Annotated in this window: 34 protein-coding genes, 1 tRNA gene, 2 rRNA genes and 3 pseudogenes (2 of these 40 running past the window's edge); 29 read left to right on the top strand and 11 right to left on the bottom strand. The window is 71.9% G+C overall.

Annotated features, from left to right (window positions below; genetic code table 11):
- From OIE51_RS06630 to OIE51_RS06620, 3 genes are all read left to right on the top strand, one after another.
- Positions 1–2,538 (top strand): 23S ribosomal RNA (locus OIE51_RS06630) (it extends 569 nt beyond the left edge of the window).
- A 62-nt stretch (positions 2,539–2,600) separates the two neighbouring features.
- Positions 2,601–2,717: ribosomal RNA gene (gene rrf / locus OIE51_RS06625) — 5S ribosomal RNA — on the top strand.
- A gap of 4 nt (positions 2,718–2,721) precedes the next feature.
- Positions 2,722–2,794, top strand: a tRNA-Thr gene (locus OIE51_RS06620).
- Positions 2,795–2,897: 103 nt separating this feature from the next.
- On the opposite strand, the gene OIE51_RS06615 is transcribed toward OIE51_RS06620, so the two are convergent.
- Positions 2,898–5,492 carry a SpoIIE family protein phosphatase gene (locus tag OIE51_RS06615; RefSeq protein ID WP_326596213.1) on the bottom strand — a complete coding sequence of 865 codons (2,595 nt, stop codon included), beginning with the start codon at positions 5,490–5,492 and terminating at the stop codon, positions 2,898–2,900.
- 236 nt (positions 5,493–5,728) lie between these two features.
- Here OIE51_RS06615 and OIE51_RS06610 point away from each other — a divergent pair, with 236 nt between their 5' ends.
- The 8 genes from OIE51_RS06610 (at position 5,729) to OIE51_RS06575 (ending at position 19,384) form a co-directional block, all read left to right on the top strand.
- Positions 5,729–11,254, top strand: a complete 5,526-nt coding sequence (locus tag OIE51_RS06610; RefSeq protein ID WP_326596212.1) for a HAMP domain-containing protein — start codon at positions 5,729–5,731, stop codon at positions 11,252–11,254.
- Between the two features lie 391 nt (positions 11,255–11,645).
- Complete coding sequence (locus tag OIE51_RS06605) at positions 11,646–12,323, top strand: response regulator (RefSeq protein ID WP_326596211.1); 678 nt, start codon at positions 11,646–11,648, stop codon at positions 12,321–12,323.
- Between the two features lie 93 nt (positions 12,324–12,416).
- Positions 12,417–15,113 carry an FtsK/SpoIIIE family DNA translocase gene (locus tag OIE51_RS06600; RefSeq protein WP_326596210.1) on the top strand — a complete coding sequence of 899 codons (2,697 nt, stop codon included), beginning with the start codon at positions 12,417–12,419 and terminating at the stop codon, positions 15,111–15,113.
- A 122-nt stretch (positions 15,114–15,235) separates the two neighbouring features.
- Positions 15,236–16,042, top strand: a complete 807-nt coding sequence (locus tag OIE51_RS06595) for a helix-turn-helix domain-containing protein (protein ID WP_326596209.1) — start codon at positions 15,236–15,238, stop codon at positions 16,040–16,042.
- A gap of 63 nt (positions 16,043–16,105) precedes the next feature.
- Entirely contained in the window at positions 16,106–17,641 is a 1,536-nt protein-coding gene (gene rimO / locus OIE51_RS06590; RefSeq protein WP_326596208.1) for a 30S ribosomal protein S12 methylthiotransferase RimO, read from the top strand.
- On the top strand, positions 17,638–18,291 hold the full coding sequence (gene pgsA / locus OIE51_RS06585; protein WP_442811874.1) for a CDP-diacylglycerol--glycerol-3-phosphate 3-phosphatidyltransferase: 654 nt from the start codon (positions 17,638–17,640) through the stop codon (positions 18,289–18,291). Before rimO ends, pgsA begins: the two co-directional genes overlap by 4 nt.
- Positions 18,288–18,809, top strand: coding sequence for a CinA family protein (locus OIE51_RS06580; RefSeq protein WP_326596206.1), 522 nt, complete (start codon positions 18,288–18,290; stop codon positions 18,807–18,809). Before pgsA ends, OIE51_RS06580 begins: the two co-directional genes overlap by 4 nt.
- A gap of 155 nt (positions 18,810–18,964) precedes the next feature.
- Positions 18,965–19,384, top strand: coding sequence for a helix-turn-helix domain-containing protein (locus tag OIE51_RS06575; protein ID WP_326596205.1), 420 nt, complete (start codon positions 18,965–18,967; stop codon positions 19,382–19,384).
- A gap of 72 nt (positions 19,385–19,456) precedes the next feature.
- Here the strand turns inward: OIE51_RS06575 and OIE51_RS06570 are convergent, their stop codons facing one another.
- A complete protein-coding gene (locus OIE51_RS06570; RefSeq protein ID WP_326596204.1) occupies positions 19,457–24,220 on the bottom strand; it encodes an ATP-dependent helicase in 4,764 nt (1,587 codons plus the stop codon).
- 118 nt (positions 24,221–24,338) lie between these two features.
- Between OIE51_RS06570 and OIE51_RS06565 the strand changes: the two are divergent.
- The 5 genes and pseudogenes from OIE51_RS06565 to recX form a co-directional block, all read left to right on the top strand.
- Positions 24,339–24,500: pseudogene (locus OIE51_RS06565) on the top strand (AraC family transcriptional regulator); the annotation flags it as partial.
- A gap of 56 nt (positions 24,501–24,556) precedes the next feature.
- Positions 24,557–24,709 (top strand): hypothetical protein, encoded by a 153-nt coding sequence (locus tag OIE51_RS06560; protein ID WP_326600820.1) that lies wholly within the window; start codon positions 24,557–24,559, stop codon positions 24,707–24,709.
- Between the two features lie 104 nt (positions 24,710–24,813).
- Complete coding sequence (locus OIE51_RS06555; RefSeq protein WP_326596203.1) at positions 24,814–25,008, top strand: DUF3046 domain-containing protein; 195 nt, start codon at positions 24,814–24,816, stop codon at positions 25,006–25,008.
- Between the two features lie 183 nt (positions 25,009–25,191).
- Positions 25,192–26,370, top strand: coding sequence for a recombinase RecA (gene recA, locus OIE51_RS06550; RefSeq protein WP_326596202.1), 1,179 nt, complete (start codon positions 25,192–25,194; stop codon positions 26,368–26,370).
- Positions 26,277–26,975 (top strand): annotated as a pseudogene (gene recX, locus OIE51_RS06545) (recombination regulator RecX); the annotation flags it as partial. The gene recA and the pseudogene recX, both read left to right, overlap by 94 nt.
- Positions 26,976–26,978: 3 nt before the next feature.
- On the opposite strand, the gene OIE51_RS06540 reads toward recX, so the two are convergent.
- The 5 genes from OIE51_RS06540 to OIE51_RS06520 form a co-directional block, all read right to left on the bottom strand.
- The gene (locus OIE51_RS06540; RefSeq protein ID WP_326596201.1) at positions 26,979–28,598 is read right to left on the bottom strand and encodes an FAD-dependent monooxygenase; all 1,620 of its coding nucleotides are present in this window, start codon (positions 28,596–28,598) and stop codon (positions 26,979–26,981) included.
- Between the two features lie 62 nt (positions 28,599–28,660).
- Entirely contained in the window at positions 28,661–29,587 is a 927-nt protein-coding gene (locus tag OIE51_RS06535) for an amino acid ABC transporter permease (protein ID WP_326596200.1), read from the bottom strand.
- A complete protein-coding gene (locus OIE51_RS06530; protein ID WP_326596199.1) occupies positions 29,584–30,258 on the bottom strand; it encodes an amino acid ABC transporter permease in 675 nt (224 codons plus the stop codon). Before OIE51_RS06530 ends, OIE51_RS06535 begins: the two co-directional genes overlap by 4 nt.
- A gap of 94 nt (positions 30,259–30,352) precedes the next feature.
- Positions 30,353–31,165 (bottom strand): glutamate ABC transporter substrate-binding protein, encoded by an 813-nt coding sequence (locus tag OIE51_RS06525; protein ID WP_326596198.1) that lies wholly within the window; start codon positions 31,163–31,165, stop codon positions 30,353–30,355.
- Positions 31,166–31,224: 59 nt separating this feature from the next.
- Positions 31,225–32,010, bottom strand: a complete 786-nt coding sequence (locus tag OIE51_RS06520; protein ID WP_326596197.1) for an amino acid ABC transporter ATP-binding protein — start codon at positions 32,008–32,010, stop codon at positions 31,225–31,227.
- A 237-nt stretch (positions 32,011–32,247) separates the two neighbouring features.
- Here OIE51_RS06520 and OIE51_RS06515 point away from each other — a divergent pair, with 237 nt between their 5' ends.
- Both OIE51_RS06515 and OIE51_RS06510 read left to right on the top strand, forming a co-directional pair.
- Positions 32,248–32,937, top strand: coding sequence for a response regulator transcription factor (locus tag OIE51_RS06515; RefSeq protein WP_326596196.1), 690 nt, complete (start codon positions 32,248–32,250; stop codon positions 32,935–32,937).
- A 19-nt stretch (positions 32,938–32,956) separates the two neighbouring features.
- Positions 32,957–34,405 carry a sensor histidine kinase gene (locus OIE51_RS06510; RefSeq protein WP_326596195.1) on the top strand — a complete coding sequence of 483 codons (1,449 nt, stop codon included), beginning with the start codon at positions 32,957–32,959 and terminating at the stop codon, positions 34,403–34,405.
- Here OIE51_RS06510 and OIE51_RS06505 read toward each other — a convergent pair.
- Together OIE51_RS06505 and OIE51_RS06500 are read right to left on the bottom strand one after the other, a co-directional pair.
- The gene (locus OIE51_RS06505) at positions 34,368–37,424 is read right to left on the bottom strand and encodes an alpha-mannosidase (protein WP_326600527.1); all 3,057 of its coding nucleotides are present in this window, start codon (positions 37,422–37,424) and stop codon (positions 34,368–34,370) included. The genes OIE51_RS06510 and OIE51_RS06505 overlap by 38 nt on opposite strands.
- Positions 37,425–37,464: 40 nt before the next feature.
- Positions 37,465–38,463 carry a TAXI family TRAP transporter solute-binding subunit gene (locus OIE51_RS06500; protein WP_326596194.1) on the bottom strand — a complete coding sequence of 333 codons (999 nt, stop codon included), beginning with the start codon at positions 38,461–38,463 and terminating at the stop codon, positions 37,465–37,467.
- A gap of 66 nt (positions 38,464–38,529) precedes the next feature.
- Here OIE51_RS06500 and miaB point away from each other — a divergent pair, with 66 nt between their 5' ends.
- Positions 38,530–40,041, top strand: a complete 1,512-nt coding sequence (gene miaB / locus OIE51_RS06495) for a tRNA (N6-isopentenyl adenosine(37)-C2)-methylthiotransferase MiaB (RefSeq protein ID WP_442811873.1) — start codon at positions 38,530–38,532, stop codon at positions 40,039–40,041.
- 49 nt (positions 40,042–40,090) lie between these two features.
- Positions 40,091–40,798 (top strand): hypothetical protein, encoded by a 708-nt coding sequence (locus OIE51_RS06490; RefSeq protein WP_326596192.1) that lies wholly within the window; start codon positions 40,091–40,093, stop codon positions 40,796–40,798.
- A 46-nt stretch (positions 40,799–40,844) separates the two neighbouring features.
- On the opposite strand, the gene OIE51_RS06485 is transcribed toward OIE51_RS06490, so the two are convergent.
- A complete protein-coding gene (locus OIE51_RS06485; RefSeq protein WP_326596191.1) occupies positions 40,845–41,039 on the bottom strand; it encodes a gliding motility protein in 195 nt (64 codons plus the stop codon).
- A 139-nt stretch (positions 41,040–41,178) separates the two neighbouring features.
- Between OIE51_RS06485 and miaA the strand changes: the two genes are divergently transcribed.
- From miaA to panD, 6 genes are all read left to right on the top strand, one after another.
- Positions 41,179–42,126: a tRNA (adenosine(37)-N6)-dimethylallyltransferase MiaA gene (miaA, locus tag OIE51_RS06480; RefSeq protein ID WP_326596190.1), complete on the top strand. Its 948-nt coding sequence runs from the start codon at positions 41,179–41,181 to the stop codon at positions 42,124–42,126.
- Between the two features lie 112 nt (positions 42,127–42,238).
- A complete protein-coding gene (locus tag OIE51_RS06475) occupies positions 42,239–42,802 on the top strand; it encodes a hypothetical protein (RefSeq protein ID WP_326600525.1) in 564 nt (187 codons plus the stop codon).
- A 36-nt stretch (positions 42,803–42,838) separates the two neighbouring features.
- Positions 42,839–43,723, top strand: a complete 885-nt coding sequence (dapF, locus tag OIE51_RS06470; protein ID WP_326600523.1) for a diaminopimelate epimerase — start codon at positions 42,839–42,841, stop codon at positions 43,721–43,723.
- Positions 43,724–43,938: 215 nt separating this feature from the next.
- Complete coding sequence (locus OIE51_RS06465) at positions 43,939–46,071, top strand: RelA/SpoT family protein (protein WP_326596189.1); 2,133 nt, start codon at positions 43,939–43,941, stop codon at positions 46,069–46,071.
- A gap of 226 nt (positions 46,072–46,297) precedes the next feature.
- On the top strand, positions 46,298–47,719 hold the full coding sequence (gene hflX / locus OIE51_RS06460) for a GTPase HflX (protein ID WP_442812040.1): 1,422 nt from the start codon (positions 46,298–46,300) through the stop codon (positions 47,717–47,719).
- A 76-nt stretch (positions 47,720–47,795) separates the two neighbouring features.
- Positions 47,796–48,218, top strand: a complete 423-nt coding sequence (gene panD, locus OIE51_RS06455; RefSeq protein ID WP_326596187.1) for an aspartate 1-decarboxylase — start codon at positions 47,796–47,798, stop codon at positions 48,216–48,218.
- A gap of 109 nt (positions 48,219–48,327) precedes the next feature.
- Here panD and OIE51_RS06450 read toward each other — a convergent pair whose 3' ends face one another.
- Positions 48,328–49,545, bottom strand: coding sequence for a trypsin-like serine peptidase (locus OIE51_RS06450; RefSeq protein ID WP_326596185.1), 1,218 nt, complete (start codon positions 49,543–49,545; stop codon positions 48,328–48,330).
- Positions 49,546–49,835: 290 nt separating this feature from the next.
- Between OIE51_RS06450 and OIE51_RS06445 the strand changes: the two genes are divergently transcribed.
- From OIE51_RS06445 to OIE51_RS06435, 3 genes and pseudogenes are all read left to right on the top strand, one after another.
- Positions 49,836–51,767, top strand: a complete 1,932-nt coding sequence (locus OIE51_RS06445; protein ID WP_326596184.1) for an IucA/IucC family protein — start codon at positions 49,836–49,838, stop codon at positions 51,765–51,767.
- A gap of 10 nt (positions 51,768–51,777) precedes the next feature.
- Positions 51,778–52,440, top strand: coding sequence for a GNAT family N-acetyltransferase (locus tag OIE51_RS06440; protein WP_326596182.1), 663 nt, complete (start codon positions 51,778–51,780; stop codon positions 52,438–52,440).
- Between the two features lie 46 nt (positions 52,441–52,486).
- Positions 52,487–54,067, top strand: a pseudogene (locus OIE51_RS06435) (IucA/IucC family protein); it runs 169 nt beyond the window's last position.

Raw genomic sequence — 54,067 nt, 5'->3', positions numbered from 1 at the left:
ACCGCGGGAGCGGAGTGAAATAGTACCTGAAACCGTGTGCCTACAAGCCGTGGGAGCGTCGCAGTCGAGTGCTTGCGCTCGGTTGTCGTGACTGCGTGCCTTTTGAAGAATGAGCCTGCGAGTTTGCGGTGTGTTGCGAGGTTAACCTGTTGGTGGGGAGCCGTAGCGAAAGCGAGTCCGAAGAGGGCGGTTGAGTAGCATGCCCAAGACCCGAAGCGGAGTGATCTAGCCATGGGCAGGGTGAAGCGTGGGTAAGACCGCGTGGAGGCCCGAACCCACCAGAGTTGAAAATCTGGGGGATGACCTGTGGTTAGGGGTGAAAGGCCAATCAAACTCCGTGATAGCTGGTTCTCCCCGAAATGCATTTAGGTGCAGCGTCGTGTGTTTCTTGCCGGAGGTAGAGCACTGGGTAGGTGATGGGCCTTACCGGGTTACTGACCTTAGCCAAACTCCGAATGCCGGTAAGTGAGAGCGCGGCAGTGAGACTGTGGGGGATAAGCTCCATGGTCGAGAGGGAAACAGCCCAGAGCATCGACTAAGGCCCCTAAGCGTGTGCTAAGTGGGAAAGGATGTGGAGTCGCAGAGACAGCCAGGAGGTTGGCTTAGAAGCAGCCACCCTTGAAAGAGTGCGTAATAGCTCACTGGTCGAGTGATTCTGCGCCGATAATGTAGCGGGGCTCAAGTACACCGCCGAAGTCGTGTCACTACGTGTAAGCGTGGTGGGTAGGGGAGCGTCGTGTGCCGGGTGAAGCAGCCGTGGAAACGAGTTGTGGACGGTTCACGAGTGAGAATGCAGGCATGAGTAGCGATTCACACGTGGGAAACGTGTGCGCCGATTGACTAAGGGTTCCTGGGTCAAGCTGATCTGCCCAGGGTAAGTCGGGGCCTAAGGCGAGGCCGACAGGCGTAGTCGATGGATAACCGGTTGATATTCCGGTACCCGCCGTGAAGCGCCAGCGCTGAATCTCTTGATGCTAAGCCCGTGAAGCCGCCCTTTGATCCTTCGGGTGATGGGGGAGTGGTGGAGCCGGTGGCCCGATGGGGTAGTAGGTGAGTGATGGGGTGACGCAGGAAGGTAGTCCATCCCGGGCGGTGGTTGTCCCGGGGTAAGGGTGTGGCCCGTCGTGCAGGTAAATCCGTGCGATATGTGGGTGAGGCCTGATGCCGAGCCGATTGTGGTGAAGTGGATGATCCTATGCTGTCGAGAAAAGCCTCTAGCGATGTTTCATGGTGGCCCGTACCCTAAACCGACTCAGGTGGTCAGGTAGAGTATACCGAGGCGTTCGGGTGAACTATGGTTAAGGAACTCGGCAAATTGCCCCCGTAACTTCGGGAGAAGGGGGGCCGTTCCTGGTGAGGGTGTTTACCATCTGAGCTGGGGGTGGCCGCAGAGACCAGCGAGAAGCGACTGTTTACTAAAAACACAGGTCCGTGCGAAGCTGTAAGGCGATGTATACGGACTGACGCCTGCCCGGTGCTGGAACGTTAAGGGGACCGGTTAGCTCTTCGGGGCGAAGCTGGGAACTTAAGCGCCAGTAAACGGCGGTGGTAACTATAACCATCCTAAGGTAGCGAAATTCCTTGTCGGGTAAGTTCCGACCTGCACGAATGGCGTAACGACTTCTCGGCTGTCTCAACCATAGGCCCGGTGAAATTGCATTACGAGTAAAGATGCTCGTTTCGCGCAGCAGGACGGAAAGACCCCGGGACCTTTACTATAGCTTGATATTGGTGTTCGGTTCGGTTTGTGTAGGATAGGTGGGAGACTGTGAAGTGTCGGCGCCAGCCGGTGCGGAGTCATTGTTGAAATACCACTCTGATCGTGCTGGATGTCTAACCTGGGTCCGTGATCCGGATCGGGGACAGTGTCTGGTGGGTAGTTTAACTGGGGCGGTTGCCTCCTAAAGAGTAACGGAGGCGCCCAAAGGTTCCCTCAGCCTGGTTGGTTATCAGGTGGTGAGTGTAAGTGCACAAGGGAGCTTGACTGTGAGACTGGCGGGTCGAGCAGGTGCGAAAGCAGGGACTAGTGATCCGGCGGTGGCTTGTGGGAGCGCCGTCGCTCATCGGATAAAAGGTACCCCGGGGATAACAGGCTGATCTTCCCCAAGAGTCCGTATCGACGGGATGGTTTGGCACCTCGATGTCGGCTCGTCGCATCCTGGGGCTGGAGTTGGTCCCAAGGGTTGGGCTGTTCGCCCATTAAAGCGGTACGCGAGCTGGGTTTAGAACGTCGTGAGACAGTTCGGTCCCTATCCGCTGTGCGCGTTGGAGTCTTGAGAAGGGCTGTCCCTAGTACGAGAGGACCGGGACGGACGAACCTCTGGTGTGCCAGTTGTTCTGCCAAGGGCATGGCTGGTTGGCTACGTTCGGGAGGGATAACCGCTGAAAGCATCTAAGCGGGAAGCCTGCTTCGAGATGAGGACTCCCACCCACTTGATGGGGTAAGGCCCCCGTGAGACCAACGGGTTGATAGGCCGGAGATGGAAGCCCTGTGAGGGGTGGAGTTGACCGGTACTAATAGGCCGAGGGCTTGTCCGCAGATGCTCGCGTCCACTGTGAAATCTCGAAGCCAGAGAACCGTAGGGATACCCTCAGGGTGTTCCGGTGGTCATGGCGGAGGGGAAACGCCCGGTTACATTCCGAACCCGGAAGCTAAGCCCTCCAGCGCCGATGGTACTGCATGGGGGACCGTGTGGGAGAGTAGGACACCGCCGGACTTCTGCCCCAATAGCTCAGTCGGCAGAGCGTCTCCATGGTAAGGAGAAGGTCAACGGTTCGATTCCGTTTTGGGGCTCTCACGAATTCAGGCCCTCGCCTTTCGGCGGGGGCCTTTTGCATGCTCCGGTGTCCAGGTTTCCCGATCTCCCGGATTTGAGGGTTTTCCCGGCTTCCCTGCCCTACTCGGGAATTCGCAGCGTCAGAATGGCCATGTCGTCGGACGGGGCGTCGGAGGCGAAACGCTCCACCGCCCGCAGGACACGCGCGGCCACCGCGCCCGCGGTCAGTCCCGTGCACGAGCTGAGCACATCCGCCAGGCCGTCGTCCCCCAACATCCGCGTGCCTTCGCGGCGTTCGGTCACGCCGTCGGTGACACACAGCAGAACGTCGCCCGGATTCAGCGTCGCGCTCTGCTCGTACAGCTCCAGATCGTCCATCACCCCGAGCAGCGGCTGTGGGCTGGCGGCCGGCGAGACCGTGCCGTCCGGGGTGAGACGCAGCGGCAGCGGATGACCCGCGCACACCATCTTCAGCAAGGCGCCGCCCTTCGGCTGCGGCCACAACTCCCCGTACAACAGCGTCAGGAAGCGCGCCCGCGGGCCCTCCTCCAGGATCGCCGCGTTCAGCCGCTCCAGCACCGCCGGGCCGCCGAGGCCCTCACGGGCCAGCAGGCGCAGCGCGTGCCGGGCGAGGCCGGTCACCGCCGCGGCCAGCGGGCCCGTGCCGCAGACGTCGCCGATGGCGAAGCCGTACGCGCCCTCGCGGATGGGGAAGACATCGTAGAAGTCACCGCCGACCTCGTTGCCCTCGCCGGCCGCCCGGTAGATGACCTCGACATCGACCCCGTCGATGTCGGGCAGCTCCGGCGGCAGCAGACTGCGTTGCAACGACTGGCTGATGGCGGTGCGTTCGCTGTAGAGGCGCGCGTTGTCCAGGGCCAGCGCGGCCCGGCGCGAGAGGTCTTCGGCCAGCTCCAGGATGTCCTGGCGGAACCGCTCGCCCGTGGGCTTGCCCAGCACGAGCAGGCCGATGACGCGGTTGCGCGCGACCAGCGGCAGTACGACCGTTTCTCCTCCCACGGCCGAAGCGGTCGCGGAGCGGGTCGACGGGGGCAGGCCGAGCTCCAGGCTCCGCAGCGAGCTGCGCAGCGTCGTGTCGCTGGCCGCGTCCGCCGGGGTCGGCCAGGGGCGGACACCGAGACCGATGTCGGGGTCCGGCGGATCGAGCCGCTCCAGCAGGGCCTTGATGCCGTCGATGCGGTCCTCGTCCTCGTGCAGCACATAGGAGAGGACGGGCTCGGAGCCCGGGTCGTGACTGGTGTAGACGGCACACCAGGTCGCCAGGGTCGGGACGGTCATCTGCGCCATCAGCGCGAGCGTCTGGTTCCGGTCGAGCGTGCCGGCCAGCAGCTCGGACGCCTCGACCAGGAAGGCGAGCGAGCCGCGCCGCAGCCGCTCCAACTCGGTCAGCCGGGCCGACTCCACGGCCAGGGCGATCCGGTCGGCGGCGAACTGGAGCCGCAGCGCCTCCGCGTTGCTGTACCGGCCGGGCGTCTCGGAGGCGACTCCCAGCGAACCCGTGAGCCGGCCCTCCACCTTCAGCGGCACGGTGACCACGGCGTGCATTCCGGTGCCGGACAGCAGGGGCACGGCGCCGGGGGAGATGGCCAGGTCCTCGTGGACCGACGGCATCCGCGCCGACCCGTACCGACCGCTGCCGGTCTCGACGGGGACGCGGGCGAAGCGCTGCCGCGCGGAGGGCAGCCCGGTCGTGGCGCGGACCTCCAGCTCGGTCTCGTCGTCCGTGGCCAGCAGCAGGAAGGCGGCGTCGCCGTCGAGCATGTCGCGGGCCCGCTCGACCGTGCGCTGGAGGAGACCGTCCAGGTCGTCCGGCGGCGGAGTGCCGATCAGCGCGTCCAGCGGGTCGCCGCCCGCCCGGTCGAGGGCGTCGGCGGCGCTGCCGTGGACGGGGCCCCGGGAAGGGCTCTGGAGGATCGCGCGCTCTTGGTCGCGCACGATGAGGCAGACCGTCGAGGGTTCGCCGTGGGCGTCGCGGACCCGCAGGTGGCAGGCGTACACCGGAACGGTGCGGCCGTCGGAGTCCCGCAGGCCGTAGCTGCCCTCCCAGCGGGAGAAGGCCAGGGCCTCCGCGATTCCGGTGCCGGTGCCGGGCGTCTGCGGCCAGGCCGCGAGGTCGGCGAGCGGCTTGCTGACGACCTGCTCCGCCGTATAGCCGAAGAGGTCTCTCGCGTCGTCGTTCCAGACGGTGATGGTGTCGGCGCGGTCCACCTGGACGACGGCGACCCGGGTCCGGGTCTCGCTGACCGGCAGCGCCTCGATGGGGATCACCGGCCCGGCCAGGCGGGTGCCGACGGGCAGCACCTGCTGGTCGAGGCGGAACCACACGCACTTCTCGGCGGCGGTGTAGTCCACGCCCCAGCGGGAGGCGAGCGCCGCGCACAGCAGCAGCCCGCGCCCGCCCTCGCTGTTCAGGTCGAGCCGGCCGCGGGAGACCTCGGCCAGCGGCAGCTCGCGCTCGGGGTGCCGGTCGACGACCTCGACGCGCACGCCCTGCTCGTCGCGGAGACAGCGGACCTCGGCGGACGTTCCGGCGTGGACGACGGCGTTGGTGACGAGCTCGCTCGTGAGCACCACGGCGTCCTCGATCAGGTCGGCCAGGCCCCAGCCCTGGAGGGTGTCCCGGACGAATCCCCGCGCGGTGGCGACCGAGCGTCCTACCGGCTCGAAGATGGCCGCAGCTCGCGCGGTGATCACGTCACTCCCCCAAAGGTCGTCTGGTCGCTGTCCGATGCGTCATGGACAGCCGGATGCCAGGTTACTGACGTCGGCGGGCTTGGCGGGCGCCGCGTCGGATGATTTCCCCCTGACCGGGAGATCAGTGGTATGCGATGCTGCCGAACTGTTATCGCCCGGTCGGTGAGGAGTGAAACACTGGGGGTGCTCGATGCACGCCCGGGCGGAATGGTCGATCCTGCGGGAGGGACACAGTGGTGTCTGACGGAGCAGCAGCGCGCGCCGGCACGCGCACGCGAACGAGGAGGTCCCGGGGCAGCGGCACCGTTGAGGTGGACGCCGCCGCGCTCAACCGGCTGCTCTCGGCTCTGGAATCCATGCGGGACGGGAATCTGCGCAAGCGGCTCACGGTCGCGGGCGACGGGCCGATGGCCGAGATCGCCGCCGTGTACAACGAGGTGGCCGACCGGAATCTGCACGTGACCGGACAGATCGCGCGGGTGCGGCGGGTCGTGGGCCGGGAGGGCAAGCTCACCGAGCGCATGGAGACCGGCCTGTGCGAGGGCGCCTGGTCGAAGGCCATCGACGACGCCAACGAGCTGGTCGAGGATCTGGTGCGGCCGGTCGCCGAGGTCGGGCGGGTGCTGTCCGCCGTGGCCGAGGGCGATCTGCGGCAGCGGATGGACCACCGCGCGGACGGCGGGAGCGCGGCGGGGCGCCCGTTGCGCGGGGAGTTCCTGCGGGTGGGCCGGACGGTGAACGGGCTGGTCGACCAACTCTCCGAGTTCACCGACGAGGTGACCCGGGTCGCCAGCGAGGTCGGTACCGAGGGCAAGCTCGGCGGCCAGGCCAAGGTGCGCGGCATGTCGGGCTCCTGGAAGGACCTGACCGACTCCGTCAACACGATGGCCGCGCGGCTGACAGCGCAGGTCCGCGACATCTCCGTGGTCACCGCGGCGGTCGCGGGCGGTGACCTGTCGCGCAAGGTCACGGTGCACGTGGCCGGGGAGATGCTGGAGCTGAAGAACACTGTCAACACGATGGTGGACCAGCTCTCCTCCTTCCAGTCGGAAGTCACCCGCGTCGCCCGGGAGGTGGGCACCGACGGGGTGCTCGGTGGCCAGGCGAAGGTGCCGGACGTGGCCGGTGTGTGGAAGGACTTGACCGATTCGGTCAATCTCATGGCCGGAAACCTGACGAAGCAGGTCCGGGAGATCGCCCAGGTCACGACAGCTGTGGCCAGCGGTGACCTGTCGCAGAAGATCACGGTGAGCGCGCGGGGCGAGATCGCCAGGCTCGCGGACACGATCAACGCGATGACCGAGACGCTGTCCTCGTTCGCCAACGAGGTCACCAGGACGGCCAGCGAGATCGGCACCGAGGGCACGCTCGGCGGGCAGGCGCGGGTCCAGGGCGTGGCCGGCGTGTGGAAGGAGCTGACGGACTCCGTCAACACGGCCTTCCGCAACCTGTCGGACCAGGTGCGGGACATCGCGCAGGTGACGACGGCGGTCGCGAACGGCGATCTGTCCCAGAAGGTCACCGTGGACGTCTCCGGGGAGATGCTGGAGCTGAAGAACACCGTCAACCGGACCATCGACCAGTTGTCATCCTTTCAGTCGGAGGTGACGCGGGTCGCACGGGAGATCGGTGACGAGGGCGCGCTGGGCGGTCAGGCGTCCGTGCTGGGGGTGGCGGGGGCCTGGAAGGACCTGACCGACTCGGTGAACACCGCCTTCCGGAACCTGACCGGACAGGTCCGCAACATCGCGCAGGTGACGACCGCGGTGGCGAACGGCGATCTGTCCCAGACGGTCACGGTCGAGGTCTCCGGTGAGATGTTGGAGCTGAAGAACACGGTCAACCGCATGGTCGACCAGCTCTCCTCCTTCGCGGATCAGGTGACGCGGGTCGCCACGGAAGTCGGCATCGAGGGGCGGCTGGGCGGCCAGGCCCGGGTGGACGGTGTCAGCGGCACCTGGAAGGCGCTGACCGACTCCGTCAACCGGATGGCGTTCAACCTGACCGACCAGGTGCGGAACATCGCGCAGGTGACGACGGCGGTCGCGCGGGGTGATCTGTCGCAGAAGATCGAGGTCGACGCCCGGGGCGAGATCCTGGAGCTCAAGAACACCGTGAACACGATGGTGGATCAGCTCTCGTCGTTCGCCGAGCAGGTGACCCGGGTGGCCCGTGAGGTGGGTACGGAGGGCAGGCTCGGCGGTCAGGCGCAGGTGTCGGATGTGGCCGGTGTCTGGCGGGATCTGACCGATTCCGTCAATGGCATGGCCGCCAACCTGACGGATCAGGTGCGGAACATCGCGGGGGTGGCGACCGCCGTGGCACGCGGTGATCTGTCGCAGAAGATCACCGTGGACGCGCGCGGCGAGTTCCTGGAGCTGAAGGAAACCCTCAACACGATGGTGGATCAGCTCTCGTCGTTCGCCGAGCAGGTCACGCGGGTGGCCCGTGAGGTGGGTACGGAGGGCAGGCTCGGCGGCCAGGCCGAGGTCGAGGGAGTCTCCGGCACCTGGAAGGACCTCACCCAGTCCGTCAACGGGATGGCCAACAACCTCACCTCCCAGGTCCGCAACATCTCGGAGGTCACCACGGCGGTCGCCAAGGGCGACCTCACCAAGAAGATCACGGTGGACGCCCGGGGCGAGATCCTCCAGCTGGTGACCACGGTGAACACCATGGTCGATCAGCTGTCCTCGTTCGCGGAGCAGGTGACGAGGGTCGCCCGGGAGGTGGGCACCGAAGGACAACTGGGCGGCCAGGCGGAGGTGCGCGGCGTGTCCGGCACCTGGAAAAACCTGACCGATAACGTCAACCTGATGGCCAGGAACCTGACCACTCAGGTGCGGAACATCTCCGAGGTCGCCACGGGCGTGGCCAACGGCGATCTGTCGCGCAAGGTCACCGTCGAGGCGAGCGGCGAGGTGGCCGCGCTGGCCGACACGGTCAACCGGATGGTCACCACACTGTCGTCGTTCGCCGCCGAGGTGACCCGGGTGGCGCGCGAGGTGGGCACCGAGGGCCGCCTGGGCGGTCAGGCGAAGGTGCCGGGCGTCTCGGGGACCTGGAAGGACCTGACCGAGTCGGTGAACTCGATGGCGTCGAACCTGACCGGACAGGTCCGCAACATCACCATGGTCACCACCGCCATCGCCAAGGGCGACCTGACCAAGAAGATCGACATCGACGCGCGCGGCGAGATCCAGGAGCTCAAGGAGACCCTCAACACGATGGTCGACCGGCTGTCGCTGTTCGCCGAGCAGGTGACCAAGGTGGCCAGGGAAGTGGGCACCGAGGGGCAGCTGGGCGGCCAGGCACGGGTGCCCGGCGTCGCGGGCACGTGGAAGGACCTCACCGACTCCGTCAACGAGATGGCGGTCAACCTCACCCGTCAGGTGCGCGACATCGCCCGCGTCGCCGCCTTCGTGACCCGTGGCGACCACAACGTGCGTATCGACACGGACGCCGCCGGCGAGATCCTGGTCGTCCAGGAGAACGTCAACGCCATGATCCGGAACCTGCGCGAGGCCACTTTGGCCAACAAGGAGCAGGACTGGCTGAAGGGCAACCTGGCGCGCATCTCGGCGCTGATGCAGGGCAGGCGCGACCTGAAGGACGTCGCCGGCCTGATCATGAGCGAGCTGTGCCCGGCGGTCACGGCGCAGCACGGCGCGTTCTACCTGGCGGTGCCGGCGGACGGCGACATCGATGTGGTGGCCGGGCCCGGCGAGGGCGACGACTACGAGCTGCGGATGCTCGCCTCGTACGGGTACGCGGCCGGCGCGCAGGCCATGTCGTTCCGACCGGGGGAGTCGCTGATCGGCACCGCGGCGGCCGAGCGCCGCACGCTGCTGTTCGGGCCGACGCCCGAGGGCTATCTGAAGATCTCCTCGGGGCTGGGCGAGGCCCCGCCGGTCACGGTGATCATCCTCCCGGTGCTCTTCGAGGAGCGGGTGCTCGGCGTGCTGGAGCTGGCTTCGTTCAAGCCGTTCACGCAGATCGAGCGGGACTTCCTCTCGCAGATGGCCGAGATGATCGCCACGAGCGTGAACACCATCAGCGTCAACACCCGTACCGAGATGCTGCTGGCGCAGTCGCGGGCGCTGGCCGACGAGCTCCAGGACCGTTCCGCGGAGCTGGAGCGGCAGCAGCTCGCGCTCCAGGAGTCCAACGCCGAGCTGAAGGACAAGGCGGATCTGCTCGCCAAGACCAACCGGAACATCGAGGTCAAGAACTCGGAGATCGAGGAGGCCAGGCGCGGCCTCCAGGAGCGCGCGGAGCAGCTCGCGGTCTCGATGCGCTACAAGTCCGAATTCCTGGCGAACATGTCGCACGAGCTGCGCACCCCGCTCAACTCGCTGCTGATCCTCGCCAAGCTGCTCGCCGACAACGCGGACGGCAATCTGTCCCCCAAGCAGGTGGAGTTCGCCGAGACGATCCACGGCGCGGGCACGGACCTGCTCCAGCTCATCAACGACATCCTCGATCTGTCGAAGGTCGAGGCGGGCAAGATGGAGATCAGCCCGGCCAGGATCGCGTTGGTGCAGCTCGTGGACTACATCGAGGCGTCGTTCCGTCCGCTGACCGCGGAGAAGAACCTGGAGTTCTCGGTGCGGGTGTCGCCCGAGCTGCCCGCCACCCTGCACACCGACGAACAGCGGCTGCTCCAGGTGCTGCGCAACCTGCTGTCGAACGCCGTCAAGTTCACCGAGACCGGCTCGGTCGAGCTGGTGATCAGGCCGGCGGCCGCCGAGGTGCCGGAGGACATCCGCGAGCAGATGCTGGAGAGCGGCTCGATCCAGAGCGCCGACGCGCCGCTGGTCGCGTTCGCCGTCTCGGACACCGGCATCGGGATCGCGGCGAGCAAGATGCGGGTGATCTTCGAGGCGTTCAAGCAGGCGGACGGCACGACCAGCCGCAAGTACGGCGGCACCGGGCTCGGTCTGTCGATCAGCCGGGAGATCGCGCGGCTGCTCGGCGGGGAGATCCACGCGGCGAGCGAGCCGGGGCGCGGGTCCACGTTCACCCTCTTCCTACCGCTCCAGCCGGCCGAGTTGCCGCCGCCGGGATACACGCAGCTCGCCAACGCCACGCTGACCGGCGTGGAGGAGCGGCCCCAACTGCCCCCGGCCCAGGGGGATGAGGAGCCCACCGAGGAGCCGGAGGCCGCCGCCGAGCCGGCGCGTGGCGCCCTGGCCGGTCCGGAGGACAAGGGCCGGCGGGCGTCGATCGCGGCGGAGCGCGCCGCGGAGTCGTTGACGCGGCGGCACCGCGAGCGGTTCATGGACAACGGGCAGACGCGCGGCCGGCAGCCGGAGCGGGCCGCGGAGCGGGCCGCCGAGGAGGAAGAGGCGGCGCGGCTGCGGCAGGTGTACCGGGACTTCAAGGGCCGGAAGGTGCTGATCGTCGACGACGACGTGCGCAACGTCTTCGCCCTCACCAGCGTGCTCGAACAGCACGGGCTGCGCGTACTCTATGCCGAGAACGGGCGGGAGGGCATCGAGGTGCTGGAGTCGAACGAGGACGTGGCGCTGGTCCTGATGGACATCATGATGCCGGAGATGGACGGGTATTCGACGACGTCGGCCATCCGGCGCATGCCGCAGTTCGCCGGCCTGCCGATCATCGCGCTGACCGCGAAGGCGATGAAGGGCGACCGGGAGAAGAGCATCGAGTCCGGGGCCTCGGACTACGTGACCAAGCCCGTCGACACCGATCATCTCCTGACTCTGATGACCGAGTGGATGGAGAACGGGCAGGAGTGATCTACCACACGAAGCGCCCCCGCGAACGGAACTTCCTCGGTGGCCCGAGCGTTTTCCCCGTGCGTACAGCGTAGTTCGCCGGGGCAGACAGTGCGTGGTATCGTGACGCAGCGCGATGCGATGATCACCGATCGCCCCGCGTCATTGGCCGCTGGACGAGCGGACAGATCGATTTCTGGTGTGGCGGGGGTCAGGCCGGAAAGTCTTCGGCTTCTCGCGATGAGGCGAGGGCCCGTCGGAAGCTATCGGGCGCGGTCGCGCGAGCGGCCCGGGTTCGCTGGCAATCGTGCCGGAGTTGATGCCAACATGTCCGGCACAGGACCGGACGGCGTGCATATGCCGTCTACGACGGCGGCGCCGAGCCGCGCCGCAGGGGCAAGGAGGACCGGCCATGGTGCAGAAGGCCAAGATCCTCCTGGTCGATGACCGGCCCGAGAATCTGCTGGCGCTCGAAGCGATTCTCTCGGCGCTCGATCAGACGCTGGTCCGGGCATCGTCAGGGGAGGAAGCGCTCAAGGCGCTGCTCACAGAAGACTTCGCGGTGATCCTGCTCGATGTCCAGATGCCGGGTATGGACGGCTTCGAGACGGCCGCTCACATCAAGCGGCGGGAGCGGACGCGGGACATTCCCATCATCTTCCTCACCGCGATCAACCACGGCCCGCACCACACCTTCCGCGGCTACGCGGCCGGGGCCGTCGACTACATCTCGAAGCCCTTCGACCCGTGGGTGCTGCGGGCGAAGGTGTCGGTGTTCGTCGAGTTGCACATGAAGAACATGCAACTGCGTGAGCAAGCCGCGCTTTTGCGCCGTGAGCTGGAGGGCGGGCAGGCGTCCGCCGACTCCGAGCGGGGCACCGGCGGGCTGCTGCCCGAGCTGTCCGCGCGGCTGGCCGCCGTCGAGGAGCAGGCCGAGGTGCTGACCAAGGAGCTCGCCGAGTCGGGTGGCGGTGCCGCGGTGTCCACGGCGGCCCATCTGGAGCGGAAGCTGTCCGGTCTGCGCAGGGCGCTCGACGCGCTCCAGCCGGGCGTGGCCGAGCCCAAGTCCGTGGAATCACGGCCGGGCTGACGGGTCCGGGGCGCGGGCACCGGGCGGGGCGGGGGAGCCGTCGGACGGCACACGATCCGTGCCGGGGCCCGGCTGCACCGGTAACCTCACCTCATGGCCTCAGGTACGTCCGGCAAGGGTTCCCCGAGCGCGCGCGCCGGGCGCGGCGGGGGCGCCGGGAAGGCGCCCGCCAAGAAGGCGCCCGCGAAGAAGACAGCGGCCAGGAAGGCCGCGGCTCCGGCGAGAAGGCCCGCGCCGCCGCCGAATGTGGCGTTCCGCATCATGCGGGGCCTGTGGCTCGGCCTCGCCCACCCCGTGGGCGCGCTGCTGCGGGGCATAGGGCGCGGTGCGAAGGGACTTGATCCCGCGCACCGCAAGGACGGTCTGGCCCTGCTGCTGCTCGGGCTCTCCCTGGTGGCCGCCGCCGGCACCTGGTCCAACCTCCAGGGTCCCGTCGGCGAGCTGGTCACCCTGCTGATCACCGGTGTGCTGGGCCGCCTCGACCTCATCTTCCCTCTGGTCCTGGGCTTCATCGGGGTCCGGCTCATCCGGCATCCGGAGCAGCAGGAGGCCAACGGCCGCATCGTCATCGGCCTGAGCGCGCTCCTGGTCGGGGTGCTGGGGCTGGTGCACATCGCGACGGGCGCCCCGGGGCGCGGGGAGGGCGCGCAGGCGTTGCGCGACACCGGCGGGCTCCTGGGCTGGGCCGCTTCGCGCCCCCTGATCCTGCTGGTGGGGGAGCCGCTCGCGGTCGCGCTGCTCTCGCTGCTCACCGTCTTCGGGCTCCTGGTCGTCACGGCCACCCCGGTCAACACCATTCCGCGGCGGCTGCGCAGGGGAGCGATCCGGCTCGGTCTGATCGCCGAGGCCGAGCTGGGCGAGGAGACCGAGCTGCTGACCTCGCACCAGCGCTATGACGAACAGGACGATCCGCGTGCCCGGCGCGGGCCCGAGCCCGTCGAGCGAGCCGCCCCGGAGCCTTCCCGCCCCGCGCGCAGCCCGGCCCGCCGGGCCGGACGGCGCCGCCAGGACCCGGTCGACGTGGCCGCCGCCGCGGCGGCGCTCGACGGCGCCGTGCTGCACGGCATCGAGCCCTCGCCGCTGGTCGCCGATCTCAGCAGCCGCGTGGCCACCGGCCGGAGCGGGAGCAAGCGCGGGTCCGCGCCCGAGCCCGGACCCGAGCCGGCCGGCGAGCCGCCGTACCGGGACGACCCCGGCCCCCCGCCGCCGCGCGGGGGGACGGACGGCGGCGGCGTTCCCGACCTGACGAAGTCGATCCCGCCACCGAAGGACGACGCGCTGCCGCCGCGCGCCGAGCAGCTCCAGCTCTCCGGCGACATCACCTACGCGCTCCCCAGCATCGAACTGCTGCGCCGCGGAGGTCCCGGCCGCACCCGCAGCGCGGCGAACGACGTGGTGGTCGAGTCGCTGACCAACGTCTTCTCCGAATTCAAGGTGGACGCCCGGGTCACCGGCTTCACGCGCGGCCCGACGGTCACCCGGTACGAGGTCGAGCTCGGCCCGGCCGTGAAGGTCGAGAAGATCACCGCCCTGACCAAGAACATCGCCTACGCGGTGGCCAGCCCCGACATCCGCATCATCAGCCCCATCCCGGGCAAGTCCGCGGTCGGCATCGAGATCCCCAACAGCGACCGCGAGATGGTCAACCTCGGGGACGTGCTGCGCCTGGCCGACGCGGTCGGCGATGAGCACCCGCTGGTGGTGGGCCTCGGCAAGGACGTCGAGGGCGGCTATGTGACGGCCAATCTCGCCCGTATGCCGCACCTGCTGGTGGCCGGCGCCACCGGATCGGGCAAGTCGAGCTGCGTCAACTGCCTGATCACCTCCGTGATGATGCGCGCGACGCCGGAGGATGTGCGGCTGGTGCTCGTCGACCCCAAACGGGTGGAGCTGACGGCCTACGAGGGCATCCCGCACCTCGTCACCCCCATCATCACCAACCCCAAGCGCGCGGCGGAGGCCCTGCAGTGGGTGGTGCGGGAGATGGACCTGCGCTATGACGATCTGGCCGCCTACGGGTACCGCCACATCGACGACTTCAACGCCGCCGTGCGGTCCGGCAAGGCCAGCCCGCCCCCGGGCAGCGAGCGCGACCTGACTCCCTACCCCTACCTGCTGGTGATCGTGGACGAGCTGGCCGACCTGATGATGGTCGCGCCGCGCGACGTGGAGGACGCCATCGTCCGCATCACCCAGTTGGCCCGCGCCGCCGGCATCCATCTGGTGCTCGCCACGCAGCGGCCGAGCGTCGACGTGGTCACCGGCCTGATCAAGGCGAACGTGCCCTCCCGCCTCGCCTTCGCCACCTCCTCCCTCGCCGACAGCCGGGTGATCCTCGACCAGCAGGGCGCCGAGAAGCTCATCGGCAAGGGCGACGGGCTGTTCCTGCCGATGGGCGCCAACAAGCCGGTCCGCATGCAGGGGGCCTTCGTCACCGAGGAGGAGGTGGCGGCGGTCGTCGAGCACTGCAAGGCGCAGATGGCGCCGGTGTTCCGCGAGGACGTCACCGTCTCGTCGGGGAAGAAGAAGGAGATCGACGAGGAGATCGGGGACGACCTCGATCTGCTGTGCCAGGCGGCGGAGCTGGTGGTGACCACCCAGTTCGGCTCCACCTCCATGCTCCAGCGCAAACTGCGGGTCGGCTTCGCGAAGGCCGGACGGCTGATGGATCTGATGGAGTCGCGGGGCGTGGTCGGGCCGAGCGAGGGCTCCAAGGCCAGGGACGTGCTGGTCAAGCCGGACGAATTGGATGGAGTGCTGGCACTGATCCGGGGGGAGGCTCTCCCGTAGGTCACCCGAAGGAAGGCCATTCTGTTGGCGGACAAACGCAGTGGGCCCGGTTGCCCGTTCCTTTCACAACCCCCCTAGACTTGTAAGCGCAGCACGCGGCTTCACGCTCGAAAGGCGCCCCCGTGTCCATCGGCAACCCTTCCGCCAAGGACCGGCCTTCCGTCGGTCGAATTCTCCAGCAGGCGCGCATCGACGCAAAGCTGACCGTGGATGAGGTCAGCTCGTCCACGCGCGTGCGCATTCCCATCGTCCATGCCATCGAGCAGGACGACTTCTCGCGCTGCGGCGGTGATGTGTACGCGCGCGGGCATATTCGTACGCTTGCGCGGGCTGTGGGTGCGGACGCCAACGAGCTGATCGAGCTCTTCAACGCCGAGCAGGGCACCGAGCCGCCGTCGCTGTCGTCCGGGCCGCTGTTCGAGGCCGAGCGGATCCGGCCCGAGCCGCGTCGGCCGAACTGGACGGCGGCCATGGTGGCCGCGATCGTCGCCGTGATCGGCTTCGTCGGGTTCACCTTCTTCAGCGGTGGTGGCGGGGAGGACGCCGGCTCGGTCGCCGAGGGCAGCCAGACGGGTGAGCCCGCGCCGGATCAGACGCGGAACGCCGATCAGCCCACCCAGGAGCCGTCGCCCGAGCCCTCGGAGAGCGCGGTGGCGGCCGTCCCGGCCGACAAGGTGACCGTCAAGGTGACCGCCGAGGGCGGTTCGAGCTGGATCTCGGCGAAGGACAGCAACGGCCGGGTCCTGTTCGAGGACGTGCTCCAGGATGGCGACTCCGAGACCTTCACGGACGATGAGCAGATCGATCTGGTGCTCGGCAACGCCGGAGCCGTCCAGCTCCACGTCAACGGCAAACAGATCGAGGACGTGTTCGAAATGGGGCAGGTGCAGCGGCTGACCTACACCCCGGGCGACCCCGAGGAAGGCTGACCCCGCTCCCGGCCCGCGGCGGCCGGGGCGGGCGGGCCTCCCGGGACGAAGTAGGCTGAGGCCATGTCCGAACGCCGTACCGTTGCCCTGGTCACCCTTGGTTGCGCTCGTAATGAAGTGGACTCCGAGGAGCTGGCGGGGCGGCTGGCCGCGGACGGCTGGGACCTCGTGGACGACGCCGCCGACGCCGAGGTGGCCGTCGTCAACACGTGCGGCTTCGTGGACGCCGCCAAGAAGGACTCCGTCGACGCGCTGCTCGAAGCCGGCGAGCTGAAGGCCGCGGCGACCGGTGGCGGCGGCGGGCGGACCCAGGCCGTCGTCGCCGTCGGCTGCATGGCGGAGCGCTACGGCAAGGAGCTCGCCGACGCGCTGCCCGAGGCCGACGCCGTGCTCGGCTTCGACGACTACGCCGACATCTCGGCCCGGCTGCGGACCATCCTGTCCGGCGGCGTGCACGCCCCCCACATCCCGCGCGACCGGCGCAAGCTGCTGCCCATCAGCCCGTCCGAGCGGCAGGGCACGGATGTCGCCCTGCCCGGGCACGGCACGATCACCGACCTGCCCGCCGGGGTGGCACCGGCCTCCGGGCCGCGCGCCCCGCTGCGGCGGCGGCTCGGCGACGGTCCCGTCGCCTCGGTCAAGCTGGCCTCCGGCTGCGACCGGCGGTGCACGTTCTGCGCCATTCCCTCCTTCCGGGGCTCGTTCGTCTCCCGGCGTCCCTCCGACGTCCTCGCGGAGGCGCGCTGGCTGGCCGGCGAGGGCGTGAAGGAGATCATGCTGGTCTCCGAGAACAACACCTCCTACGGCAAGGACTTCGGCGACATCCGGCTGTTGGAGACCCTGCTGTCCGAACTGGCCGCCGTGGACGGGCTGGAGCGCGTCCGGGTGAGCTATCTCCAGCCGGCCGAGATGCGCCCCGGGCTGATCGACGTGCTCACCGGCACCGAGAAGGTCGCGCCCTACTTCGACCTCTCCTTCCAGCACTCCGCGCCCTCGGTGCTGCGCGCGATGCGGCGCTTCGGCGACACCGACCGGTTCCTGGAGCTGCTCGCCACCATCCGCGGCAAGGCGCCGTTGGCCGGCGTCCGGTCGAACTTCATCGTGGGCTTCCCCGGCGAGACCGAGGCCGACCTGGCCGAGCTGGAGCGCTTCCTCACCGAGGCCCGGCTGGACGCCATCGGCGTCTTCGGCTATTCGGACGAGGAGGGCACCGAGGCCGCCGGATATCAGGGCAAGCACGACCCCGAGCTGATCGCCGAGCGGCTGACCCGGGTCTCCCGGCTCGCCGAGGAGCTGATCGCGCAGCGCGCCGAGGAGCGTGTGGGCGAGCACGCGCGGGTACTGATCGAATCGGTCGATCCGGAAGAGGAAGCCGAGGGAGAGGTGCTCGCCGTGGGCCGTGGGCCGCACCAGGCGCCCGAGACGGACGGGCACGTCGTCATCGTGGAGTCGCCGTCCGGGCACGGCCGGGACCCCGGCGCCGGGCCGAGGGTCGGGCAGCTCGTCGATGTCGAGATCGTCGCCGCGCGGGGCGTGGATCTGATCGCCGTGGAGCGGCCCGCCGCCGGCGGCGGGCACGCGGCCGAGGCCGGAAGATGACGGACATGCCGGCCCGAGCCACCGGAAAGGGTCCGCTGGCCGGGAGGGCCGCGGCCCGGACCGCGGCACCCGGTCTGTGGAACATCGCGAACATCCTCACGATGGTGCGCCTGCTGCTGGTGCCCGGCTTCGTGCTGCTGATGTTCGCGGACGGGGGGCACGATCCGGCCTGGCGGTCCCTGGCGTGGGCCGCGTTCACCATCGCCATGATCACCGACCTTTTCGACGGCGAGCTGGCCCGGCGCCGCAACATCGTGACCGACTTCGGCAAGATCGCGGACCCCATCGCGGACAAGGCGATCATGGGCGCGGCGCTCATCTGTCTCTCGGTGCTGGGGGATCTGCCCTGGTGGGTGGCGGGCGTCATCCTCGTCCGGGAGCTGGGGGTCACGCTGATGCGGTTCTGGGTGATCCGGCACGGGGTCATCGCCGCCAGCCGGGGCGGCAAGCTGAAGACACTCACCCAGGGCATCGCCGTGGGCATGTACATCCTGTCGCTCACCGGGACGCTGGCCACCCTGCGCTGGTGGGTGATGGCGGCGGCCGTGGTGCTCACCGTGGCGACAGGGCTGGACTACGTGCGACAGGCTGTCGTGCTGCGCCGGGCGGGCCTGGCCCGGGAGCGGACGGCGGCGCGGGAGAACGGATGAGCGGCAAGGGCGAGCCGGAGGAGCCCGCGCTGGCGGCGCAGGTGATGGACCTGCTCGGGCGGCGCGGGCAGACGGTGGCCGTGGCGGAATCGCTGACCGGGGGCCTGGTCGCGGCGGAGCTCACCGAGGCGCCCGGCGCTTCCAGGATGTTCCGCGGCTCGGTCACCGCCTATGCCACGGAGATCAAACGGAGCGTGCTGGGGGTGGACGGCGCGTTGCTGGACGAGCGGGGAGCCGTGGACGCGGAGGTTGCCCGGCAGCTCGCCACGGGCGTCCGTGACCTGCTGGGCGCCGACTGGGGAGCGGCCACGACGGGGGTCGCCGGACCCGAGCCGCAGGACGGTAATCCGGTCGGGACCGTGCACATTGCGGTTTCGGCGGCCGGAACCGGGAAAGTCGTGGCTCAGCGGCTGAATCTGCGAGGTGACCGGGCCGCGATCCGGGCCGGCACCGTAAGGGCCGTGCTGGCCCTTCTGCGCGACGAGCTGATCCTCCCCCGAGTGGAGGACACACCCTGAGCCGCGGCGGCGGGGCAGGATACGGAACAGAACGGAGAGGATGGATGTTTGCAGCCCTGAGTGAACAAGACATCGCTCCCCGCCCCGTTGGAGTCCGAGGCGGTACGGTGGGGCATGAAGCAAGCGAGGCCAACGGTCCGAGGAGGGAGCCACCGATGATCCTGCTCCGTCGCCTGCTGGGTGACGTGCTGCGTCGGCAGCGCCAACGTCAGGGCCGCACCCTGCGTGAAGTGTCCTCCTCGGCCAGAGTCTCCCTCGGATACCTCTCCGAGGTCGAGCGTGGGCAGAAGGAAGCTTCCTCCGAGCTGCTGGCCGCCATCTGCGACGCGCTCGATCTGCGGATGTCCGAGCTGCTGCGGGAAGTCAGTGACGAGCTGGCCCTCGCCGAGCTGGCCCAGTCCGCCGCGAGCGACACGGTGCCGTCCCTGGGTGTCCCGCCCGGGCGGACGCTGGGCGAGCGTCCCATGGAGCGCCCCATGCTGAATCCGGTGCGTGTGACCTCCGTCACCCACCGTCCCGACGACCACGTGACGATCAAGGCCCAGGCCGAGGCAGTCGACGTCGTCGCCGCCTGATCTTTTGGGTCCCGGTCCGGGCATGGACGCCCGGTCGTCCGAGTCTCTTCCGTCCTTCTTTCGCGCCCCCGGTCAGGGCCGCAGCCGGAGCCCGCGCGGCGTCGCGTGGAATCCGGCGGCCTCCAGAAGCCCGGCCCAGAACGGGTCGGTGAGCACCGGGGAGCCGTTCACCCGTTCCACTGTCAGCGTGCCCAGCGCGCCGTTCCTGGCGGCCTGTGCCAGGGCCTCGGCGGCTGCCCGCAGCGCCGCGTCCGGCTGCGCGGCTTCCGTGGTGGCGTCTTCCCCGGCGGGCCAAGCGAGGAGCGTCCGTCCGCCGCGCTCAAGATAGAGCGTGAGCCGTCCGTCCACCAGCGTGACCAGAGCCCCGGCCTTGCGGCCCGGCTTGTGCCCCGCACCCGGCACGCCGCCGCTCCCGGCCTCCGGGGCGGGGTGGGGGTACCTCCCGGCCTCCCGGGCGGGGTGGGGGTACCTCCCGGCCTCCCGGGCCGGGGGAGGCTCCGGCCACGGCAGGGCCGCGCCGTAGGCGTTGGCCGGGTCGGTGGCGGCGAGCACCAGCGCCTTTCGACCGGTGCCCGCGCCGGGCTCGGGACCGGCGGCCCCACGCTCCGCGGCGGTGCTGATCGCCCGCAGCCGGTCCACCGCGCCGTCCATCGCGAACTGGGCCGCACCGAGCCCCTCCACCACATATCCGCGCCTGGCCCGGCCGCTCTCCTCGAAGGCGGACAGCACCCGGTACGCCGCGGCGAAGCCGCCCTCGACGCCCTCGGCCGCCACGGCCCCGCGCGTGACCACCCCGTGCCGGTCCAACAGCGTGCGCGCGAGCGCGTGGGCGCGCAGCGTGGGATCGGCCTCCCGCTCCGGCAGCAGCGACCAGCGGCCGGCCACGGTCGGCGGCCCTCCGCGCGAGACGGCGGGGCGTGTCGCGGGGCCCGCCCACCGGCCGCGTGGCGTCGTCCGCCGGGCCCGGTGCGCGACTGAGCCCGCGGTGCGGCCGGAGCCGAGCAGGGCGCGCAGCGGTCCCAGGGTGTCGTTGGTCAGCCGGCCGGACCACGCCAGGTCCCAGACCAGGTCGGCGAGCACGGCGTCCGAGACCTCGTGCCCGGCGGCCCTGACCTGCTCGGCGATCTGCCGGAAGAACAGCCCGTAGCCCCCCGCGAGCGCGTCCAGCACGGCGCGATGCGCCGGGGTCAGCTCCAGCGGGTGCGGCGGCGGGAGCAGTGACGGCGCGGCGTCGGCCGGATGGAGAGCGATCCAGCCGTCCTTGCCCGGCAGCGCTCCCGCGCCCGCCCAGACCACCTCGCCGGACGCCGTCAGCTCGTCCAGCATCGGCGGGGCGTATCCCGAGACCCGCGAGGGCAGCACCAGCCGCTCCAGCGCGGAGGCCGGGACGGGCGCGCCCTGGAGCTGCTCGACGGCCCGCAGCAGGCCGTCGACCCCCCGCAGCCCGCCGCGCCCCGCGATGCCGCCGACGTGCTGCCACTGGGGCAGGAAGGCGGCCAGCGCGGCCGGCGGCACCGGCTCCAGCTCCTGGCGCAGGGCGGCCAGCGAGCGCCGCCGCAGCCGCCGCAGCACGGCGGGGTCGCACCACTCGTGCCCGACGCCGCCCGGCCTGAACTCGCCTTGGACGAGCCGCCCTTCGGCGGCCAGCCGGTGCAGCGCGCCGTCCGCGACGGCGGTGCCGAGACCGAAGTGGGCGGCGGCCTGGGCGGAGGTGAACGGGCCGTGGGTGCGCGCGTACCGGGCCAGCAGGTCGCCCAGCGGATCCGCGACCGGCTCGGTGAACGCCTCGGGGACGCCCACGGGCAGGGCGACGCCCAGGGCGTCCCGCAGTCGGCCGGCGTCCTCGATCGCCGCCCAGCGCTCCTCGCCCGCGACGCGGACGCGCAGCGCGCGCCGGGCCGCGACCAGCGCCCCGGCCCACTCGGGCGCCGCTCCCCGCTCGGCCAGCTCGGCGTCGGTGACCGGTCCGAGGACGCGCAGCAGATCCGCGACGCCCTCGACATCCCTCACCCGGCGGTCCTCGCTCAGCCACCGCGACTCCCGCTCCAGCTCGGCCAGGACGGCCGGATCGAGCAGCTCCCGCAGCTCCGCGCGGCCGAGCAGCTCGGCCAGCAGCCGGGAGTCCAGGGAGAGGGCGGCGGCGCGTCGTTCGGCCAGGGGGGAGTCGCCCTCGTACAGATACTGGGCGACATAGCCGAAGAGGAGGGAGCGGGCGAACGGCGAGGGCTCGCGTGTGGTGACCTCGACCAGCCTGACCCTTCTGGCCTCGATGTCCCCCATCAGCTCGGTCAGCCCCGGCACGTCGAACACGTCCTGCAGGCACTCGCGGACCGCCTCCAGCACGATCGGGAACGATCCGAACCCGGCGGCCACCGACAGCAGCTGGTGCGCCCGCTGCCGCTGCTGCCACAGCGGGGTGCGCTTGCCGGGGCTGCGCCGCGGCAGCAGCAGGGCCCGCGCGGCGCACTCCCGGAACCGGGCCGCGAAGAGCGCCGAGCCGCCCACCTGGTCGGTGACGAGCTGATCGACCTCGCTCTTGTCGAACAGCACGTCGCCCGCGCCGACCGGCGCCCGGCCGTCGTCGAACGCCGGGTCGCCGCCGACCTCGTCCGCGCCGAGGTCCGCGCCCAGCAGGTCGGCGTCGGGCAGCCGCAGCACGATGCCGTCGTCCGCGTGCAGCACCTGCGCGTCCATGCCGAAGCGCTCGGTGAGCCGCGCGCCCAGCGCCAGGGCCCAGGGCGCGTGCACCTGGGCGCCGAAGGGCGAGTGCACCACGATCCGCCAGTCGCCCAACTCGTCGCGGAACCGCTCGACCACGATCGTGCGGTCGTCCGGGATGTGTCCGCACGCCTGGCGCTGCTCGTCCAGATACGCCAGCACGTTGTCCACCGCCCAGGCGTCCAGGCCCGCCGCCGCCAGCCGCTCGCGGGCCGCCGCCGGGTCCAGGCCGCCGATCTCGCGGAGGAACGCGCCCAGCGCCCGACCGAGCTCCAGCGGACGGCCGAGCTGGTCCCCCTTCCAGAACGGCAGCCGGGCGGGGACGCCGGGCGCGGGCGAGACCAGCACCCGGTCGCGGGTGATGTCCTCGATCCGCCAGGACGTCGTGCCCAGCGTGAAGACGTCGCCCACCCGGGACTCGTAGACCATCTCCTCGTCCAGCTCGCCGACCCGGCCACCGCCCTTCTTGGGGTCGGCCCCGGCCAGGAAGACCCCGAAGAGGCCGCGGTCGGGGATCGTGCCGCCCGAGGTGACCGCGAGCCGCTGCGCGCCGGGCCGGCCGGTCACGGTGTGCGCCACCCGGTCCCAGACCAGCCGGGGCCGCAGCTCCGCGAAGGCGTCGGACGGATAGCGCCCGGCCAGCATGTCGAGCACCGCGTGGTACGCCGACTCGGGCAGCGCGGCGAACGGCGCGGCGCCGCGGACCAGCGCCAGCAACTCGTCCACGTCCCAGGGGTCCATCGCCGTCATGGCCACGATCTGCTGCGCGAGGACGTCCAGCGGATTGGCCGGGACGCGCAGCGACTCGATGGCCCCGGTCCGCATCCGCTCGGTGACCACCGCCGACTGCACCAGATCCCCCCGGTACTTGGGGAAGATCACGCCCGCCGAGACGGCCCCGACGTGGTGCCCGGCGCGGCCCACCCGCTGGAGGCCGGAGGCCACCGAGGGCGGCGACTCGACCTGCACGACCAGGTCCACCGCTCCCATGTCGATGCCCAGCTCCAGGCTGGAGGTGGCGACCACGGCGGGCAGCCGCCCGGCCTTCAGGTCCTCCTCGATGTGCGCCCGCTGCTCCTTGGACACCGAGCCGTGGTGCGCCCGCGCCAGCACCGCGCTCGCGCCCCTGGCCGCGCCCGAGCCGCCCATGAGGAGGGCGGGCGCGTGCTCCTCGGGCAGCGGCTCGCCGGTGGCCCGCTCGTGGGCGATCTCGTTCATCCTGTTGCACAGGCGCTCGGCCAGCCGCCGGGAGTTGGCGAAGACGATCGTGGAGCGGTGCGCCTGCACCAGATCCACGATGCGCTCCTCCACAGGCGGCCAGATCGAGGGCGTCCCGCCCTGGTCCGGGGCGTCCGGCACCGGCGAGCCGCCAAGCTCCCCCATGTCCTCCACCGGCACCACCACCGACAGGGCGAACTCCTTGCCGACGGGCGGCTGGACGATCGTCGCCTTGCGCCGTGGCGAGAGGAAGCGGGCCACCTCGTCCACCGGGCGCACGGTCGCGGACAGCCCGATCCGGCGGGCGGGCCGGCTCAGCAGCGCGTCGAGGCGCTCCAGGGAGAGGGCGAGATGGGCGCCGCGCTTGGTGCCCGCCACCGCGTGCACCTCGTCCAGGATCACCGTCTCCACGCCGGTGAGCGCCTCCCTGGCCGCCGAGGTGAGCATCAGGAACAGCGACTCGGGGGTGGTGATCAGGATGTCGGGCGGCCGTCTGGCCAGCGAGCGGCGGTCGGCCGGGGAGGTGTCCCCGGTCCTGATGCCGACCCTGATCCCGGGCTCGGGCAGGCCGAGCCGGACCGCCTCCTGCCGGATGCCGGTGAGGGGGCTGCGCAGATTCCGCTCGACGTCGACGGCCAGGGCCTTGAGCGGCGAGACATACAGCACGCGGCACCGCTTGTGCGTCTCGGCGGGCGGGGGTGTGGCGGCCAGCCGGTCGAGCGAGGCGAGGAACGCGGCCAGGGTCTTCCCCGAGCCGGTCGGCGCCACCACCAGCGCGTCCGACTCCTCGGCGATCGCCCGCCACGCTCCTTCCTGCGCGGGGGTGGGCGCGTGGAAGGCACGGGAGAACCACGCCCGCGTGGCGGGGGAGAACCCGTCGAGTGCCGCATGTCCGTGCATGTGCCCATCGTGCACCCCGGCACCGACAGCGACGCACAAGGGCCGAATGGGACGGCCGGAGCGGGACGGCCGGAGCGCGGTGGGCGGGACGGCCGAGCGGGACGGTGGGCGGGACGGGCTGGAGGCGCCGGACGGGCGCCGGGAGCGGGCGCGCCACTGGCGGCACCCGCAGTTGCCGGATGTGGACCCGCCGCGGGCGCGGTACGTGCGGCGGACGTTCATCCGGCACACCCACCGGACGTTCGTGATCGCCGGGATCACCGAGGGCGTGGAGGCGTTCCGGCAGCTCGTCAGCGCCCTGGCGGCGGTGGCGGCGCGCTCACCGGGCTGCAGACCGTGGACGGCGGCGGCTCGCCGGTCCTGGTCGCGCGGGCGGCCGGGGTCGCGGCGGCGGGAGCCGTGCTGCTGGCGCGGGCGCCGTTCCTGGCGGTCGTGGCGGTGGCGGTGGCGGTGGCCGACACGGCGGGGGTCAGGGCCGTCGGTGGGTGACCGCCGCGCGCGGGCGGGATACCACTCGTCGCGGACGCCGTCCGGGACCGTGAGCTCGTGACCGCCGCGCGTGGACGGGACATCACGGGCGGGATACTGGGGGCATGCGGCTGACGGACTTCTGGGAGCGGATGGCGGAGCAGTTCGGTCCCGGGTATGTGGATTCCTTCGCCCGCGACCATGTGATGGCGGAGCTCGGCGGGCGGACCGTGTACGAGGCACTGGACGCCGGATGGAGCGCCAAGGATGTCTGGCGCGCGGTGTGCGCGGCGGTCGATGTGCCCCCGCACCTGCGCTGACGCCGCCGACCTGCGGTTTTTCCGGCACTCCGGATGCTGGGGAACGCTTGACACGCAAATCGAACAAGCATTCTCATGGGGGGATACGGAACGGTGTCTCGGTCCCCGCGGGCCGATTGTCAGTGGCAGGCGCTAGCGTCCGTGCTTGTGAAGCGATCGAATCAGACGGACCGGGTGGCACCGATGGCAGGTACGGACCGCGAGAAGGCGCTCGACGCCGCTCTCGCGCAGATTGAGCGGCAGTTCGGGAAGGGCGCGGTGATGCGGCTGGGCGAGCGGCCGAACGAGCCGATCGAGATCATCCCCACCGGCTCCACGGCTCTCGATGTGGCCCTCGGCGTCGGCGGGTTGCCGCGCGGACGTGTGGTGGAGGTGTTCGGCCCCGAGTCCTCGGGCAAGACGACGCTGACGCTGCACGCGGTGGCGAACGCCCAGAAAGCGGGCGGCACCGTCGCGTTCATGGACGCGGAGCACGCGCTCGACCCGGAGTACGCCAAGAAGCTCGGCGTGGACGTGGACCAGCTCATCCTGTCCCAGCCCGACAACGGCGAGCAGGCCCTTGAGATCACCGACATGCTCATCCGCTCCGGCGCGCTCGACCTCATCGTCATCGACTCCGTGGCGGCGCTCGTGCCGCGCGCGGAGATCGAGGGCGAGATGGGCGACTCCCATGTCGGCCTCCAGGCCCGGCTGATGAGCCAGGCCCTGCGGAAGATCACCGGCGCGCTCAACCAGTCGAAGACCACGGCCATCTTCATCAACCAGCTCCGGGAGAAGGTCGGCGTGATGTTCGGCTCGCCGGAGACGACGACCGGCGGCCGGGCGCTGAAGTTCTACGCCTCGGTGCGGCTCGACATCCGCCGCATTGAGACGCTGAAGGACGGCACCGACGCCGTGGGCAACCGCACGCGCGTCAAGGTGGTCAAGAACAAGGTGGCCCCGCCCTTCAAGCAGGCCGAGTTCGACATCCTCTACGGCACCGGCATCAGCCGCGAGGGCGGCCTGATCGACATGGGCGTCGAGAACGGGTTCATCCGGAAGTCCGGCGCCTGGTACACATACGAGGGCGACCAGCTCGGCCAGGGCAAGGAGAACGCGCGGAATTTCCTGCGGGACAACCCCGATCTGGCCAACGAGATCGAGCGGAAGATCAAGGAGAAGCTGGGCATCGGGCCGAAGCCCGAGACCCCGGCGGCCGAGCCGGTCAAGGACGCGGCGGTCAAGGACGCGGCCGGTAAGGACACTGCGGCCAAGGACGTGGCGGGCAAGGACGCGCTGGACGTGGCCCCGGTGACGGCGACGCCCGTGACCGCTCCGGTCAAGGCGGCCAAGGCGGCCAAGCCCGTGGCGGCCAAGAGCTGACGGTGACCCGGCGCAGTGAGTGGCCGGAGCGCCCGGCGCGCGAAGACTGCGGTGGCCCCGCTCCGTCGAGGGCCGGAGCGGGGCCACCGCGCAGCACCCCGAGGGACCCGGTGGAGCGGGCGCGAGCGATCTGCCTGCGTCTGCTCACCGGAACCCCGCGCACCCGGCGGCAGTTGACCGACGCCCTGCGCGAGCGGGACGTTCCCGAGCAGGTGATCACGGCGGTGCTGGACCGTTTCGAGGAGGTGGGGCTCATCGATGACGCGGCGTTCGCGGACGCCTGGGTGGAATCCCGGCACCACGGCCGCGGTCTGGCCCGGCGGGCGCTCGCCCGCGAGCTGCGCACCAAGGGGGTGGCCCCGTCGGTGATTGACGAGGCGGTCGGGCAGCTCGACCCGGAGCGGGAGGAGGCGACCGCGCGGGACCTGGTCGAGCGCCGGCTGCGGGCGACCCGGGGTGTCGCTCCCGAGAAGCGGCTGCGGCGGCTGGTCGGGATGCTGGCCCGCAAGGGCTATCCGGAGCCGCTGGCGCTGCGGGTGGTCCGCGAGGTCCTGGCGGCCGAGGGCGTGGAGGAGGATGGCGAGGTGTTCCCGGACGAGCTCTGAAGCTCAGCGGCCGGTCGCCCGGGGCTCGGCCGCGGGCGGGACCTCCTGGCCCCCGGGGCCGGAAGAGGGAGGCTCGTCACTCGCGCCGCGCAGCGTCCGCACGCACTCCCGCAGGGCCTCCTGGTCGGTGCCCGCGAGGGCGGCGGCGAGGTGCCCGTCGGGGCGGACGACCAGCAGGGTATGTGCCCCGGCGCCGGGGTACTCCTCGGTGACCAGCACCTCGGCGGGCAGCGGCAGCGTGCGCGCCGCCGCGGCCAGTTCGGGCATGAGGCCGGCGGACAGCCAGTGCTTGGCGTCCCACACGCCGGCCCCCGGAGCGGTGAGCACCAGCAGCAGCGGGCCGCCCAGCCGGTCCCGCAGCCGGCTCGCCGAACCGTCGAGGGCGATGACCGGCACGTCCGCGGTCGGCGCGCCGAGCGGGGTGTCGGTGGCGTGGGCGCCCCTGGGCACGCTGGCGATCGGGGAGGCGGCGTAGCGGGCGGGCGCGCCCAGCGCGCCCCGGCCCAGGTGCCCGTCGGTCAGCAGGGCGAGCCGCCCCCGGCCACGGCCGGTGAGCCGGGCCGACAGGCCACCCCGGCCGCGCGCCAGCGGCAGCGCCTGGTCCACCGCGCGCAGCCGGACGCCGACGGCGGTGCGGCGTTCGGCCTGGTAGCTGTCGAGCAGGGTCTCGGCATGGCCCTCGTGGCAGGCGACGGCCAGCTTCCAGGCGAGGTTGTCCACGTCCCGCAGCCCCTCGCCGACCTGCTGGGTGCCGAGCGCGCCGACCAAGTGGGCGGCGTCGCCGGCCAGGAAGACCCGTCCGGTGCGCCAGCTCCGGGCCAGCCGTTGGTGGCAGATATGCACGCCGGTGTCCAGCAGGTCGTAGGCCGGGACCTCGCCGCCGTGCCAGGCGGCGAGCGTGGCGTGCACCCGGTCGAGCAGGGACTCCGGGGTGACCAGGCCGTCGTCCGGCGGCAGCGGCCAGTCCAGCCGCCACCGGCCCCCGGTCAGCGGCCGGGCGGTGACCTCGCCGACGGGCAGCCCGCGGTGCAGCCCGGCCTCCTCCGGCCGGGGCAGCTCGGCCCGCAGCGCCGCCACCGCGTACCGGGCGACGCCGGTGCGGCCGTGGAAGGGTATGCCGAGCAGCTTCCGCACGGTGGACCGGGCGCCGTCGCAGCCGACCAGATGGCTGCCGCGCCACTGCCGGTTCTGCTCGCGCCGCCCGTCCGGGGCGCGCGAGACGGTGTGCGCCACCACCTCGCCGCCGCGCTGCTCGATGTCGGTCAGCCGGTGCCCCCTGGCCAGCCGCACCAGCTCCTGGCGGACGGCGGCGTCCCGCAGCGCCCGGTGCAGCACGTGCTGCGGCACATGGCGCGGGGCGTTCCCCGGAGCGAACTCCTCGTGCAGCACCGTCCTGCCCCGGAGCGTGGCGCGCCAGCCGAGCCACGCCGCCGCCTCCTCGGCGACGCCCGGCAGCGCGGCCCAGCGGGCGACGTCGTGCGGCAGCACGCAGGTGCGGGCGAGGCGCGAGGGAGGCGGCCCGTCGGCGCCGTCGAGGACGACGGTGGGGACGCCGTGCCCGGCGAGGGCAAGCGCCAGCGCGAGCCCGACAGGGCCCGCGCCGGCGATGATCACGGGCAGCACAGCACGTATGGAACCGAGCGCGTGATCAGGCGTCAAGTCGGCCCCCGTTCGGGCCGCTTGGCCTAGGTTCTGGTATCGGGACCCTGTCCGAGGCGATATGGCCCGGGTACGTCCCCGGCGATGTCCATCTCCTCGGTGGTGGTGGTCGACAGTACCGCACCGGTGGTGCGCTTGCCCCGGCGGATCCGCCCTTCCAGCCAGCCCGCGAAGCTGGTCAGGAGGAAGTTCAGCGCGACGAAGACCGCCGCGGCCATCGTGTAGGCGGCGATGGTGTTGGAGTAGTTGGTCGAGACGAGCCGGGCGTTGCTCAGCAGCTCGCTGTAGCCCAGCATGACGCCGCCGAGCGCCGTGTCCTTGACGATGACCACCAGCTGGCTGACGATCGCCGGGAGCATGGCCGTCACCGCCTGCGGCAGCAGCACGTGGACCATCGTCTGGCCCTTGCGCATGCCGATCGCCTGCGCCGCGTCGGACTGTCCCCTGGGCAGGGACAGCACGCCGGCCCGGACCACCTCGGCCAGCACCGAGGCGTTGTACAGCACCAGACCGGTCACCACCGCGTAGAGCGGGCGCACGTCCCGCTCGACGTTGCTCCACAGCGCGTACGCCTCGTTGGCGAACAGCATCAGCAGCAGCACCGGGATGGCGCGGAAGAACTCCACGACCGCGCCCGCCGTGCCCCTGATCCACGAGTGGTCGGACAGCCGCCCGATGCCGAGCACCGCTCCCAGCGGCAGCGCGATGACCAGGGACAGACCCGCCGCGGTCACGGTGTCCTGGAGGCCGGGGAGCAGATAGGTCGTCCACACGCGGGAGTCGGTGAAGAACGGCTCCCACTTGTCGGCGTCCAGCTGGTTCTTGTCGTCGAGCTGCTGCCACACCCACCAGCCGACGGCCGCGAGGACGACGAGGAAGAGGACGGCGTAGACGGCGTTGCGGACCTTGGCGCGCGGCCCGGGGGCGTCGTAGAGAACGGACAGGTCACTCATCGCTTCACCGCCACGCGCTTGGCCACCCAGCCGAGCAGCAGCCCGGTGGGCAGGGTCAGGACCATGAATCCGAGGGCGAACAGGACGGCGATCGGGATCAGCTCCGCTTCGTTCTCGATCATCTCCCGCATCAGCAGCGCGGCTTCGGCGACACCGATCGCCGCGGCCACCGTGGTGTTCTTGATCAGGGCGATCAGTACGTTCGTCAGCGGCGCCACCGAGGTGCGGAACGCCTGCGGGAGAACGATCAGCCGCAGCACCTGCGAGAAGCTCAGACCGAGGGCGCGCGCCGCCTCCGCCTGGCCGACCGGGACCGTGTTGATCCCGGAGCGCAGCGCCTCGGAGACGAAGGTGGAGGTGTAGGCGATGAAGCCGAGGACCGCCAGCCGGAAGCCGAGCGTCTCGGCGTCGCGGTCCGTCCACATCTCCATGCCCAGGGTCTGGTTCAGGCCCAGGGAGCAGAAGACGATCAGCAGGGTCAGCGGGGTGTTGCGGAAGATGTGCACATAACCGGCGGCGAAGGCACGCATGATCGGCACCGGGCTGACGCGCATCGCGACCAGTGCCGTTCCCCAGATGAGCGAGCCGATGGCGGAGAAGACGGCGAGCTCAATCGTCGTCCAGAAGGCCCCGAACAAGTCGTATCGATCGAGATCAAGGAAATCGAACACGGAATCTCTCAGTCTCGCGTCGAGAATGCGGGAAGAGCGGGAAGAGGCGTGGCGCGCCGGCGCTGACCGGCGCGCCACTCAGGGCGCCGACCGATCAGTCGGTTTCCGTGATCTCCGGAGCGGGCTCGGCCTCGTAGCCGGCCGGACCGAAGTTCTCCGCGACGAAGCCCTCCCACGAGCCGTCGTCGACCATCTGCTGGAGGGCCGCGTTGACGTCCTCCCGCAGGTCGGAGTCCTTCGGCAGGCCGACGCCGTAGTGCTCGTCGCTGAGCTCCAGTCCGGCGAGCTTGAACTTGCCCTGGTTCTGCTCCTGCGCGGCGTACCCGGCGAGGATGGAGTCGTCCGTGGTCAGCGCGTCGACCGTGCCGTTCTCCAGACCGGTGAGGCACTCGGAGTAGGTGCCGAACTGGCGGAGGTCGGCGTTCGGCGCGAAGTCCTCCTGCACGTTCTGCGCGGAGGTGGAGCCGGTGACCGAGCACAGGGTGAGGGAGTTGATCGCGTCCACGTCGGCGACCTCGTCGTCCTCGCGGATCAGCAGGTCCTGGTGGGCGAGGAAGTACGGGCCGGCGAAGTCGACCTGCTGCTTGCGCTCGTCGTTGATCGAGTAGGTGGCGACGATGAAGTCCACGTCGCCCCGCTTGAGGAGGTTCTCGCGCTCGGCGCTGGGCGCCTCCTCCCAGGTGATCTGGTCCGGCTCGTAGCCCAGCTCGCCCGCGATGTAGGTGGCGACGTCGACGTCGAAGCCCTCGTAGGTGCCGTCCGGCGTCTTCAGGCCCAGACCCGGCTGGTCGAACTTGATGCCGATGGTGATGCCGTCGTCGCTGTCATCGCCGCCACCACAGGCCGTGGCGGTCAGGGAGAGAGCGAGGACGGTGGCGGCCAGCGCGCTTGCCTTGCGGAGTCTCATCGTGGGAAATCCCCTTGTCCTGGGTCGGATCGGGTGGGTACGGGAAGGTGTCGCCGCGCTCAGTGCTGGAGGATCTTGGACAGGAAGTCCTTGGCCCGGTCACTGCGCGGGTTGTCGAAGAACTGGTGCGGCTCGGCCTCTTCGACGATCCGGCCGTCGGCCATGAACACCACGCGGTTCGCGGCGGAGCGCGCGAAGCCCATCTCGTGGGTGACGACGACCATGGTCATCCCCTCACGGGCGAGCTGACGCATGACTTCGAGGACTTCGTTGATCATCTCGGGGTCCAGCGCCGAGGTCGGCTCGTCGAAGAGCATCACCTTCGGCTCCATCGCCAGCGCGCGGGCGATGGCGACCCGCTGCTGCTGGCCGCCGGAGAGCTGCGCGGGGTACTTGTCCGCCTGGTTGCCGACGCCCACCCGGTCCAGCAGCGCGCGGGCCCGCGTCTCGACCTCGGCCTTGTCCTTCCGCCGCACCTTGACAGGGCCGAGTATCACGTTCTGCAACACCGTCTTGTGCGCGAAGAGGTTGAACGACTGGAAGACCATGCCCACGTCGGCCCGCAGCCGGGCCAGCTCCCGGCCCTCCGCCGGGAGCGGGACGCCATCGATGGTGATGGTCCCGGAGTCGATCGTCTCCAGGCGGTTGATCGCACGGCACAGCGTGGACTTGCCGGAACCGGAGGGACCGATCACGACGACGACTTCGCCGCGCTCGATGGTCAGATCGATGTCCTGAAGCACGTGCAGGGCGCCGAAGTGCTTGTTCACGCTGTCCAGGACGACAAGGGCGTCCGCCGGCGGCGGGGTCGCGGCGGAGTCCTTGGTCAGCGGCGCATCGCTCATCGTGGAGTTGCTCCATCCTTGTCGGTTGCAGGGACCCTAGCCAGCGTGTCGATACAGCGTCAGCAGATCTGAGCGGAAATTGAGCATAACGATCCAGACGCTCGCCGAACACACACAGTCACCGGAGGCTGCCCAGCGTGCGCGCGGCCCGACGGAACCGTCGACTCCGGCCACGCCACTTGACGCCACCCGGCATCATCAGCATGGACGTGTGAACGGCATGATTGGAGAGCGCGAATGAGACTGCTCCTTGTCGAGGACGACGAGCACGTCGCCGCGGCCCTGGTCGCCGTGCTCGGCAAACACGGCTTCGACGTGGTCCGCGCCCGCGGCGGGGAGGAAGCGATCAGCCTGTTGCACGACCGCTCCTTCGGGGTCGTGCTCCTCGACCTCGGGTTGCCCGACGTGGACGGCTTCGAGGTCTGCGGCCGGATCCGGCGCATCGCCTCGGTGCCGGTGATCATGGTGACGGCCCGCTCCGACGTGCGCTCCCGCATCCACGGCCTGAACCTCGGCGCCGACGACTACGTGGTCAAGCCCTACGACACCGGCGAGCTGCTCGCCCGCATCCACGCCGTCAGCCGCCGCACGGGCCCGGAGGAGACCGCCGACGCCGGCGAGGAGACGGCCGACGTGCTGGCCCTGGGCCCCATCACGGTCGAGCTGGCCACCCGCCAGGTCTCTGTCGACGGCCAGCAGGTGGCGCTCACCCGCAAGGAGTTCGACCTGCTGGCGCTGCTCGCCCAGCGCCCCGGCGTCGTCTTCCGCCGCGAGCAGATCATCAGCGACGTCTGGCAGACGAGCTGGGAGGGCACCGGACGCACCCTGGAGGTGCACGTCGCCTCGCTCCGCGCCAAGCTGCGCCGGCCCGAGCTCGTCGAGACCGTCCGCGGCGTCGGCTACCGGCTCGCGCTCCCGGCCGCCTGACCGGGATTCGCCGACGACCATGCGCTCACGCCTGCTCCCCCTCCTCATCGTGCTGCTGGCCGGCGTGCTGCTCGCGCTCGGCGTGCCGCTGGCCACCAGCCAGGCCCGCAGCGAGCAGCAGCGGGTCATCGTGGACCGCATCGACGACACGGCGCGCTTCGCCTCCCTCGCCCAGTACGCGGCGGACGCCGCGGCCGGCGATGCCGCGGACGAGGCGGCGGAGACCCTCCGTGCCGATCTCGCCCGGTACTACGAGGTGTACGGGATCAGGGCCGGGGTCTTTTGGCGCGACGCCGAGCCCATGGCCGTCGCGCCGAACGACTGGCGGGTGCCGGGCGGGACCGCCGGCGAGGAGTTCGCGGAGGCCCTGGCCGGGCGCCGCAGCCAGGGCCCGTCGCAGGTGTGGCCCTGGGACGGCGACCGGCGGCTGATCGTCGCCTCGCCGGTGATCAGGGACGGCGACGTGATCGCTGTCGTCCTCACCGACTCGCCCACCGGCGCGCTGCGTTCCCGCGTCCTGCGCGGCTGGCTGGCCATCGCCACCGGGGAGGCGGCCGCCATGCTGCTGGCCGTCGGCGCGGCGTTCCGGCTCGCCGGCTGGGTGCTGCGCCCGGTGCGCGTGCTGGACAAGGCCACCCACGAGATGGCCACGGGCCGGCTCACCGCCCGGGTCGCCACCGCGGCCGGGCCGCCGGAGCTGCGGCGGCTGGCCCGCTCGTTCAACGAGATGGCCGACAACGTCGAGGAGGTGCTCCGTCAGCAGCGCGCCTTCGTCGCCGACGCCTCCCACCAGCTGCGCAACCCGCTCTCCGCGCTGCTGCTCCGCATCGACCTGCTCGCCCTCGAACTCCCCGAGGACAACCCGGAGGTCGCCTCCGTCCGCACCGAGGGCAAGCGCCTGGCCCGGGTGCTGGACGGTCTGCTCGACCTCGCCGTCGCCGAGCACACCCCCGCCGACCTGCGGGTGACCGATGTGGCGGCCCTGGTCGCGGAACGGGTCGCCGCCTGGCACCCGGTCGCGGACCGGCGCGGCGTCGCCCTGCGCCTGGCCGGGCCCCCGGCGGCCACCGGCTGGTCCGATCCGGTGGGGCTCTCCAGCGCGCTGGACGCGATCGTCGACAACGCCCTGAAGTTCACGCCGGGCGGCGGCGAGGTGCGCGTCACCGTGTCCACCGATCGCGACGGCGTCACCATCGAGACCGCCGACGACGGGCCGGGACTGGAGGACGCCGAGCTGGAGCGCATCGGCGACCGCTTCTGGCGCAGCGGCCGGCACCAGAACGTCTCCGGCTCAGGACTCGGCCTGTCCATCGTCGCGGCCCTGCTCGCCGCCGCGGGCGCGGACATCTCCTACGCCCGCAACGCGCCGCACGGCCTGCGCGTGACCGTCACCGTGCCCCGGGACGCCCCCGAGATCCCCGGGCTCATCGTCACGGGCGCGCAACGGCCCGGGCCAGGCGCAGCGTGAGGATCTGGTGCGGGCGCAGCGCCAGCTCCACCCGGCCATCTGCCCCGGCCCGGTAGGCCGGCGCGTCCGCCAGCGGCCGTTCCAGCAGGTCGGTCGCCGTCACGGAGACCGTCGCGAAGCCCGTCCGCAGTCGGCCGCGCGCCCGGCCGCCGCTCGATTCGTACAGCCGGACCACCACGTCCCCGCCGCGGTCGTCCGCCAGCTTCACGGCCGCCACCACCAGCCGGCCGTCGTCCTCCTCCACGGTGACCAGCGGCTCGACGGCCGCGTCGCCGGGGACCGCGCGCTCGGGCAGGTTGATCCAGTGGCCCTCGCGGACGGCGTCGCCGATGGTCGCGCCCGGCGCCAGCGCGTATCGCAGCCGGTGGGCGCCTTGGTCGGTCTCCGGATCCGGATAGCGCGGAGCGCGCAGCAGGGAGAGCCGCACCGTGGTGGTCTGGCCGCCGTCCGCGCGGATCTCGCGGGTGACGTCGTGGCCGTAGGTGGAGTCGTTGACGACCGCCGCGCCCCAGCCGGGCTCCTCGACGTGCAGCCACCGGTGGGCGCAGATCTCGAACTTCGCCGCGTCCCACGAGGTGTTGGTGTGGGTGGCCCGGAAGATGTGCCCGAACTGGGTCTCCGCCGCCGACCTGTCCGCCTTCACGTCCAGCGGGAAGGCCGCCTTGAGGATCTTCTCCCGCTCGTGCCAGTCGATCGCGCTGTCCACCTCCAGCACGCGCGCGCCGGCCCGCAGCGTCAGCCGCTGCGTCACCCGGGAGGCGCCGAACGAACGGACCACCTCAACCGTGGCCGCCTCGCCGCCGTCCTCGGTCAGGGCCAGAGCCCGGGCGTCCACCAGGTCCGTGACGTCATGCCGGTAGAAGGCGTCGAGGTCCCAGGCGTCCCAGCGGTTCGGCAGGTCGGGGTGGAGCTGGAGCAGGTTCCCCGCCCGGCCCGGCGCGATCGCCTCACGGCCGACGGCCAGATCGACGGCGGAGACCACCAGGCCCCGGCCGTCGATGCCCACCCGCAGCAGGCCGTTGTCGAGCGTGAAGCCCCCGCCGTCCCGCGCCCCGGCCGTCACCGGAGCGGTCACCGGAGCGGTCACCGGGCCCGGGCGGGGGCGCGCGCCGCCGGCCGGGATGCCGCCCCTGGCGTGCGGGGCCGCGTTGAACACCACCGTGCCGGGGCCCGTGCCCGCCAGCGCCCGCTGCGCGCCGTCCACGATCTCCAGCAGCTCGGCCCGCACCCGCGCGTACGCCGCCCCGGCCTCCCGGTGCACCCAGGCGATGGACGAACCGGGCAGGATGTCGTGGAACTGGTGCAGCAGCACCGTCTTCCATAGCCGCTCCAGGTCCTCGTACGGATACCCGTAGCCGGGCGAGCGCACCGCCGCCGTGGCCGCCCACAGCTCGGCCTCGCGCAGCAGCGACTCGCTCCGCCGGTTCCCCTGCTTCGTCCTCGCCTGTGAGGTGTACGTGCCCCGGTGCAGCTCCAAGTACAGCTCCCCGACCCACACCGGCGCGTCCGGATACTCGGCGCGCGCCTTCCCGAAGAACGCGGCCGGCCGCTCGATCTCCACCCGCGGCGAGCCCTCCAGGTCCCGCAGCCGCCCGGCCCGCGCCAGCATCTCCCGGGTGGGACCGCCCCCGCCGTCGCCCCAGCCGAACGGCACCAGCGAGCGCGTGCCCCGGCCCTTCTCCCGGTAGTTGCGGGCCGCGTGCGCGACCTGTGCCCCGCCCAGATCGGAGTTGTACGTGTCGACGGGCGGGAAGTGGGTGAAGACGCGGGTGCCGTCGATGCCCTCCCACCAGAAGGTGTGGTGCGGGAAGGCGTTGGTCTGGTTCCACGAGATCTTCTGGGTGAGGAACCACTCGGACCCCGACAGCCTCACGAGCTGCGGCAGCGCCGCCGAGTACCCGAACGAGTCGGGCAGCCACACCTCCCGTGTCTCGATCCCGAACTCCTCCAGGAAGAACCGCTTGCCGTACACGAACTGCCGGGCCATGGCCTCCCCGCCGACCATGTTGGTGTCCGACTCCACCCACATGCCGCCCACCGGCACGAACGTCCCGGCCGCCACCTTCTCCCGGACCCGCGCGTACACCTCGGGCCGGTGCTCCTTCAGCCAGGCGAACTGCTGCGCCTGCGACATCGCGAAGACGAAATCCGGGTGCCCGTCCATCAGCGCCGTCACATTGGCCGCCGTGCGCGCCACCTTCCGCACCGTCTCGCGCAGCGGCCACAGCCACGCCGAGTCGATGTGCGCGTGGCCGACCGCGCTCAGCCGGTGCGCCGAGGCGTGCGCGGGCGAGGCGAGCACCCCGGCCAGGCACCGGGCGGCGGCCGGGGCCGTGCCCGTGACGTCGTCCAGGTCGAGGGCGTCCAGCGCGCCCTCGACGGCCCGGAGCACCGTCCAGCGCCGCGCGTCGTCCACGGAGAGCTGCCCCATCAGCCCGCTCAGCACCTCCAGGTCCTGCACCAGCTCCCACACGGTCGTCTCGAAGACGGCCAGATCCATCCGCGCCAGCCGGTACAGCGGCTCGTCGCCCGAGGTCAGCCGGTCGCCCCGGTCGCTGGGCCGCTGCTCGGTCAGGATCGGATTGGCCGCCGCCTCGACGTACAGCTCGACCTCCTCGCCACCGGCCGCCGCGTCCGCGACCCGTACCCAGTCGTTGGCCGGATGCAGGCCCTTCACAGCACGGCCGTCGGGGCGGTGGACCAGCCCCTCGCACTGGAACCCGGGCAGCCGCCGGTCGAAGCCGAGGTCGAGGACCGCCTCCACCACCCGCCCCGCCCAGGCCCCCGGCACCCGTCCGGTGACCCGGAACCAGGTGGTGCCCCACGCCGGACCCCACGTGTCGCCCGCCGCGGCCGGCCGGTAGCGCGCCGCCAGCCCCTCGGCGACCGGCACCGGCTCACCCGGCGCGTCCCATCGCTCGACGGCCAGTGGCACCGGATCGCGGTGGATCGCCGGCCTGAGGCGCTCGCTCAGCACCCGGTGCAGGCGGTTCTCCACGAGGCTGCGGTCGTCGTGCACGGGGGACTCCGATGTCATGTCCGGTGGGGAGTGCGGAGGCTCAGGACTTGGCCGCGCGGTAGTAGGCGGCGGCGCCCGGGTGGAGTGGGAGCGGCTGGGTGTAGATGGCGGTCCGCAGATCGACCCGCTGGGCCGCGTGCACGTACTGCCCGATGCGGTCGCGGCCGTTGATGATCGACTCGGTGATCTGCTCGGCGACCGCGTCGTCCATGCGGTCGGTCGTCACCAGGAGGTTGGCCACCGCGATGGTGTCGATCGTGCCGGTGCCGGAGATGTCGGGATAGGCGTCCGGCGGCATCACCGCCGCCCGGTAGTAGGCGGCCTGGTCCCCCTGGGCGGCCAGCGTGTCCAGCAGGTCGCCCAGCGGGACCAGCCGGATGTCCACACGGTCGGCGAGCTGTTTGATGGCGGTGGTGGGCAGCCCCCCCGACCAGAAGAAGGCGTCGATCTCGTGGGACTCCAGCAGCGTGGGCATCCTGTTGATGGCCTCCCGGACCGGCTCGACGCCCGTGTCCATGTCGAGTCCGGCCGCCGCGAGCAGCGCCCGCGTCACCAGCTGCACGCCCGAGTTGTCCTGGCCCACGCCGACCCGCAGGCCCGCCAGGTCGGCGGTCCGGTGGACGGGGGAGTCCTCGCGGACGACGAGTTGGAGGTAGTCGTCGTAGAGTCGGGCGCAGGCCCGCAGCCGGTCGGCCCCCTCGCGGTCGTCGGCCTGATAGGTCGCGATGGCGTCGGCGGTGGCGATGGCGAAATCGGCCTCGCCCGACACCAGCCGCTCGATGTTCTCCCCGGAGCCGACGCTCGGCTCCAGCATGAGGCGGAGATCCGGCGCGTCCCGCTCCAACTGCTCCTCCAGGAGCTGCCCGTACCGGGCGTACACCCCGGTGATCACCCCCGTGCTCATGGTCACCTCGCCCGACGGGCTGTCGTCGTTTCCGACCAGGGGCCGCCAGATGAGCGCCGCCAGCACGGTCAGGACCACGGCGAGGCCCAGCACGAGCGGCCAGGGGCGCCGCCGCAGAGGACGCACGGAGAGCACACGGGCAAGCTACCAGCGGAACGTAGACTTGGGGACCGGCCCTCACTGGTCACTGAATCGAATCGAATGGGATCGAGTTCTCGCATGCCCGAAGTCACGCGCACCTACCAAGTCAGGACGTTCGGCTGCCAGATGAACGTCCACGACTCGGAACGGATGGCCGGGCTGCTGGAACGGGCCGGCTACGTCCCCGCCGCCGACGGCGCGGACGGCGCCGACATCGTCGTCTTCAACACCTGCGCCGTCCGGGAGAACGCGGACAACCGGCTCTACGGCAATCTGGGCCAGCTCGCGCCGCGGAAGGCCGCCCGCCCCGGCATGCAGATCGCGGTCGGCGGCTGCCTGGCGCAGAAGGACCGCGACGCGATCGTGCGCCGCGCACCCTGGGTGGACGTGGTCTTCGGCACGCACAACGTCGGCAGCCTTCCGGTGCTGCTGGAGCGGGCCCGGATCCAGCGCGAGGCGCAGGTCGAGATCGCGGAGTCGCTGGAGGCGTTCCCCTCCACGCTGCCCACCCGCCGCGAGAGCGCGTACGCGGCCTGGGTCGCCATCTCCGTCGGCTGCAACAACACCTGCACCTTCTGTATCGTCCCGGCGCTGCGCGGCAAGGAGAAGGATCGCCGGCCCGGTGACATCCTCGCCGAGGTCGAGGCCCTGGTCGCGGAGGGCGTCACCGAGATCACGCTGCTCGGCCAGAACGTCAACGCCTACGGCTCCGACATCGGCGACCGCCGGGCGTTCTCCAAGCTGTTGCGCGCCTGCGGACGGATCGAGGGCCTGGAGCGCGTCCGCTTCACCTCGCCGCACCCGCGCGACTTCACCGAGGACGTCATCGAGGCGATGGCCGAGACGCCGAACGTGATGCCGCAGCTTCACATGCCGCTCCAGTCCGGCTCCTCCCGCGTGCTGCGCGCGATGCGCCGCTCCTACCGGCAGGAGCGCTACCTCGGCATCATCGAGCAGGTGCGCGCCGCCATCCCGGACGCCGCCATCACCACCGACATCATCGTGGGCTTCCCCGGCGAGACCGAGGAGGACTTCGAGGAGACCCTGCACGTGGTCCGCGAGGCCCGCTTCGCCCAGGCGTTCACCTTCCAGTACTCCAAGCGCCCCGGCACCCCGGCCGCCGAGATGCCGGGGCAGGTGCCGAAGAAGATCGTGCAGGCGCGGTACGAGCGTCTGGTCGCGCTCCAGGAGGAGATCTCCTGGGCGGAGAACAAGAAGCAGGTCGGCCGCACGGTCGAGGTGCTGGTCGCCGAGGGCGAGGGCCGCAAGGACGACGCCACCCGGCGGCTGTCCGGCCGCGCCCCCGACAACCGCCTGGTGCACTTCGCCCGCCCCGACGGCCCCGCCCCGCGCCCGGGTGACGTCGCGACCGTCGAGATCACCTACGCCGCCCCGCACCACCTGCTCGCCGAGGGCCCGGTCAAGAATGTCCGGCGCACCCGGGCCGGCGACGCCTGGGAGCTGCGCCACGCGGCCCCGGCCGAGCCGGCGGCGGGCGTCATGCTCGGCCTGCCCTCGGTCGGCGCCCCGGCGCCGGCGGCGGAGCCGGCCGGGGGGTGCGCGGTCTGCTGAGGCCGCGCGGCCCCGCGGAGATCCACAAGCCAGGCCCTAAGCTGCCGACATGCTTGTCGCCGCCGCCGTGTGCCCGTGTCCGCCGCTGCTGGTGCCCCAGGTGGCCGGGGGTGCCGCCGCCGAGATGGACGACGCCCGCGCCGCCTGCTACGACGCCGTCGCCGTCCTCGCCGCCGCCCGCGCCGACCGGCTGCTGGTGGTCGGGCCGGCCGAGCCGCCCGACCGCGGCGCGTTCCCCGCGGGCACGCGCGGATCGCTGCGCGGCTTCGGCGTGGACGTCGAGGTCGGCCTCGGGAAGGGCGAGCCGGGGGAGCGGGAGCTGCCGCCGTCGCTGACCGTGGGCGCCTGGCTCCTGGAGCGCACCGGGTGGCGCAACGCCCCCGTCGAGGGACTCGGCGTCGGTGAGCCGCTGGAGCCGGAGCGCTGCGCCGAGGTCGGCCGCGAGCTGGCCGCCGGGCCGGAGCGGCTGGCCCTGCTCGTGATGGGGGACGGCAGCGCCTGCCGCTCGCTCAAGGCCCCCGGCCACCACGACGAGCGCGCCGCCGCGTTCGACGCCGCCGCCGCGCGGGCGCTTGGAGGGGCCAACACCGCCGCGCTCGCCGCGCTCGACGCCGGGCTGGCGCGGACGCTGCGCGCCGCGGGGCGCTCGGGCTGGCAGGTGCTGGCCGGGGCGGCCGAGGGGGCCGGGCTCGCCGGACGGCTGCTGTACGACGCGGCACCGTACGGCGTCGGGTACTTCGTGGCGTCCTGGTCCTGACCCGGCCTTCCGCGACCGCCCGTCCCCGGGCGGTGGCGCCGCCGGTCTACTTGCGGGCCTCCTCACCCGCCTCACGGTCGGCCGCCTCACCCGCGGTCTGCTTGGGGATCCCGACGCCGTCGCCGTCGGCGCCCTCGGCGGCCGGCGTCTCCTCCGGCGCCGCACCGGCCTCCCCGGCCGCCGTGCCGGACGGCTGCTTCCTGTCCTGTCCGCGGCCCTTCAACCAGGCAAAAACACCCATAACCACTCCTGATATCACTTGTGTGGGTGATGTCCCGCCCGCTGACGACGGGCGGAACCTCTGAACGAGAAACGACCCGCGCGGTCCCGCGTCACGTCGCTCGTTCGAGGGCTTCCGGCCGATCTGGAAGACTGCCCGCGTGAACGCCGCAGCCTCCGCCCCGCAGGTCGTCGCCGTGGTGGGACCCACCGCGGCCGGAAAATCCGATCTCGGGGTCGCGCTGGCCAGGCGGCTGGGCGGCGAGGTGATCAACGCCGACTCCATGCAGCTCTACCGGGGCATGGACATCGGCACGGCCAAGCTGACCCCCGTCGAGCGGCGGGGCGTCCCGCACCACCTGCTCGACATCTGGGACGTCACCGAGACCGCCAGTGTCGCCGCGTACCAACGGCTGGCCCGTGACCACGTCGACCGGCTCCTGGCGGCCGGCCGCGTCCCGGTCCTGGTCGGCGGCTCCGGTCTCTATGTGCGCGCCGCCGTCGACCGGCTCGACTTCCCCGGCACCGACCCGGGAGTCAGGGCCAGGCTGGAGGCCGACCTCGCCCGCCACGGCAGCGGCGCCCTGCACGCCCGCCTCGCCGCCGCCGACCCGCCCGCCGCCGAGGCCATCCTCGCCAGCAACGGCAGGCGGATCGTCCGCGCCCTGGAGGTCATCGAGATCACCGGCCGCCCGTTCACCGCCAACCTGCCCGGACCCGCCGAGGAGCGCGGCGTCTACCGCACGCTCCAGATCGGCGTCGGCGTGGACCGAGCCGAGCTCGACACCAGGATCACCGCCCGCGTGCACCGGATGTGGGCCGCCGGCCTCGTCGACGAGGTCCGCGCCCTGGAGGGGGCCGGTCTGCGCGCCGGGCTGACCGCCTCCCGGGCGCTCGGCTATCAGCAGGTGCTCGCCGCGCTGGCCGGCGAGTGCACCGAGGAGGAGGCCCGCGAGGAGACCGTCCGCGCCACCCGGCGCTTCGCCCGCAGGCAGGAGAGCTGGTTCCGCCGCGACCCGCGCGTGCGCTGGCTGAGCGGGGCGCGCGAGGCGGCCGGGCAGCTTGAACAACGGGCGTGGGAGCTGCTCGAACGAGCGGTCACATCCTGATCACGTGATGGCATCGGGACGCTCCAGGCACCCGGGAGTGGCCGGATCGCGTGCCATCATCGAGCGATGTCGCAGGTATGAAACCGTTGAGCAGTAGGGAGGGCGCGTGGCGATGGAGGCCGGCCCTCGCGAGAGCAACGGCACGACGGAAGGCTTTCCGCCCCGGCGTACCACCGACGATCCGCTCGTGCCCGACGGGTTCGGGGACGCCCTGTCGGCGAGTTCCCTGGACCCCCTCGACGACCTCGACCCCCTGGGCCACGCTGACTCGGCGCACCGCGTCGACGCCGCCGGTCCGGGCGGCGAGGCGGTCGAGATCATCGACGACTTCCGCGGCGACGAGTCCTACGCCGACCTGCGGCCCCCCCGGCGGCTCCGCCTCGCGCTCTTCGCGCCCATCGTGCTGCTGAGCCTCGTCGGCTCGCTGATGTTCGCCTTCCCGCTCGCCTTCGCCTTCGACGAGGCGGGCTCCGTCGTGGCCATGCTCGGCCTCCTCATCGGGTGCAGCGCCGCCGGCTGGGGCATGATGGCCGCCCGCCGCGCCGGTTACACCTGGCCGGGGCTCCCGCCGCGCGGCTCGGGCCGCCGACCGGACTGGCGGCTGCTGGCGCTGTACGGCCTCGGCGTCCTGCTGCTGGCCGTGCTCGCGGTCCTGCGCGTCGCCGCCCTGCGCTGAGTGTCGTCACGATCCGTTACCATCGGGTGGGTGGGCATCGCACAGCAGCCCGTGCCGTTCCTCAAGGGACACGGCACGGAGAACGACTTCGTCATCATCCCCGACTTCGACGGCCGCCTCGCGCTCTCCGCGGCGACGGTGGCGCGGCTGTGTGATCGCCGCGCCGGGATCGGGGGCGACGGGCTGCTGCGCGTCGTGCGGTCGGCCGCCGACCCCGAGACCAGGGCACTGGCCGGCGAGGCCGAGTGGTTCATGGACTACCGCAACGCGGACGGCGGCACAGCCGAGATGTGCGGGAACGGGGTGCGGGTCTTCGCGCGGTATCTGCGGCGCGCCGGGCTCGTCAAGGGTGGCGACCTGGCCGTCGCCACCCGGGCCGGGGTCCGCCGGGTCCGCTTCGAGGAGGACGGGAGCGTCACCGTCGCCATGGGCGCGGCCCGCCTGCCGTCCGGGCCCGACCCCTCGGTGACCGTCACCGTGGGCGACCGCGTCTGGCCCGCGCGCCACATCGACATGGGGAACCCGCACGCCGTCGCGTTCGTCGGCGACCTCGCGGAGGCCGGGCCGCTCCTCGACGCGCCGGCTGTCCATCCGGCCGACGCCTATCCGCGCGGGGTCAACGTGGAGTTCGTCGCGGACCGCGGACCGCGCCACGTGGCGCTCCGGGTGCACGAGCGCGGCTCCGGCGAGACCCGCTCCTGCGGCACGGGCGCCTGCGCCGTCATGGTCGCCGCGGCCCGCCGCGACGGCCTCGACCCGGTGGACGGCGGTGGCGATGCCACCACCTACACCGTGGACGTGCCGGGCGGTCGGCTGCTGATCACCGAGCACCCGGACGGCGAGATCACCATGACAGGCCCGGCGGTCATCGTCGCGGAGGGGACGATCGACCCCGCGTGGCTCAGCGCCTCCCCTGAGTGACCTCACTTGAGCGACCCCGCTGATACCGGCCGGGGGCCCTGCGGGTTTCGGCCACCTTTCCCAGAACATAAGTCACTGGAATGGGTGATCCCACGCGATCGGGGCGGTCGCCGGTCAGTAGCGCGTGGTGGGCTCGGTAGCATCAAGCACCGGCGCCGCTGCGGGATCAACGGGGACGCGGTCCGGTCACGGAGACCGCGGGAGGTGCGCATCCCATGAGCGCAGAGGCGACCACACCGAGCGGCACGGCCGGCGGACGCCGCGGTGGCCGCAGGGACATGCTGAGGCTGCGTCAGCTCGGGCGCGCCGCCGTCCTGCGGACGGCCCTGCGGGGCCGGCTGCCGGACGCGATCGAGCATCTGGCCCAGGCCCACCGCCGCCACCATCCACGCGCCGACCTGGGCATCCTGCGCCGCGCCTATCTGCTGGCCGAGTCCGCGCACCGCGGACAGTTCCGCAAGAGTGGCGAGCCGTACATCACCCATCCGCTGGCGGTGACCCTCATCCTCGGCGAACTGGGCGCGGAGACCACCACCCTGACGGCGTCCCTGCTGCACGACACCGTCGAGGACACCGAGGTGACCCTCGATCAGGTCCGCGCCGAGTTCGGGGACGAGGTCGGCCACCTGGTGGACGGCGTCACCAAGCTGGAGAAGGTCGACTACGGCGCCGCCGCCGAGTCCGAGACCTTCCGCAAGATGCTCGTGGCCACCGGCAGCGACGTCCGCGTGATGTCGATCAAGCTGGCCGACCGGCTGCACAACATGCGCACCCTCGGCGTGATGCGCCCGGAGAAGCAGGCCCGGATCGCGCGCGTCACCGGCGACGTCCTCATCCCGCTGGCCGAGCGGCTGGGCGTGCAGACCGTGAAGACCGAGCTGGAGGACCTGGTCTTCGCCATCCTCCAGCCCGAGGAGCACGCCACCGCGCGGGAGCTGATCCGCCGGCACACCGACCGGCCCGATCCGCTCGCGCGGGTCGCGGAGTCCGTGCGCGCCGTGCTGCGCGAGGCCGGGATCGCCGCCGAGGTCGTGATCCGGCCACGGCATGTGCTCTCCGTGCACCGGGTCAGGCTCAAACGCGGCGCGCTCGGCCCGTACGACTACGGCCGCCTGCTGATTCTGGTCGGGGAGAACGCCGACTGCTACGCCGTCCTCGGCGAGTTGCACACCTGTTTCACCCCGGTCGTCTCGGAGTTCAAGGACTTCGTCGCGGCCCCCAAGTTCAACCTCTACCAGTCGCTGCACACGGCGCTCGCCGTCGACGCCGGGCAGGTCGCGGAAGTCTTGGTCCGCACCCACACCATGCACCGCGTGGCCGAGGCCGGGGTCATCGCGCTCGGCGACCCGACCCGCCCCGGCGAGGGCGAGCCGGTCGGCGACGACGCCGAGCGCGGCGACCCGACCCGCCCCGGCTGGCTGTCCCGGCTGCTCGACTGGCAGCGGCAGGCGCCCGACCCCGACACCTTCTGGACCGCGCTGCGCGACGAGCTCGCCCGGGACCGCGAGATCACGGTCTTCGTCGACGCCGCCGAGGAGGGTCCGCTCCAGCTCCCGGTCGGCGCGACCTGTGTGGACGCGGCCTACGCCCGGCACGGCCAGGACGCGCACGCCTGCATCGGCGTCCGGGTCAACGGGCGGCTCGCCACGCTGCGCACCGTGCTGCACGACGGCGACGCCGTGCAGCTCCTGCTCGCCGCGGACGGCAGCTGGGGTCCTTCCCCGGAATGGCTGGACTACGCCACGACGCCGGCCGCCCGCATCCCGATCCGGCGCTGGCTCGACAGTGTCCAGGGCGGCGCGGACGAGCCCGCCGCGGACGACGCGCCGGCCACCGCGCTCGTCGCGGCCCCGGCCGCGTCCGCCGATCCGCCGCCGCCCGCCGGGCCGACCGAGGAGTCCGCGGCCGTCGTCGCGGGTGCCCCCGACGCGCCCGTGCGGCTGGCCCGCTGCTGCACGCCCGTGCCGCCGGACACGGTGTCCGGCTTCGCGGTCCGGGGCGGCGCTGTCACCGTGCACCGGGAGGACTGTCCGGCCGCGGCCGACATGACCGCCGCCGGCCGCCGCCCGCTGCGCGTGAGCTGGCGCTCCGGATCGGTGGGCTGCCGCGTCACGCTGCACGCCGAGGCCCTGGGCCGACCGGAGCTGTTCGCGGACCTCACCGAGGCCCTGGCCGCGCACGGTGCCGCCGTGCTGCACGCCGAAATCGAGCCGCCCCGCGAGCACCGGGTGCGGCACACCTACACGTTGCGGCTGCCGGACGCGTCCGGGCTGCCGAGGTTGATGAAGGCGATGCGCCGGGTACCCGGGGTCTATGACGTGACGCGGGCGGCGCGGCTCCAGCCCTGAGACCGGTTCGGAGAAGGGGCGCGGCACGCTCGCTAATCCGGGTGACGGCCGCGAGGGGGCGTGCCACTATGGAAATCCGCTTCCGGGGGCCGCGGAATGTTCCGGATCGCCCGGGCGTTAGGACAAGCAGTCCCCTCCATCCGACTTAAGGACCGCATTGACCTTCTCTTCCCTTCCACAGGACACCAACCAGCGCCGCGCCGCGGGCCGCCGGGCCGACGCCCTGATGGATGAGGACGTGGCCCGGAGCGAATTCGACGAGGAGCGGGACGGTGAGCAGTTCGAGCGCGCCGAGCGGGCCGCGCTCCGCCGTGTCGTGGGACTCTCCACGGAGCTCGAGGATGTCACCGAGGTCGAGTACCGCCAGCTGCGCCTGGAGCGCGTCGTGCTGGTCGGCGTCTGGACCTCCGGCACCGCCCAGGACGCGGAGAACTCCCTGGCGGAGCTCGCCGCCCTGGCGGAGACCGCCGGCGCCCTGGTGCTCGATGGCGTGATCCAGCGCCGCGACAAGCCGGACCCGGCCACGTACATCGGCTCGGGCAAGGCCCAGGAGCTGCGTGATCTGGTGCTGGAGACGGGCGCCGACACCGTTGTGTGCGACGGTGAGCTCAGCCCCGGCCAGCTCATCCACCTGGAGGACGTCGTCAAGGTGAAGGTGGTCGACCGGACCGCCCTGATCCTCGACATCTTCGCCCAGCACGCCAAGTCCCGCGAGGGCAAGGCGCAGGTCTCGCTGGCCCAGATGCAGTACATGCTGCCGCGCCTGCGCGGCTGGGGTCAGTCGCTCTCCCGCCAGATGGGCGGCGGCGGATCCAGCGGCGGCGGGGGCATGGCGACCCGCGGCCCCGGTGAGACCAAGATCGAGACCGACCGGCGGCGGATCCGCGAGAAGATGGCGAAGATGCGCCGGGAGATCGCGGAGATGAAGACCGGCCGTGACCTCAAGCGGCAGGAGCGGCATCGCAACAAGGTGCCCTCGGTCGCCATCGCCGGCTACACCAACGCCGGCAAGTCCTCCCTGCTCAACCAGCTCACCGGCGCGGGCGTGCTGGTGGAGAACGCGCTGTTCGCCACCCTCGACCCGACCGTGCGCAGGTCCACGACCCCCAGCGGGCGGCTGTACACCCTCGCCGACACCGTCGGCTTCGTGCGGCACCTGCCGCACCACCTGGTCGAGGCGTTCCGCTCCACGATGGAGGAGGTCGGCGACGCCGACCTGATCCTCCACGTCGTGGACGGCTCGCACCCGGTGCCCGAGGAGCAGCTCGCGGCCGTCCGTGAGGTGATCCGCGATGTCGGGGCGAAGGACATTCCCGAGATCGTGGTGGTCAACAAGGCCGATGTCGCCGACGAGCTCACCCTCCAGCGGCTGATGCGCGCTGAGAAGCGGGCGATCGCCATCTCGGCGCACACCGGGATGGGCATTCCGGAGCTGCTGGCCTGGATCGACGCGGAGCTGCCGCACCCCGAGGTCGAGCTGGAGGCCCTGGTGCCGTATACGCAGGGGGCGCTCGTCTCCCGCGTGCACGCCGAGGGCGAGGTCCTGACCGAGGAGCACACGGGCGAGGGCACGCTGCTGAAGGCCCGGGTGCACCCCGAGCTGGCCGCGGTGCTGGAGCCTTTCGTCCCGGCGCGTACGCGCGGGTAATACGCGGTTAGCATGGTGCGGACGGCGCGTATCCCACCCCGGAACGCGACCCCAGAAAGAGCCGGGAGAGCCGATCGTGTTGCGCACCATGTTCAAGTCGAAGATCCACCGTGCCACGGTGACCGAGGCCGACCTCCACTACGTCGGTTCGGTCACCGTGGACGCGGACCTGATGGAGGCCGCGGATCTGCTGCCTGGCGAGCTGGTCCACATCGTCGACATCGACAACGGGAGCCGGCTGGAGACCTATGTCATCGAGGGTGAGCGGGGCTCCGGTGTCATCGGGATCAACGGCGCCGCCGCCCACCTCGTCAAGCCGGGCGACCTGGTCATCCTGATCAGCTACGCGCAGGTGGAAGACGCCGAGGCCCGCCGCCTCAGGCCCACCGTCGTGCACGTGGACTCGGCCAACCGTGTCGTGCGGCTCGGCGACGACCCGTCCGAGCCGGTGCCCGGCAGCGACACCACCCGCAGCCCGCTGGCCACGGCCCGCGCCTAGCGGGCGCTCGCGTTGACGCCGAGGGGCCCGGCACCCACCCGTGATGGTGGGTGCCGGGCCCCTCGTGTGTGGTCACGTCCGGGCGTCGGGCCTCGGGCCCCGGGCGGGGTCAGCCGCCGCTGACCTCGGCGCTCACGTAGTCCAGCACGCCCCGCGCTTCCTCGTCCAGCCGGGGTCCGGCCAGCCAAGTGCTCTCCAGCGGGCCGATGGAGTTGACCGAGATCAGCTCGGGCTCGTCGTTCTCGTTGGTGCGCAGCCAGGGGCCGCCCGAGGCGCCGCCGGTCATGGTGCAGCCGGCCCAGTACATGACGGGCATGGTCGCGTCGATCGACAGCCGGCCGGGGTAGTCGACGCAGCTGTACATCAGGGCACCGTCGTACGGGTCGGCCGCCGGGAAGCCGTACAGCGTCACCGCGCCGAGCCCGGAGACCGCCGGGGCGTCGAAGTTGATGTCGAGGGCGGCGCCGACCGTCTCCTCCAGGGACAGGCCGCTGCCGTTCTCCGGCGCGACCGACAGGATCGCGAAGTCGCCGTGCGCGCCGTCGCCGCCGCTCTCGGTGCCGTTGTCGATCCAGTACTGGGTGGTGGACACGTAGTCCGCCCACCAGACGCCGTAGGGCGCGACATCCTCGTAGGCCGCGGACTCGATCTCCGCGGCACCCAGGCCGTTGTTGTTGTAGGCCGGGACGAAGCTCAGGTTCCGGTACCAGCCGCCGCCGGTGCCCGCGTGCACGCAGTGGCCCGCGGTGGCGACCAGGTTGGATTGGCCGGGGGCGTTCGGGTCCTTCACGACCGTGCCGGAGCAGACCATCGGGCCCTCGGGGCTGTCGAAGAACACCTTGCCGATCGGGGCGCCGTTCTCCGTGTAGGGGGTGGGCACCGCCTCGGCCTCGACGGCCACCGGCTCGGGGTCGGTGATGCCCCGGTCGGCCATCGGGTCGTCGGCCTCGGGGGCGTTCTGGTCCTCGTCGATCTGATCGTCGTCGATCGACTGCTCCGGGTCCTCGGCCTCCCCCATCCGCTCCTGGTCCCACAGGCCGTCGATGATCGGGTTGACGAAGTCGCCGACCTCGCGGAGCCAGGTCTCCTCGTCCCAGTCGGCCCAGGCGCCGTCCATCCAGGCTTCCACGTCGAATTCGAACGGGAGGTTGTCGATCAGGTCCTGGAGCTGATCGTCGCCCGTGCTCGCCTCCTCGCTCGGCTGCGCCCCGGCATCGGCGTCCTCGTCACCGTTGCAGGCGGTGGCGGTCAGCGCGAGACAGGCGGCCATGGCCGTGGCCGCGAGGGCGGCGCGGCGCCGTGGCCGCTGCCTGGGTATCGAAGACATGGGTGTTCTCCCCCTGGTGTGCTTCCTGGATGTGGTGCTTGACATGCACTCCGCCATAGTCGGAGTGGCTCCCCCACTATGCGGGTGTTGTTCTGGACGGCGGCAGCCGGGTCTGTGGTTCCTTTCCGGCCACGTGGGCGTGTCGAAGGATCTTGCCACAAGCCCGTGATCCCCGGCGTCCACCGTCGTTACCACGGATGGGGGAACGCCCCTGACGTCGGCAGACAGTGACAAAGGAGGAGGCGCCGCCGGTCCGGTCGGTCCGTGCCGGGCACGCGCGCCGCACACGGATGAACGCACGCCCCCAGCCCGAATCGAGCGCCTCCCCCCAGCGCCAGCCGGTCCTGAGTCGTCTCGCCCGGCTGCTCGACCCCTCGGACCCGCGCCAGCGGCGCGCGGGCGCGGCACCGGCCGGTCCGGCGGGCGCGCGGGACGGCCACGACGGTGGGGAGGATCCGGGGGACCCGCTGGAGGACGCCGATCCCGGCCGGGCCGCCGACGCCGCCTCCACGGAGAACCTGCTGCGCTGCTGGCTGCGCGAGACGGCCGTCGCCCGGCCCGCCGGCCGGGAGCTGTGCCTGCCGCTGCCCGCCTCGGGCGTCGCGCTGCGGGTCCCCGTGCGGCACTGGTCGGCCACCGGCTGGCACCGCTTCGGCCCACCCACGCTCGCCGGGGCCCGGGCGGGAGCCGGGCCGGTGGACGCCGTCACGCTCGCCGCGCTGCTGGCCCGCGAGGGGGGCCCCGAGCGCGTGCCGGAGACCGTCGCGCTGGTGGGCGGGGTCGCGGACTCCACGTTGCGCACCGCCGCGTTCCTGGCCGCGCGCCGGGCGGAGCCGGGTCCGGCGGCGCACGGCCATCCGTTCCTCGACGCCGAGCAGTCCCTGCTCTTCGGCCACCCCCTGCACCCGGCCGCCAAGAGCCGCGAAGGGCTGGCCGGCGAGGAGGCCGGCCGTTGTTCGCCCGAGTTGCGCGGCGCGTTCCGGCTGCACTGGCTGGCCGTGGACCGTTCCGTGCTCGCCACCGACTCGGCCTGGACCGAGGACGGCGCGGCCGTGCCCGCGGAGACGCTCGCCGTCCGGCTCACCGACGGCGGACTCGTCCTGCCCGGCGGAACGGTGCCGCTGCCGCTGCACCCCTGGCAGGCCCGCGACGTGGTGCGCCGGCCGGCCGTCGCCGCGCTTCTGGACGCGGGGCTGCTGCACGACCTCGGCGAGCACGGCGACCCCTGGTACCCCACCTCCTCGGTCCGCACGGTCCACCGGCCCGGCGCACCGGCCATGCTCAAGCTCTCGCTCGCGCTGCGCATCACCAACTCCCGCCGGGAGAACCTCCGCAAGGAGCTGCACCGAGGTGTCGAGGCCCACCGCCTGCTGGCCGGCGGGCTCGGGGCCGAGTGGCGTGCGGCGTTCCCGGCGGGCGCCGGCTTCGACATCGTGCGCGACCCGGCCTGGCTCGCGGTCGACGACACCGAAGGGCGGCCCGTTCCCGGCCTGGACACGATCCTGCGGCACAGCCCGTTCGGTCCGGACGACGACGCGCTCTGCCTCGCCGCGCTGACCGCGCCTCGCCCGTGGCCCGGCCGGCCGGAACGGGAGCTGCGCTCCCGGCTGGCCGTCGTCGTCGGCGCGCTGGCCGCGCGCACCGGGCGCCCGGTCCCGGCCGTCGCCGCCGAGTGGCTGCTGCGGTATCTGCGCGCGGTCGTCGGGCCGCTGCTGTGGCTGGACGCGCGGGCCGGCATCGCGCTCGAAGCCCATCAGCAGAACACGATCGTGCTGCTCGACGCGGACGGCTGGCCGGTGGGCGGCCGGTTCCGCGACAACCAGGGGTATTACTTCCGAGCCTCGCGCCGCGACGCGCTCCAGCGGCGGCTGCCGGGGGTCGGCGAGGTCTCCGGCACGTTCGTGACCGACGAGGTCGCCGACGAGCGCTTTGCCTACTACCTCGGCGTCAACAACGTGTTCGGGCTGATCGGCGCGTTCGGCGCGCAGCGCCTGGCCGACGAGGAGATGATGCTCGCGGCGTTCCGCGGCTTCCTCACCGAGGAGGCGCACGCCGCCACCGAGGGGCCCGTCTCCCCACTCGTCGCCCATCTGCTGGCGGCGCCGACTCTGCGCTGCAAGGCCAACCTCCTCACCCGGCTGCACGGCCTGGACGAGCTCGTCGGCCCGGTCGACGGCCAGTCCGTCTACGTCACGGTCGCCAACCCGCTCGTCACGCGCTGAAGGAGCCGCCGTGCCCGCCCCCGACACCGACGACGGCGAGGACACCGCCGACCTCCACCTGCCGCCGGACCTCACCGGCGCGCCCGCGGGCTACGGCAGCGAGCGGCCGGCCGACCGGCCCGACCTGCTGGACAACGTGGGCGACTGGGGCCCCGTCGCCACGCCGGTCGGCGTCTTCCAGCTCGTTCCCGTCGACCTCGCCCGTGACCTTTCGCTCGTCACCACCTGGATGAACGACCCGGTGGTGGACGCCTCGTGGCGGCTGGCCGGCCCCGCCGAGGGCACGGCCGCGCACCTGCGGCGGCAGCTCGACGGCGACGGCCGCAGCCGGCCCTGCCTGGGCGTTCTGGAGGGCCTGCCGATGAGCTACTGGGAGATTTACCGCGCCGATCTCGACCCGCTCGCCCGCTACTACCCCTCCCGGCTCCACGACACCGGCGTCCATCTCCTCATCGGCAGCGCCGAGGACCGCGGCCGGGGCCTCGGCAGCGCGCTGCTGCGCGGCGTCGTCGGCCTCGTGCTGCGCCACCGGCCGCGCTGCGCCCGCGTCGTGGCCGAGCCGGACGTGCGTAACGCCGCCTCGCTGGCGGCCTTCCGCGCGGCGGGCTTCCGCAGGACGGCCGACGCCGACCTGCCCGGCAAACGGGCCGCGCTCATGGTGGCGGACCGCTGAGCCGACCCCCCTCGCCCAGCCCCCGCACCCGAGGAGGTCCGTTCCCATGCCCGCACCCCCGGAGACAGCCTGGAGCCGCGCCGCCCGTCGGCTCCTCGCCAAGATGCTCGCCGAATTCGCCTACGAGGGCATCGTCACTCCGGACCCCGACGGCCCGCCCGCCGACGCCTACCGGCTGCCCGTGGCGCCCGGCCTCACCTACCGCGTCCGCGCCCGCCGGGGCGGATACGGACACTGGCGGTTGGACCCGGGCTCGATCACCCGGCCGGCGCCGACCCGCTGGAATTCATCGCCCACGCCCACGACACCCTCCTTTGCCTGTCCGGCGACACCACGGGCCACCTCATCCGTGAGCTCATGGCCACGCTGAGCGCCGATGTCGCCCTGGACGCGGGCGCGCTCACCGCCGCCGAGCTGGCCGACCTCGACCACGCCGAGCTGGAGGGGCGGCAGACCGGGCACCCCTGGCTGGTGGCCAACAAGGGGCGGATGGGCTTCTCGGCCGCCGACACCGCGGGCTGGGCGCCCGAGGCACGCACTCCCCGGCCGCTGCCGTGGCTCGCCGTCCACCGCGGGCTGGCGCGCTACCGGGGCACGGCCCCGCCGGCCGCGCCCGGATCGCTGTACGCCGAGGAGCTGTCCGGGCCGACACGCGACGCCTTCGACCGCATCGTCGCCGAACGCGGCCGGGCCCCGGGCGACTATCTGTGGCTGCCGGTCCACCCCTGGCAATGGGACGAGACGATAGCCCCCCTCTACGCCCCGCAGATCGCGGCCGGGGACGTCATACCTGTGCCGACGGACGGCGATCTGCGGCTGCCGCAGCAGTCCCGCCGCACCTTCCTGAACTCTCCCGTCCCGACGCGCGCAGTGTGAAGCTGCCGCTGTCCATCCTCAACACGCTGGTCTGGCGCGGCCTGCCCACCGAGCGCACCCTTGCCGCCCCGGCCGTGACCGGCTGGATGCACGGGGTGCGCGACGCCGATCCGTTCCTCGCCGAGGACACCCGGGTGATCCTGCTCGGCGAGGTCGCCTCCGTCACCGTCGAGCATCCGCTGTACGACCGGCTGGACACCGTGCCCCACCAGTACCGCGAGCTGCTGGGCTGCATCTGGCGGGAGCCGGTCGGCCCGTATCTCGGCCCGGGGGAGCGGGCTCGGACGCTGGCCGCCCTGCTCGCCACCGACACCGAAGGCCGGTCGCTCACCGCCGAGCTCGTCCACCGCTCCGGGCTGGCCCCGCGCGTGCGGGTGCGGCGTCTGTTCGAGGCGCTGCTGCCGCCGCTGCTGCGCTTCCTCTACACGTACGGCACGGTCTTCTCCCCGCACGGCGAGAACGCCCTGATCGTCTTCGACGAGGGGGACGTCCCCGCCCGGCTCGCCGTCAAGGACTTCGTCGACGACGTGAACCTGAGCGCGGAGCCGTTGCCGGAGTTGGACGGGGCGCCGGACGAGGTGCGCCGGGTGCTGCTGACCGAACGCCCGGGATTCCTCACGCAGTTCATCCACTCCGGGCTGTTCGTCGGCGTCTTCCGATACCTCGCGCCGCTGTGCGAGGAACAACTGGGCGTGCCGGAGCGCGCTTTCTGGTCACTCGTACGAGCGGAAATCGACCGGCACCAGCGGCG

Source organism: Streptomyces sp. NBC_01803 (genome assembly GCF_035917415.1).
In the GTDB taxonomy this organism is placed as follows: domain Bacteria; phylum Actinomycetota; class Actinomycetes; order Streptomycetales; family Streptomycetaceae; genus Streptomyces.
Note: the sequence above shows the minus strand (reverse complement) of the source record. Positions and strands in the feature narration are given on the sequence as shown.

Excerpts from the sequence above, each read along its gene's own strand:
- OIE51_RS06475 (WP_326600525.1), top strand. The coding sequence starts at position 42,239 with ATGGAGGCCGGCCCTCGCGAGAGCAACGGCACGACGGAAGGCTTTCCG.
- pgsA (WP_442811874.1), top strand. The coding sequence starts at position 17,638 with ATGACGGACATGCCGGCCCGAGCCACCGGAAAGGGTCCGCTGGCCGGG.
- OIE51_RS06580 (WP_326596206.1), top strand. The coding sequence starts at position 18,288 with ATGAGCGGCAAGGGCGAGCCGGAGGAGCCCGCGCTGGCGGCGCAGGTG.
- OIE51_RS06445 (WP_326596184.1), top strand. The coding sequence starts at position 49,836 with ATGAACGCACGCCCCCAGCCCGAATCGAGCGCCTCCCCCCAGCGCCAG.
- OIE51_RS06485 (WP_326596191.1), bottom strand. The coding sequence starts at position 41,039 with ATGGGTGTTTTTGCCTGGTTGAAGGGCCGCGGACAGGACAGGAAGCAG.
- OIE51_RS06535 (WP_326596200.1), bottom strand. The coding sequence starts at position 29,587 with ATGAGTGACCTGTCCGTTCTCTACGACGCCCCCGGGCCGCGCGCCAAG.
- miaB (WP_442811873.1), top strand. The coding sequence starts at position 38,530 with ATGGGATCGAGTTCTCGCATGCCCGAAGTCACGCGCACCTACCAAGTC.
- OIE51_RS06490 (WP_326596192.1), top strand. The coding sequence starts at position 40,091 with ATGCTTGTCGCCGCCGCCGTGTGCCCGTGTCCGCCGCTGCTGGTGCCC.
- OIE51_RS06605 (WP_326596211.1), top strand. The coding sequence starts at position 11,646 with ATGGTGCAGAAGGCCAAGATCCTCCTGGTCGATGACCGGCCCGAGAAT.
- recA (WP_326596202.1), top strand. The coding sequence starts at position 25,192 with ATGGCAGGTACGGACCGCGAGAAGGCGCTCGACGCCGCTCTCGCGCAG.
- OIE51_RS06575 (WP_326596205.1), top strand. The coding sequence starts at position 18,965 with ATGATCCTGCTCCGTCGCCTGCTGGGTGACGTGCTGCGTCGGCAGCGC.
- OIE51_RS06465 (WP_326596189.1), top strand. The coding sequence starts at position 43,939 with ATGAGCGCAGAGGCGACCACACCGAGCGGCACGGCCGGCGGACGCCGC.
- OIE51_RS06570 (WP_326596204.1), bottom strand. The coding sequence starts at position 24,220 with ATGCACGGACATGCGGCACTCGACGGGTTCTCCCCCGCCACGCGGGCG.
- rimO (WP_326596208.1), top strand. The coding sequence starts at position 16,106 with ATGTCCGAACGCCGTACCGTTGCCCTGGTCACCCTTGGTTGCGCTCGT.
- OIE51_RS06600 (WP_326596210.1), top strand. The coding sequence starts at position 12,417 with ATGGCCTCAGGTACGTCCGGCAAGGGTTCCCCGAGCGCGCGCGCCGGG.
- OIE51_RS06510 (WP_326596195.1), top strand. The coding sequence starts at position 32,957 with ATGCGCTCACGCCTGCTCCCCCTCCTCATCGTGCTGCTGGCCGGCGTG.
- OIE51_RS06450 (WP_326596185.1), bottom strand. The coding sequence starts at position 49,545 with ATGTCTTCGATACCCAGGCAGCGGCCACGGCGCCGCGCCGCCCTCGCG.
- OIE51_RS06520 (WP_326596197.1), bottom strand. The coding sequence starts at position 32,010 with ATGAGCGATGCGCCGCTGACCAAGGACTCCGCCGCGACCCCGCCGCCG.
- OIE51_RS06525 (WP_326596198.1), bottom strand. The coding sequence starts at position 31,165 with ATGAGACTCCGCAAGGCAAGCGCGCTGGCCGCCACCGTCCTCGCTCTC.
- OIE51_RS06515 (WP_326596196.1), top strand. The coding sequence starts at position 32,248 with ATGAGACTGCTCCTTGTCGAGGACGACGAGCACGTCGCCGCGGCCCTG.
- OIE51_RS06555 (WP_326596203.1), top strand. The coding sequence starts at position 24,814 with ATGCGGCTGACGGACTTCTGGGAGCGGATGGCGGAGCAGTTCGGTCCC.
- hflX (WP_442812040.1), top strand. The coding sequence starts at position 46,298 with ATGGATGAGGACGTGGCCCGGAGCGAATTCGACGAGGAGCGGGACGGT.